The sequence below is a fragment of the Arabiibacter massiliensis genome (assembly GCF_902386925.1).
Lineage (GTDB): Bacteria > Actinomycetota > Coriobacteriia > Coriobacteriales > Eggerthellaceae > Arabiibacter > Arabiibacter massiliensis.
In genome coordinates this window covers 1,199,646-1,257,159 of record NZ_LR698996.1, presented here as the reverse complement: position 1 = coordinate 1,257,159, position 57,514 = coordinate 1,199,646, and the positions used below count along the sequence as shown (strand labels likewise).

Sequence of the window (57,514 nt, the reverse complement as noted above, 5' to 3'; positions counted from 1 at the left end):
TCGACACGATCATCAACCAAAAGGGCCAGGACATGATCTGCATCTACGTCGCCGTGGGCCAGAAGGCCTCTACGGTGGCGGGCCTGGTGGAGACGCTCGAGAAGCACGGCGCGATGGATTACACCATCATCGTGAACGCCTCGGCCTCCGATTCCGCGCCGCTGCAGTACATCGCCCCGATGGCGGGCGCCGCCATGGGCGAGTACTTCATCTACACCGGCGAGGACGGCCAGCCGGCCGGCCCCGAGAACCCGGGCCGCCACGTGCTGTGCATCTACGACGACCTGACCAAGCAGGCCGTGGCCTACCGCCAGATGTCGCTGACGCTGCGCCGCCCGCCGGGACGCGAGGCGTACCCGGGCGACATCTTCTACCTGCACTCCCGCCTGCTCGAGCGCGCGGTCAAGATGTCCGACGAGATGGGCGCGGGCTCGCTCACGGCTCTGCCGATGATCGAGACGCAGGCCGGCGACGTGTCCGCCTACATCCCCACCAACGTCATCTCCATCACCGACGGCCAGATCTACCTGCAGACCGACCTGTTCTTCCAGGGCCAGCGCCCCGCTGTGGACGTCGGCATCTCCGTGTCGCGCGTGGGCGGCTCCGCCCAGGTGAAGGCCATGAAGCAGGTTGCCGGCACGCTGCGCCTCGACTTGGCCGCCTACCGCGAGCTCAAGGCGTTCACGCAGTTCGGCAGCGACCTGGACAAGGCCACGCAGGACCAGCTGAACCGCGGCGCGCACATGACCGAGCTCTTGAAGCAGGGCCGCTACAACCCGATGCCCGTCATGGACCAGGCCGTTGCCATCTACGCCGGCAACAAGGGCTTCATCGACGACATCCCGGTTGCCGACGTGGTGCGCTTCCGCGGCGAGCTCTTGGAGAGCCTCCACGCTTCCAAGCCGGAGATCTTCGAGGCGCTCACGAAGGAGCGTAAGTTTACCGACGCCATCGAAACCGACCTCAACGCTGCGATCGAGGCTTTCAAGCTGCAGTTCGCTCCCTCGGCGTAAAGGCAGGTAGACTATGCCCAACCTTCACGACATAGAACGGCGTATCAGCTCCGTCTCATCGACGAAGCAGATCACGCGCACCATGCAGATGGTGGCGGCCGCGAAGGTCCGCCGCGCCAACGAGCGCGTGCAGGACTCCACGCCGTACTCCGAATCCATGGTCGAGATGTTGGCCAACGTTGCCAAGCGTGTAGGTGGCTCCGAGAACGCGCTTTTGCGCACGCACGACGAGGTCAGAAACGTGCTCGTGGTGGCCATCGTGTCGGACCGCGGTCTGGCCGGCGGCTTCAACAGCAACGTGCTGCGGCACGTCGATCACCTGATGAAGGAAAAGCAGGCTCAAGGCGCGACCGTGAGCATCGTCGCCTGCGGCAAGAAGGCCGTCGGCTACTACACCTACCGCAAGGTGGAGCCGGTGCTCAGGTTCGCCGACCTGTCTGCCGATCCCACGGTGGAGGAGGCCGCCTCGGTGGCCGCCTACGCCATCGACGGCTATGTGAACGGCGACATCGACGAGGTCATCGTCGTGTACAACCACGCGAAGAACGCTGCCGAGCAGCAGCTTCGCGAGGAGCTTGTGCTGCCGGTGGACACGTCGGCGCTCGAGGCCGGCAAGGCCTCCGAGGTCGCGCCCGACGAGCCGAAGCTCGAAAGCGATGTGATCTTCGAGCCGGACGCCGGTGCCGTTCTGGACCGCTTGCTGCCGGCTTACGTGCGCACGACGCTCTACCACGCGCTCATCGACTCGGCGGCTGCCGAGCAGGGCGCGCGTCGAAACGCCATGATGTCGGCGACGGACAACGCCACTGAAATGGTCGAAACGTTGACCAGACTGTATAACCGCGTACGCCAGGGTGCTATCACGACCGAGATTTCGGAAATCGTTGGTGGCGCGGCGGCTTTGGAGGAATAAATGGCTGAACACATGTTTACAAAGGAGGAGATCGAAGCCAGCAAAGGCGCTGCCGGACGCATCATGCGTATCGTCGGACCCGTTGTCGACGTCGAGTTCCCCCCCGATCAGCTGCCGGCGATCTACAACGCGCTGACAGTTGATGCGAAAACCGCCGCGGGCGATCTGCACCTCGTGCTCGAGGTGGAGACGCACCTGCCGGGCAACCTTGTGCGCTCGGTGTCCATGAGCTCGACCGACGGCCTCGTCCGCGGTCTCGAGGTCATCGACACGGGCCACCCGATCATGATGCCGGTGGGCCCGGAGACCCTGGGCCGCATCTGGAACGTCATCGGCGAGCCCGTCGACGAGAAGCCGATGCCGGAGGTGTCGGGCTACATGCCCATCCACCGTCCCGCCCCGGACTACGACGAGCTGTCCACCACCACCGAGATCTTCGAGACCGGCATCAAGGCCATCGACCTGATCGAGCCGTTCGTCAAGGGCGGCAAGACCGGACTCTTCGGCGGCGCCGGCGTGGGCAAGACCGTTATCATCCAGGAGCTCATCAACAACCTGGCCCAGGAGCACGGCGGCACGTCGGTGTTCACGGGCGTGGGCGAGCGTACCCGCGAGGGCACCGACCTGTACCTGGAGATGAGCGACTCGGGCGTCATCAACAAGACCTGCCTGGTGTACGGGCAGATGAACGAGCCCCCGGGAGCCCGTCTGCGCGTGGGCCTCGCGGGCCTCACCGAGGCGGAGTACTTCCGCGACCAGGGCCAGGACGTGCTTCTGTTCGTGGACAACATCTTCCGCTTCACGCAGGCCGGCTCCGAGGTGTCCGCGCTGCTGGGCCGCATGCCCTCCGCCGTGGGCTACCAGCCGACGCTGGCCACCGAGATGGGCGACTTGCAGGAGCGCATCACGTCGACGACCACCGGCTCCATCACGTCGGTGCAGGCCGTGTACGTGCCCGCCGACGACTTGACCGACCCCGCGCCGGCCACGACGTTCACGCACCTCGACGCCAAGACGGTTCTGTCGCGCTCCATCGCCGAGCTCGGCATCTACCCGGCCGTCGACCCGCTGGAGTCCACCTCCCGCGCGCTCGACCCGCAGATCGTCGGCGACGAGCACTACCGCGTGGCCACCGGCATCCAGGAGCTCCTGCAGAACTACAAGGACCTCCAGGACATCATCGCCATCCTCGGCATGGACGAGCTGTCCGAGGAGCAGAAGCAGGTCGTGAACCGTGCCCGCAAGGCGCAGCAGTTCTTCGGCCAGTGCTTCCATGTGGCCGAGCAGTTCACCGGCCTGCCGGGCAAGTACGTGAAGCTCGAGGACACCATCCGCTCGTTCGCCGCCATCCTGGACGGCGAGTGCGACGAGATCCCCGAGCAGTGCTTCCGCCTGAAGGGCTCCATCGAGGACGTCTATGCGGCGTACGAAGAGATGAAGAAGAAGGACGCGTAAATGGCTGGGTTCACGTGCGACATCGTGACGCCGGTGGCGAAACTGGTCTCCGAGGAGGCCACGCTCGTCGTCGTGCCCGGCGTCGAAGGCGAGATGGGCTTCCTGAAAGGCCACGCGCCGCTCGTATCGGTTCTGGCCGACGGGGAGGCGCGCATGACGGCCGCCGATGGCCAGGTCAAGCACTATGCCCTGCAGGGCGGCTACGTGGAGGTGGGGGATGACAAGGTCATCATCCTCGCCGACCGCGCGCTGCCCTCGGCCGAGATCGACGTCGCCCAGGTGCGCGAGCGCCTCTCCGCCATCGAGGCCGAGCTGTCCGAGCTGTCCGAGGACATAGTCCGCAAGACGACGCTCACGGCCGACAAGGCCTGGTGCGAAGTCCAGCTGAAGGTGGCGAAGGCCGCCTAGCGCGAACGCGCGGCACGCGGTGCCGCTTGGCAACGCAACGGCCCGCAAAGCCGCAAGAGCGTATGAGAGCCCCGACCGGGAACCCCCGGCCGGGGCTTTCCCCTTTGTCATCCTGAGCGAGCGAAGCGAGTCGAAGGATCCCCCGCAGCGCCAGCCGGCAACCCCGCTTTCTGCAAAGTCGTCGAGTTTTGCACCCTAGCGTCATCGAAAAGGCCTCAAAACTGCAATGTCCTTGAGTTATGCACCCTCCTGGAGGCCGGAATCAGAGTATGCGTTCAAGCCGACCTGCGGTTTACCCGCCCACTCTTGCCACGCACTCCCCCAAAGCGCGTTTTTCGGTCGCGCAAGGGTGCAGAACTCAAGGACATTGCACGAAAGCGCCGCTTTCGCCGACGCAGCCGGCTGCACCCTCAATGGGACTTTTTCCTCCCATACCTCCTGGTATCCTGTCATCAAAGGGCAAGAGGGCGAGAGGAAACCGCAACATGAAGGCACGCGAGGCGTTTCTGCAGGAGATCGAATCGGGTGATCCCGACATGTCGTTTCCAGCGTTCGATCGGCGCTTCGGGGGAGGGTTCTACGACTGCCTCTGGCACGCGGAGTGGGCCGAGGTGCGCGAGGCCATCGAGGCAGCGCGCCGCGACGGCTCGGGCGAGCGCTTTAAGTACGGCTATCCCGTCCTTGCCGAGCGCATGCGCGGCGATACCCTCGTGTCGTTCAACACCGTGTTCAAGACGCGCTTCGAAGAGGGCGACGCCATTCCCGAGGGTGCGGCCGTCGGCGACGTGAACCCGTATCTGCAAAGCCGTAAGAAGGCCTGGCTTGAAGGCGTGTCGTCGCTGCTCATCGAGCACTTCCGGCACCAGTACCACTGCCTGGCGAACTTCATGCCGATGCCGTGGGGGCTGAACCAGTGGCGCGGGTTCGCCTGCGACACGGCCACCGGCGTGGCGAATCCCGGCCTGTGCGACTTCTTCGACCTGTTCCTCGATCAGGTGCGGAAGCGGTACCTGGGCTCGGACGACCTGCATCCGCTGGCGCGCGAGGAGTTCGGCCGCTACCGCGCGTACTTCGACGGCTTCGGCGAGGGTGAGGCGGGCTGGGAGGCCTACACGCGCCGCAACTACCTAGATGGCAGCTTCGTGGATGCCGAGGGCCAGGTGAACTACCTGTTCGACCGGGGCTGCGGCGAAGAGCCTGCCACGGAAGCGCTGCTGGCGCACGCGAAGCCGCGCAGCGCGCAGCAGACGTTGGAACTCATCAACAGCGCCTTCGCCTGCTGGGAGCGCCGCGCCGACCGGCTGGCCCAGGTTGCGAGCCAGGACATGGAGCGGTGCGTGCGGGAGATGCCGGGCATCCGGGCCGACAGCCGTTTTCTCTGCGCGCTCGCTCAGGCGAACGGGGCGCAGGTGGCATGGAGCCTGATGAAAGAGGATCGAGGGATCTTCTGGAGGCTTGCGAAACACTACGAGCGGCTGGCCGGCAACGGCAGGGTCGTGCCGCTTGATGGCATCCGGACGCTGGATGGGATCGCGGCGCGTATCGAGGCCGCCTGGGCGGGCGAGCGCAGTTTCGCCGCCTTTTACGACGAGGGGGAGGGCGCTTCCGGCTCGGCGGGGATGGGCGGGCCTTCGCGCGGTGCGGCTTCCTCCGGGATGCGGCATGTCAGGATCATGGAGAACATGAACGTCATCCTGGAGTTCGACGTGGACGAGGAGCTGACCTGCGTGGAGAATATCGTGACCTACCCCATCAATTCTCTTACCAGAAGGCTTCTTCATGATGATCCTGACCCTGCGCGCGTGCTGGAGTTCCTTCGTGGTCGCGTCAATATGCGGAACCTGCACACGTTTCGGCCGGATATGACGTTTTGGAGGTCGATCGAACTTGCGCAGGGCAAGAGCCCTACGGATGCCATATCCGTGCTTCTGTGACCCCTCGGCAGCGGGTTCGAGCCCTGCTTGGATGATCGCGGTCAAACAAGGCGCTATACTGGGAAATGACGGCGACGATGCGTGAGGGAGGAGCGAGCGATGGACGCAGAGGAGAGCGGCTGCGAATTCTGCGGAAAGCGCAACGTCGGCTTGAAGAAGAGAGCGGAAGCGTATGAGGGCACCCTATTGGTAGTTTTGTATGGGAACACCCTTGATGCGGGCGCGTATCTTCCCGACGGCAAAGTCGTCGCGAACGCGCTGATGGACATCAACTACTGCCCCTGCTGCGGTCGCCGTTTGAGCACGCCTTCGTGATTCGATGCATGTCTGAGCGTCTGAGCGGAGCGGCGAAGCGGGTGCCCTTGTCATCCTGAGCGGAGCGGCGAAGCCGCGTAGTCGAAGGATCCCGCGCGGCGCCAGCCGGTAAGCGTATAAGACCAAGAAAGGGAGGTCCTGTGATAGAACTCATTCCATCGAAAGATATGCGAAAGCACCTTGATTCCGTCGGCCGCGAGTTCACCGATTTCGAGAAAGCCGAGCTGGCTTACAACAATTGCTTGCTGCCGACGGAGGAAAAGGAGCAGTTTCTCGTAGAGCTCAAGGCCACTACGGAAGACCAGGAGCTTGTCGAGCGCATCGACCGCTATTTCGAGTGCAAGCAGCAGGCTCTGCGCAGGTTCGAGGAACATGAAGGGTTCGCGTACGTCCTGCAAGGCGCTCGCTTTGAAAATCGTCTGATCGACGGTTTTTTCGAGACACGGGAAGCTGCGCAGGAGTTCGCCCGACGCGCTTGCGGAAACACGGGCTATGAAATAGCGAAAGCCTTCCTTGTTTCCGCGGGGGATGCCCGCGACATCGGCAGCGATGCTTTGAGCAGCGCGGTTGCAGCCCTCACCTATTCCCCTGATCACATCTTGCAATCATGGTGGAGCAACGAGTCGGACGAAGGCCTTCCGTCGGACGAGAGCGAGAAAGAGCAGCTCTTTTTCGACGACACCTATTTCGACATCCCCCATCCGTTCTTCCGAGGGGATGTGGTGAAGGTGCTGGGATGGGACGAGGTCGGTATCGTGCTCGACCCGAAGGATCAAGAGGAAAAAGACGCCCAAGTCCGGCGCGATTCCGAGCGAAAAGACGCGCTCGATTTCTACGATTGTGCCGTCACGGTTGAATTCCCTGATGAGGAGGGGAGTTTTCACCACGATCACATCAATCCCATCTATCTGGAATATGCAACGCTCAAGGCACGCTCGCCGGAGAAGATGCTTATAAAAGCTGCGCGGAACCTTTTGCTGGGCGAAGGCTCCCTTGAGCATTTCCAATTTGTGTGCAAAGCGTACGCACGTTTGAAGACCGTCGAAGCGGAAGCGGAGGCGGAAGCAGGCGAGGGCGCGGGCGAATCGTGTGAGGAGTAGGGTTGTTCATATACGCCATGAGCGATATACACGGGGAGCGGGAGGCGTTCGAGGACGCGCTTTCGGTGGTGGACTTCTCGGACGAGCGCACCTTGCTGGTGCTGTGCGGCGACTACCTCGACCGGTTCCACCTGCGTCCCGAATTCCTCACGTACATCCGGGAGTTCCAGGAACGCCATGAGGGCCAGGTGGTGGTGCTCATGGGGAACCACGAGGACGCGTACTTGGAGGAGCTGGGGCGGGCGTCGGATCCGCTGTTCTCGGACGCGAACGGGATAGTGGAGATGCGGACGTGGGCGCTCAGCCGGCCCTCGACGCGCCGACGCTGCGCTGGCTGCGTCAGCTTCCGCTGTATTATGAGACTGACGCGCAGATTTTTGTCCATGCGGGGATAGACGAGGAAGCCGGCGAGTATTGGAAGGTGGGCACCGAGGACCATTTCTTCCACAGCAAGTTCCCCTGCACGTTCGGGGCGTTCGAGAAGGACATCGTCGCAGGCCATGTGGGCACCTACCGGATGTGCGGCGAGAACCGCGTGTTCTGGGACGGGCAGTCGCACTTCTACCTGGACGGCACGACGGAGACCTCGCACATCGTGCCGGTGCTCAAGTACGACACGGAAACGGGCGTGTACACGAGCTTCGAGAAGGTGGACTTCGGCGGCGGCGTTATGCGGTGGTCGGAGTATGTGGTGAAGCCGGGCGACAGCGACGGGAGGGAGTCTGAATGACGAAGACGCTGGTGGTGGGGGATACCCACCTGAAGCAGAAGATCGTGCTGCCGCGCGTGGATGCGCTGGTGGAGCGGCACGGGGCGGGCCGCATCGTGCTTCTGGGCGATTACTGCGACGAATGGCACTCGACCGACGACCAGCTGATGGACGCGCTCTACTTCCTCGCCGACTGGGTGGACGAGACGCGGGCGTCGGGCGTGCAGGTGGACGTGCTGCTGGGCAACCACGACTACCAGTACCTCATGGGCCAGGAGGGCCCGGGCACGCATATGCGCATGGTGCGGGAGGTGCGCGAGCTGCTGGGAGACCTCGATCCCGCCATAGCCGCCGAGGTGGACGGTTTTTTGCTCACGCACGCGGGGGTCACCGATAGCTGGGCGGAGCGGTACCTGGACGAGCCCGGCTTCGCCATGACGGCGTGCGATCAGCTGAACGCGCTGTTCGAGGGCGGTGCGCAGGAAGACCGCGAGGCGCTGTTCACGTGCGGCGCGGGGCGCGGAGGCTGGGACGTGCCGGGGCCTTTGTGGGCCGACCTGAGCGAGCTTTCGGATGATCCGTGCGCGGGGTTCGACCAGATAGTGGGCCACACGCCGGTGAGCACCTGCGGCCTGGTGCCGATGCCGCCTGCGGATGCGCTCGGCGAGAGCCGCAAGCTGGCAGCCTGCGACACCTTCTCGCTCGCCAGCTCGCTCTGGCCCATCGGCGACGCGAGCATGCTCTTGGTGGAAGATGGCAGGTTGACGGTCGTCGGCGGCGAGGAGGGCCCCGCCCTCACGCCCTGGGGATACGCCGTCCTCGACTGGACCCGCTCGCTCTTTTAGGGTGCCTTTGTCATCCTGGGCGGAGCGCGCCAGCGTTTCCCCCTGTCATCCTGGGCGGAGCGCGCCAGCGCGGAGTCGAAGGATCCCGTGCGGCGCCAGCCGACAACGCCGCTTTCTGCAAAGTCGTCGAGTTTTGCACCCTAGCGTCATCGAAAAGGCCTCAAAACTGCAATGTCCTTGAGTTATGCACCCTCCTGGAGGCCGGAATCAGGGTATGCGTTCAAGCCGACCTGCGGTTTTACCCGCCTACTCTTGCCACGCCCTCCCTAAAAGCGCGTTTTTCCTTCGCGCAAGGGTGCAGAACTCAAGGACATTGCACGAAAGCGCCGCTTTCGCCCGACGCGGCCGCGCAGACGCGAACACGAGCGCGTGCTATCCTGATACGAGCGGCGACAGCGATGCGAGGAGGCGTGACGAGATGGCGGGCGATCGAACGCGGATGTGCGAAGAGGCCGGCGCGCGCATCGTCCTGGCGCATGCCGGGACGGGCAAATCGCACTGCGCGAAGGTGCAGCCGGAGCGGTTCGCCGACCTTCCCTGCATGCCCTACAAGTACCTCATGGAGGAGCTTCGCGAAGATGAGTCCGAGGCGTTGAAGGCCTCCTATCCCGTCGAGGCGATGAATCCGGAGTATCCGCGCAACTATCTTGCCGCCCTGCTCGACGCGCGCGAGAAGGGCGGGTGCGAGTACGTCTTCGCGCCGCCCGACTATCGTGTTGCTGCGTATCTCGAGGCCTGGGGCGTTCCCTACCTTCTCGCGTACCCCGAGCGCGAGCTCAAGGACGAGTACGAGCGGCGCTATATCGAGCGGGGAAACGGCGAGGAGTTCCTGCGCATCTTCATCGGCGGCTGGGATCGGTTCATGGACCTGATGGACGCCCTGAATCCTACCGAGCGCATCCGCCTTGGAAGCGGCCAGTACCTGCTGGATGTGCTGTGACCTGGAGGAAGCTGCGCCATCGAGCGGGCGCTTGGCCTCACGACAGCTGACGCATCGAGGGCTCACGCGCGCCGGGGCTGCGCGTTCTCGTGGAATTGGCGCTGGGCGGCGGTCTCGGGCGCGAAGTCGAACTCGAACAGCTCCTCAAGGGAGGTGCCCAGCACGTGCGCGATGCGCGCGGCCAGCTCGAGTGAGGGGTTGTACTTCGCGCTCTCCAGGCGCACGATGGTCTCGCGGCGGGCACCAACCCTCTGGGCCAGCTCGTCCTGCGTCATGTCGCGTGCTTGACGGAACACGCGCACGTTGCTTTTGAAGCCGGACACGTCAGGCCCCCTGCCGGTCGTAGCGGTAGGTGAGGAAGGCCCAGGCGTTCACCGTGAGCGCGTACCCGAACGCGATGATGAGCAGCTCGGCGCGGTAGAGCACGACGGGGTCGGAGAAGGCGAGCGAAACGGCCACGCTGGCTAGGAAGATGCCCATGATGCCCCACATGAACGTCTTGGAGGCGGCGCGCGTGCGGTCGGCGACGAGGCGCTCGTCGAATTGGGCGAACGGCGAGTCGACGGGGCCGAGCATCTTGTACCACCAGTAGTTCGAGAAGTTGGCGAAGAAGCCGAAGCTCAGAAGCGCCCATGGCTGGTCGGTGGTGAACCCGATCAATCCGAGGCATCCGATGAATCCGTACATCCACGAGAGCGAGTTCATCTTGAACATGATAGCCTCCTAGTGATCTATTTGTATCATGTGATAAATATATCACCCGCATGGAAGGTGTCAAGTGCATGGCTCGGGCTCTTGCGGGTGGAGAGATAATCGTGCTTATAATAAGTACGATTATCTCTCCGCGTAGCGTGCTGCGCGCGTTGCGCCTCTCTGTCGTGGACAAAATCGGCCTTCGGGACTGATTTTTCGTCCGGTGCTCTTGGCTCAGCTTCTTGCCACCTGGGGTTTCTCTGCGGTCAGGCGAGATCGGCGCGAAAAAATCAGTCCCGAAGGCCGATTTTGTCCATGATGCTGTGAGTCATCTATAAAAAGAACCCATGCTGTCCCGTTTGCGGGATAGGGTGACGGGGCGGCGCTGCTATCATGGTTGGAAACGACGCGACGGAAGGAGCGCGCATGGGATTGTCGAAATCGAAATATTGCCAGGGCGTGCAGTGCGCGAAGATGCTGTGGCTTCAGCGGCACAAGCCCGAGGAGGCCGACGACTCGTGCATGAACCAAGCCGTCCTGGACACGGGAAACCTTGTGGGCGACCTGGCCATGGGCTACTACGGCCCCTTCATCGAGGTGCCTTACGCCGACGACAAGCAGCTCATGCTCGACGAGACGCAGCGGCTCCTCGCGGCGGGGGAGCGCGTCATCGCCGAGGCGTCGTTCGCCTTCGAGGGCAACTTCTGCAGCGTGGACATCCTGCTGGCGGAGGACGACGGCGTGCGCATCGTGGAGGTGAAGAGCTCCACGCATTGCAAGCCCGTCTACCTGCACGACATGGCCTACCAGCGCTACGTGGTGTCTTCGTGCGGCCTGAACGTGAAGAGCGTGTCGCTCATGCACTTAGACAGAACCTACGTGCGCCACGGCGAGCTCGACCTGCATCGGCTGTTCGCGGTGGAGGACCATACCGACGAGGTCATAGCCATGCAGGAGGGCATTCCCGCCGCCATCGAGCGCCTGCGCACCGTCATGGAGCAGGACGAGGAGCCCGAGCTGGGCTTCGGCATGCAATGCGGCGATCCGTACCCGTGCGCGTTCAAGGCGTACTGCTGGCGCGAAGTGCCCAAGCCCAGCGTGTTCGACCTGTGGAACATGCGCAAATCGACGAAATTCGCGCTCTACGAGTCGGGTACGGTGACGCTTGCCGACGTGCTCGACGCGGGCGCGATCCTCACGCCTTTCCAGATGCGCCAGGCGATGGCCGAGGCGCTCGGCATCCCGCGCTTCTTCGACGCGGACGCCGTGGGCGTGTTCCTCGACACGCTGTCGTACCCTCTCTATCACCTGGACTTCGAAACGTACCAGCAGGCGGTGCCGCTGTGGGACGGCGTGTCGCCTTTCCAACAGATCCCCTTCCAGTGCTCGCTGCATATCGAGCGCGAGCCGGGCGAGCTGGAGCATCGCGAGTTCCTGGCGAAGGAGGGCGAGGACCCGCGCCGCGCCATCGCCGAGCGCCTGTGCGCCGACATCCCGGCCGACGCGTGCGTGCTCGCCTACAACCAGTCGTTCGAGAAGGGCCGTCTGCGCGAGCTGGCCGGACTCTTCCCCGACCTGGCCGACCATCTCTTGGCGATCTGCGGCAACGTCCGCGACCTCATGGAGCCCTTCGCCAAAGGCGCGTGCTACGACCGCGCGATGGGCGGCTCGTGCTCCATCAAGGCGGTGCTGCCCGCGCTTTGCCCCGACGACCCGGAGCTCGACTACCATGCGCTCGAGGGCGTCCGCAACGGCGGCGAGGCCATGCAGGCCTACGCGACGCTGCACGAGCGCAGCCCTGAGGAGATCGCCCAGGTGCGCGCCCAGCTTCTGGCGTACTGCCGCCTGGACACCCTCGCCATGGTGAAGGTGCTCGACGTCCTGCGCGAGGGATGCCGGGAGGACGTATTGGGTCGCCGCGGCTCTGGCGAAGCCTTCGCCGTATGCGCGGGCCCGGACGCGCATGCAGGATGGTAGAATAGGAGACACGGCGAAGGGAGGCCCCATGGCTATGGATTTGACGCGGCGGCAGGTTCTCAAGCTGGGCGGCATCGCGGCGCTCGGCTGCGCGCTCGGCGGATCGGCGACGCTTTCGGGCTGCGCGGCACCGGTGCCCGCCGGCACGGCCGTCTCTTCCGGCGAGCTGAGCTACGAGCTGGTACAGGAGGCCGCGCGCGTCCTCGACGGGGTGGTCATCCCCACGCCGCTCGTGCCCTCCACGGTGAAGACCGGCGTCTCCAACCTGTTCTTCAAGCTGGAGAACCTGCAGCGCACGAACTCGTTCAAGCTGCGGGGTTCCTACTTCAAGATCGGCAGCTTGGGCGACGAGGAGCGCTCGCGCGGCATCGCCACCTGCTCGGCCGGCAACCACGCGCAGGGCGTGGCCTACGCCGCGCGCGATCTCGGCATCCAGGCCACCATCTTCATCCCCTCGATCGCGCCCCAGGAGAAGGTCGACCGCACGCGCGCCTACGGCGTGGACGTGCGCGTCGTGGAGGGCATGTTCGAGGACGCGAAGGCTGCCGCCGAGGCGTTCGTGGAGGAGTCGGGCGCCGTCTACGTGCCTCCCTACGACGACTACGCCGTCATGGCCGGCCAGGGCACGATCGCCTGCGAGATCCTCGCCGAGCGCGACGACGTGGACGCCATCGTGGTGCCGGTGGGCGGCGGCGGGCTCATCTCGGGCATCGCCTGCGCGGCGAAGGCCGTCAAGCCCTCGATCAAGGTATACGGTGTGGAGTCGGAGGGCGCGCCCAGCATGCGCGCGTCGCTCGACGCGGGGGAGGCCGTGAGCGTCCAGACGAAGGAGTCGCTCGCCGACGGTATCGACGTGGCGCGCCCGGGCGACAAGACGTTCCCGGTGGTGCGGGAGCTCGTCGACGACGTGCTCGTGGTGAGCGAGGGTCAGATAGCCGATGCCGTGAGGGAGCTTGCGAGCCAGCAGAAGCTGGTCGCGGAGGGCGCCGGCGCCGTGAGCGTGGCCGCCGTCATGGCCGGGCTCGTGCCGGTCGGGGCCGACTCCAACGTCGTCTGCGTCGTCTCGGGCGGCAACATGGACGACCAGGTGCTCGCCGACCTCCTGGAAGGCTAGCGCCCGCTTCCGCGCAAAATCCATCGTTTGTTCGAACCTCTTCCGCAGGGATGCTGGTATCATGGCATCGACACAACCACGCGCATCCCCAACTGATTCGAGGCACAAGATATGGCATTCGTCCACCTGCACAACCACACCGAGTATTCCCTGCTCGACGGCCATACGCACATCTACGACATGGTGAAGCGCGCCGCCGACCTGGGCATGCCGGCCGTCGCCATCTCCGACCACGGCGTGATGTCGGGCGTGCCGCAGCTGTGCGAGATGTGCGACAAGGTGGAGGCCGAGACGGGCAAGCGCGTCAAGCCCATCTACGGCTGCGAGGTGTACTTCACCACCGATGAGGAACTGCGCAAGGACGTCAAGCCCAAGCTCTACCACCTGCTGCTGCTGGCCAAGACGAACGAGGGCTACCACAACCTGGTGAAGCTGGTCAGCGAGTCGCACGTAGACAACTTCTACTACAAGCCGCGCACCACCTTCAGCATGCTGCAGAAGTACGGCCACGGCATCATCGGCTCGTCGGCGTGCATCGCGGGCATCATCCCGAAGCTCCTCGACAACCGCCAGTTCGACGACGCCGTCGAGTGGGCCAAGCGCTTCGCCGGCTGCTTCGATCCGGGCGACTTCTACATCGAGCTGCAGAACCAGGGCATCCGCACCGACGCCGGCTTCACGCAGACCGAGCTCAACCGCATGCTCACCGACGTGGCCAAGGCCGCGGGCCTCAAGACCATCGCCACGAACGACTTCCACTACCTCACGCGCGAGGATGCGAAGGCCCAGGACTACATGCTGTGCATCGGCACGGGGTCGTTCGTGAACGACGAGAAGCGCATGCGCTTCGCCAACGACGAGTTCTACATGAAGTCCGAGGAGGAGATGCGCGAGGCCCTCAAGGACTTCCCCGAGGCCTGCGACACCACGGTGGAGGTGGCCGAGAAGGTGGACGTCGTGCTCGAGCGCGACTCGATCCTGCCGCGCTTCCCCTTGCCCGAAGGCGAGACTGAGGAGAGCTACTTCCGCCGCCGCGTGCAGGAGGGCCTGGTCAAGCACTACGGCGATCCGGTGCCCAAGGAGGCGCAGGAGCGCGCCGACTACGAGATGAGCGTCATCATCCAGCAGGGCTTCCCGGCGTACTTCCTCATCGTGCAGGAGTACATCGACTGGGCGCGCAGCCAGGGCATCGGCGTCGGACCCGGCCGCGGATCGGCCGCTGGCGCCATCGTGGCGTACGCCATGGACATCACGGCGCTCGATCCGCTCTCGAACGGCCTGCTGTTCGAGCGCTTCCTGTCGCCCGAGCGCGTGGAGATGCCCGATATCGACGTCGACTTCGAACAGGGACGCCGCGAAGAGGTGATCAACCACATCAAGGACGTGTACGGCGAGGACCACGTGTCCCAGGTCATCACGTTCGGCACCCTGCAGGCGAAGAACGCCGTGCGCGACGCCGCGCGCGTGTTGGAGCAGCCGTACAACACCGGCGACCGCATCTGCAAGATGATCGGCGACGAGCTGGGCATCACCATCGACAAGGCGCTCGAAGCCAACCCCGACCTCAAGAAGGCCTACGAGGCGGAGGAGGACGTGCACGCGGTCATCGACGCCGCGAAGTCCATCGAGGGCCACGTGCGTGGCGAGGGCGTGCACGCGTGCGCCACCATCATCTGCCGCGACCCCATGGCCGACCACGTGCCCATGAAGCGCGACACCAAGGGCGGCGGCATCATCACGCAGTACGACGGCCACTACACGCCTGAACTGGGCCTTTTGAAGATGGATTTCCTCGGCCTGCGCACGCTCGACGTGCTGTCCATCGCGTGCCGCAACATCGAGCAGCGCCTCGGCAAGAAGATCGTGCCCGAGGAGATCCCCATCGACGACGAGGGCGCCTTCAAGCTCATGCAGTCCGGCAACATGGACGGCCTGTTCCAGGTGGAGGGCGCGCTGTACGTGAGCCTGTTTGCGCGCCTGCCGCCCACGCGCTTCTCCGACATCGTCGCCTCCATCGCGCTCAACCGGCCGGGCCCGCTCGAGTCCGGCATGGTGGAGGACTACATCAAGGTGGCCAGCGGCCGGACCCAGATCCATTACTACGACGAGCGCCTCCGCCCCATCCTGGAGGAGACGTACGGCACCATGGTCTACCAAGAGCAGATCATGCAGATCTCCATGGCCATGAGCGGCTTCTCCGCCGGCAAGGCCGACAAGCTGCGCAAGGCCATGGGCAAGAAGAAGCTCGACGTCATGCGCGCGTTGCAGGAGGACTGGAACACCGGCGCGGTGGAGAACGGCTACTCGCTCGACATCGCCAAGCAGATCTGGGAAGACGCCGAGAAGTTCGCGAAGTACGCGTTCAACAAATCGCACTCCGCGGCCTACGCCATCCTGGTCATGCGCACGGCGTACCTCAAGGCGCACTACCCGAACGACTTCATGGCCGCCGTGCTGTCGTCCTACATGGGCAACACCGATCGCCTGATCCGCTACATCGCCAGCTGCAACCACAATGGCACGCCGGTGCTGCCGCCGGACATCAACTCCTCCAACGCGGAGTTCACGCCTACCGACGACGGCATCCGCTTCGGATTGGTGGGCGTGCGCGGCGTGGGCGCCAACGTGGCCGAGGCCATCATCGAGGAGCGCGAGGCCAACGGCCCCTACACGTCGCTGCACGACTTCGTGAACCGCCTGGACGCGAAGTGCTACAACCGCAAGACGCTCGAGGCCCTCATCAAGGGCGGGGCGTTCGACTCGACGGGCTACACGCGCAAGCAGCTCATGCACTTCGTGGACGAGACGCCGCTTCTGGAGAGCGCGTCGAAGCGCCAGAAGGACCGCGACCGGGGCCAGGTGAGCATGTTCGACCTGTTCGGCGACGATCCGGACTCCGGCTTCGAGGAGGCCGTGCCCGAGCCCGACGGCGTGGAGTGGCCCAAGCGCCAGCTTCTGTCCTACGAGAAGGAGATCATGAAGATCTACGTCTCGGACCACCCGCTGCGACCGTACGAAGGCGCCATCGCGCGCATGACGAAGTACCAGCTGGGCGACTTGGCCGAGTGCACGAAGGAGATAAAGTCGGCCACGTTCGTGGGCATGGTGTCGACGGTGGTGACCAAGCTCACGAAGCGCGGCACGAAGATGGCCACGTTCACGCTGGAGGATACGACCGGCCACGTCGAGTGCATCTGCTTCAAGTACGACGATAACGCCGAGGCCATCCAGGAGGACGCCATCGTCAAGGTCAAGGGCAAGTTCGAGCACAACGACCGCGGCAACCAGATCATGGCGTTCGAGGTGGAGGCCATCGAGCTCTCCGACGCGGACGCGCGCCCCTCGCGCCTCGAGCTGCGCGTGCCCATGGCCGACTTCGACCAGGCGAAATCGCTGAAGCTGAACCGCATCCTGAAGTCGTACCCGGGCCGCGACGGCGTGGTCCTGTTCGTCCAGCAAAGCGACGGCCACAAGTTCCGTGCCGAGCTGCCCGTGTCGGTGGATTCGGCCAGCTCCATCATGAAGTCCGAGCTGCAGCAGCTCTTCGGCGCGCAAGTGTGGAGGGCTTCGTAGGGACGCACGCCTTGGCGCCCAGTCGCTCGACCTGCTTGGGGCACGCGGTCGGCGCCCAGTCGCTCGGCAGTCCTGGCTCGCACGGAGGCCCCACTGGGGCCTCCGGCTCGTGCGGAACTCGCTTGGTGGGTGCCGACCGCGCGCCCTGTCCGGGCTGCAGTGCGACCTGCGCGCCCGAGCTTCGCGGGGGTTACTCCTCGATTCCGGCCAAACGGCGGCCGAGGAGGTAGCCGAAGGTGACGCAACGGCCCGTGCTTACGCCGGCGATGTGGTGCGGGTAGGAGTCGTAGAACATGGAGCCCGACACGTTGCCTGTGGCGTAGAGACCTCCGAGTGGGGCTCCCTCGCCATCGAGCACCTCGGACTTGTCGTTCGTCCGCAGGCCGGACACGGTGGTCAGAAGCGCACTCCCCTCATCGAACACGTAGTAGGGAGGGGTGTCGACGCGCACCATATTGTGGGGGTTCTTGTTGAAGTCCTCGTCCACGCCCTTGTCGCACATCTCGTTGTAGCGGTCGAGGGTCGCCTGGATAACCGCCTCCTCGCAGCCGATGGTCTTCGCCACCTCGGCCACGCTCGCACACTCGACCGAGTCGGCGATGAAGCCGTTCACCATGTCGTCGGGCGCGAAGGGCGCGTCTCCCATCATGCGCTGCGCCATGGGGCCTATGTTGGCGTCGCAGATGCACCAGTCATGCGCCTGATGCTGGTAGTTGATGGCGTTCGAGAGATAGTTGAGCGTGAGATCCTCGTTCACGAAGCGCACGCCGTCGTCGTTGACGCGCAGCACGCTGAGGACTGCGGCCGAGTATGCCCCTCCGCTGCGCGATCCCGACGAGTCGTTCATGACCACCTGGGGATACTCGTCTTGGGCGGCTCCAGCGGCGAGTCCCATGAGGTGGCCGTCGCCCGTGTTCGTGAACGAGGTGTTCAGGTAGGCGTACACCCGCAGGTCGCGCGGGCGGATGCGCTCGCTCATAAGCTCGGGGTTGTAGTCGTAGCTTCCCGTGGCTAAGAGCGTGCCTTTGGCGGCTTCAACTTTGATATACTCGCCGTCCTTCGTCTTTGCTATGGCGCCGACGATCCTTTCGCCGTCTTTGACCAGCTGAACCGCAGGGGTTTCGAAGCGCACGTCGGCACCGTTGTCCTGGCAGTATTGCAGCATCTGCTTGATGACCGAGTCGAATCCGGCTTCCCATTGCACCGTCGTCGCGCGCCAGTTCACGCCGTTGGCGATGCGGTCGGCTGCGGACGAGGGGCTCTGCCCGCCGCACGCGCCCTGGATGACTGTGTCTTCCAGCCAGTCGATGGCCTCGCCCGATCGGTCGATGTAGCGCTGCCATACCGTTCCGTCGCAACGATACTGCGCGGCTTCCATGGCCTCGTTGTACACATCGATCGGATCAGGGACCAGGCCTGCTTCCGTCAGCACCTTCCCTCCGATGGCGCCGATTTCCGACCCGTGGGCCGCATACGTGGTGCCCTTCTCGAGCAGGACGACGCTCAGCCCGTTCTGCAACGCGGAGGCGGTAGCGGACAATCCTCCGATGCCCGCGCCTATGACCAGAAGGTCGCACTGCAGCGTCTCCTTGACGGCATCGTCGCCGACGGGATCCGCCTCGAACGCGACGGTGCCGGGCTTGGGCTTGAGCACGTCTTCGAATTCCTCAGAGCAATACCACGTTCCCTGCTGAGCGTCCTTGATGTCGGTCGAGCTTTGGGCTTGCGCTTGGGATTGGCCTGCCCCTCCTGCTGTCGACGGGCTGCAACCGGCGATAGCCCCTGCCCCGAAGATAAGCGCGCTCGCCGCCGCTCCCTGCAAGAATGACCGGCGATTCATTGCGTTCCCCATGAAGTGTCCTTTCTCCTTGATGATTCTGGCGGCTGGTCCCCGCAAGGGCCGAGCCGATATTGCCACGATACGCAGGGCGGTGGAGTTGAGGTCGGAAGATCGTCTATGATTTTGTGAGTGCGGTGTCATACATTTTTTTATGAATCTCGACGGTGGCCGTGCGACATGCCCGGATCGGCTTGGCGTGCTTTACAATGGTCGGGGGAGGAGGTGCGGTTATGGGCAGAACGGTTAACGTGCATGAAAGCCAGACGGAGGAAGGGGGGTTCCTCGACGTCGCGGCGGGGCGCTTGCGCAAGCTGGCTTCGCAGGGGCTGCGGCCGGAGCGCTTGCTTGGCAACCTGTTTCTACGTGCGTGGAACTACCTGTTCTTTTGGACGGGGGTCTTCTTCCTTCTTTCGGGAGCGCAGGGGGATGCGTCTCCTGCCGGGGAAGTGTTTCTCGTGTCTGCGACCGTGTTCGTGGCGGTGTCTTTTCTTTGCGCGGCTCGGCAGGATCAGATGGAGGCGTTCGCAGGCCTGCATCCCCGTCTGTTCGCATGCGTCGCTGCCGCAGCTGTGGCGACGGGCTCGTTTTTCACCTTGTTCGCTTCTGCTGGCTCTTGGGCGGGTGCGATGTGCTTGGTGACCGCCGGCGCGTTGACGGGCGCAGGTACGGCGCTGCTCGACATCGGGTGGGGTTGGCCTTATGCGAGAACGGGGGCTGCATCGTCGTCTATCGAGGTGCCGCTCGCGTTTTTCGTCGCATCGCTTTTCATTCCTCTGTCAAGCATCGTGCCCGGGTGGATCTGCGTCGCCGTCGCCTTGCTGCTCCCCTTCGCCTCCGCGATTCTTCTTGCGCGCTGCCTCGTGGGGAGTGCTGAGGAAGAAGGCGATGGGCCCGTAAGCGCGGAAGCGGCCGGCGGCGTGTCGAAAAGCCGTCGACCCGTGCCGATGAGCCGCAGGCGCCTTCTGGTCAAGATATCCCTCGTGTCCTTCATCGTGGGGATTTGCAACACGCTCATGCCTGCTGTGTTCTCCATCAGCAACCAGAGTCCGACGTATTCATTCGTCATGCCCGCTGCCACAGCGTTCTCGCTCTTGCTGTTCCTCGGCATCCTCGCTTTCTCCAGGAGACTTGACTTCATATTCGCCTACAAACCCGTTCTGCTGTTCATGATCGTCGGGTACCTCCTGCTCATACCCCTGAAGGGCAGCCTTGCGCAGCTGTGCCTCATCACCGCGAGCTACACGTGCTTCAATGTGTTGAACTGGCTGCTCTTGGCTGACGTCTGTCGGCGGTTCGGCTTGCCCGTCGTCCTCTGCTTCGGTTTAGGTCGCGGCGCACTCGTCGGTGGGAGCATCGCGGGGACGCTGCTCGTTCCCGTCTTGAACATGGTTTTCGCGGATACGCTCGACGTGGCCGACGTAGGCGTCGTGTTCTGCGTGATCTGCATGCTCGTCAGCTATCTTTTCGTGCTTACCGAGAAGGATGTCGCGTTCCTCTCCGGATCGGCCTATTCTCTCCATGAGGGGCTGAGCATGGAGGAGAAGGCCCTTTTGATCCGGCGTCGGCAGATGATAGAGGCATGCGATCTCCTTGCTTCGCGCTACGATCTGGGCGAACGGGCGCGCGATGTGCTCGTATGCCTTGCGCAGGGCTATACCGTGAGCGAGATAGAGGAAGATCTTTTCATGGCGAAGGGCACGGTGAACACGCACATGCACCGTATCTATCAGAAGCTTGACGTGCACAAGCGCAAAGAGCTCATGAAACGCGTCGAGGAGTGCATCAGCGATCTTGACGACTTAGCGCGCACGAAGTTCGATGTGCGAATTTCCTAAGCACGTGGGTTTTAAACAGTTTGGCAAGCGGATTGCGGCTCAGTCTTGCGGACCGGGCCGCTTCGTTTATCATAACGGGCTATGAATACGCAAACCATCACCCCCACACCCGCGCGCGAGCGCGAAGCGACGGCCGCAAGCGCCGCCGAACGTCCCGTGCGCGACCACACCCTCGCGCTCACCGTGTCCTACAACGGCGCGCCCTTCGCCGGCTTCGCCCGCCAACCGGGGCAGCTCACCGTGCAGGGCGACCTCGAGGACGCCCTGCGCCTGCTGTTCAAGCGCGACATCGAGACGACGTGCGCCGGCCGCACCGACGCCGGCGTCCACGCGCTCGGCCAGGTGGTGAGCTTCGACGTGAACGACGTCGACCTCGGCGGGCGCTCGCTGCCCTCCCTGCGCCGCTCGCTCAACGCGCTCACGCACGACGCCATCAGCGTGCGCGAGGTGGAGCCGAAGAAGCTCGGCTTCTCGGCGCGCTTCGACGCCCAGGCGCGCGAGTACCACTACCACCTGTGCGTGGACTCCACGAGCCCCATCTTCATGAAGGACTTCTCGTGGTTCGTGCCCGGCGGGCTGGACATCTCGGCCATGGAGGCCGGCGCGAAGCACCTGCTCGGCGAGCACGACTTCAAGAGCTTCTGCATGGCGGCCTCGGCGGAGGGCAAGCCGACGCACCGCAACATACGCGAGATATCGTTCCATCCCGAAACGGTGATGGGCGAGAACATCATGGCCATCAAGGTGGTGGGCAATGCGTTCCTCCACTCGATGGTGCGCACCATCGTGGGCACGCTCGTGTGCGTGGGGCGCGGCCAGCGCGACGCCGACTGGGTGAAGCAGGTGCTCGAAGCGTGCGACCGCCGCGAGGCGGGGGAAAACGCCCCTGCTCAGGGGCTCGTGTTCTGGCGGGTCATCTACTGACGTGCTACAATGGGCCCCTTGAGGAGAAGGCGGCTTGAATGTTCGGTAAATCGACGGAGAAGCGCGTGCTGCGCGAGGCGGACAAGATCGTGTCCTTGAAAGAGGACATGGACGCGCTCTCGTGGGGCCGCGTGCTGGAAATAGGGAAATCGCTTGAGGACGCGGATGACGGCGGCCGCGCCGAGTACGCGCGCGAGCTCGTGACGATCGCGCAGTCCAATCTGTCGCTGTGCACGCGGCTCGGCATCGATCCCGCGCCTGCGTCGCCGCGCGTGATGGCGTCGGGTATCGAGGTGCTCGAAGGGGGCCTGGCCGACGCGGCGCTCGAGAAGGCGGCGGAGGCCGAGGAACCGGAGGAGCGAGTGATCGAGGTGCCGCACATCCCCGTGCCCGTGCGCGTGGCGGAGCCGAGCGAGACGGACTTCGAAGCTGCCGCCGTGCGCCACGAGCTTGAGCTGGTAGCCGAGAACGACCCCGACGAGGAAGACTTCGAAGAAGCCTCGAGAGCCGTGGAACCCGAACCCGAGCCCCCGGTTGTCATCCTGAGCGAGCAAAGCGAGTCGAAGGATCCCGTGCGGCGTCAGCCGGAACCCGAACCGGAACCCGAACCGGAACCCGAACCCGAACCTTCTCCTGAGCCCGCTCCTGCCCCTGAACCCGAGGTTGAACCGCAGCCCGCTCCCGCACCTGCCCCCGCGCCCCCGGCCAAGCGCCGGTTCGCGCGGTTCCGCCACCTCTACGAGAGCCGCGACGGCGGCTTATGCGTCTTCGAGGACGAGCACGGCCACCTGGTGGCCGTCGACGCCTCCAAGCTCGCCTGACCTTCGCTGCGCCGTCGATCTTCGCTCCGAAAACACGCCTCACGCGCTGAGGCATGTTTTCGGAGCGAAGATGCGTCCGTGCCGCCGCCGCGCGTTGCGCCGCCGGTTACTCCTTGCCGAAGCCTTTGATGTTGTTAAAGGCCTCGCCGAAGGCGCTCGGGGCGATGACCAGGCCGCCCTTGTCTTTCACGCTCTCGTAGATGAGGTTCATGGTGCGCAACTGCATGGCCTTGTCGTTCTCGTCGTAGACGGCCGCGGCGGCTACGAACATCTCGGAGATGTCCTGCTCGATCTCGGCTAGCAGCAGGCGCGCGTTGCGCTCGCGCTCGGCCTGGGCCTCCTTGGACATGGCGTCCTGCAGCTCCTTGGGGATGGCGATGTCGCGGATCTCCACCGACACCACGGTGATGCCCCAGGCGCGGGTCTTCTCGTCGAGGATCTCCTTGATCTCGTTGTCCAGCTGCTCGCGGCGCGTGGCCACCTCGGCCAGGTTGATGCGGCCGATCGCGTCGCGCAGCGCGGTCTGCGCCGCCCACCAGATGGCCGACGAGTAGTCCTCCACCTCGGTGCAGGCGTCCTCGGGGTTCCACACCATCCAGAACAGCACCGAGTCGATGTCGAGCGGCACGAGGTCGGCCGTGAGCGCCTCCTCCGCCGTGAAGGGCGTCGTGATGATGCGCTGATCGACGCGCGCGGCGGTATGCTCGACGATGGGGATCATGAAGTACACGCCCGGCCCCGCCACGCGGTTCAGCCTGCCGAGGCGCAGCACGACGGCGCGCTCCCACTGCGGGATGATGCGGATGCTGCACGTGAGCAGCAGTCCGAACAGCACGGCCGCGATGATGACGGGCACCGACACGACGCGCCAGAACGCCGCGAGCACCGCCCCCGCGCCCAGCAGGAACAGCGTGAGCGAGAACAGGTACACGCCGTTGCGCGACGTCTTCTTGCTCTTGGGCGCTCCGAACTGCATGGGCGAGTTCGGCGTCGCCTCGACGGCTGCTTGCTTGCGATTCTTGTTGCGCATGGCAGGTTCCTTCCCCTCGATCCCCTCAGCCTTCCGGCCCGTGCTCAGCGCCGCTTCGTCCCCTCGAGCTTCTCGATCTGCTCGTGCACGAGCTGGAGGATGTCCTCGGGCTCCATGCCCTTGCCGAGCGCGTTCTGGACGAAGTCGACCGCGAGGGCCTCCATCTCGCCGTCGTCGGCCGAGTAGTCGATGTCGCGGATGTCGGACACGAACGTGCCCTTGCCGCGCTTGGTGAAGATGAAGCCGTCGCGCTCGAGGTCCTGGTAGACTTTGAGAACGGTGTTGTAGTTCACGCCCAGCTGCACCGAGAGGTCGCGCACGGAGGGCAGCCGCTCGTCTTTGCGGTACTTGCCGGACGTGATCAGGTAGATGAGGCGTTTGCGGATCTGGATCCAAATGGGCACGCTGCCGCGCTCGTCCACGTGGAACGTGCCCAGCGCGTCGACCGCGCTCTCCTCTGTCGCGTATAAACTATCAGCCATGTCGTCGTACATGGTACCATGGCTCGAATCGATCGAGGGGTATGCCGCGCTCATCCCCAAAAAGTCACTCCGCCGAGGTCGATGGCGCTGTAGCGCACGGTGGCCAGCAGCAGCGCGTAACGAAGGCAGAGCCCTCCCGCCAGCGAGCACAGCGCGCCGGCCGCGTACGACGGCGAATCCGGATGGAGCAGATGGGCCGCCTCCGCCGCGAGCGGCGCCGCGAGGCCGACGCCCACCGCGCCCAGCCAGAAGAGCCCCGCCTGGTCGCCGAGCAGAAGCGCGTCGGTCGACGCGGAGGCGAGTCCCCCCTGGGCGACGGACGCCGCGACGAACGCCGTCAGCACCGCACACTCGAAGACGAGCAGGGCCACGTCGAGCTTCACGAGGGCGGGCACGCCGGCGGCGATCTCGTCCCGTTCCTGCAGCGCGAAGCCGAACAGCAGCACGATGGCCACGCCCGCCGAGAGCGACGACGCCACGAACAGCGCAGGCACCAGCGGCGAATGGAGGAAGGGGATGGTGGGAAACGTCGAGAGGTACAGCCCCGAGTACACGACGACGAAGCAGGCCGACAGCGTGGCGAGCACCTGCAGGACGGCCTCGGATGCGCGCGTGAAGGCGTTGTCCGCCAGATTGCCCGCGACCAGCGCGCCGATGGAGCATGCGCAGAACAGGCCCACGGACCACGAGCCCAAGGTGAGCAGGCTGGTGGAGGCGGTGGCGAACACCCGCAGTGCGCGCTCGGGCGAGCCGAGGTCCGCCAGCAGGAACACCGCTCCCAGGACCACCGCCACGGGCCCGAGGACGAGCCCTCCCTCGGCCAGCGGCTCGAGGCGCGCGAGCCATCCGTCGCTGCGGAAGCGGCAGGCGAGGTCGACCGCCGCGCCCACGAGGAAGGCCCCGCCGCCGGCGCCGGCCAAAAACAGGTACCAGACGATGAACGAGTTGACCACGGCCGCTCAGCCTCGCATCGCGATCAGGCGGCGTCTTCGGCCAGGGCGGCCCGCTCGGCGTCCAGGTACGATTCGGTGAGCTCCACGACGCCTCGGTAGAACGGCGTGCGCGCCCGTTTCCGCACGTCGTCGCAGAAGGCGGGCAGCCAGTTGGCCAGATGTCCGGCGAAGAAGCCGCGCTGCACCTCGCGGCAGCGGAGCGCCCCCTCGGCGTCGCCGGACGCGAGCGCGTCGAGCTCCTTGCGGCACATGCGCCCCATGAACTCCAGCTCGAAGGCGACGTGGTCCTCCGGCAGGCGGACGTCCGACGCCACGGCGAAGCCCTCGGCGCGGAACACGCGCCGCACGTCGTCGCGCGCCTCCTGCATGAGAAGGTGCAGCTCGCTCGTGTACACCGACTCATAGGGGGCCACGGGCGAGGCGCTCATCCCTAAGAAGATGCGCGCGTACTCGGCGGCCAGGTCCTTCCTGACCTCCTCGAGGTCGGCCTCGGCGAGCGAGGCCGCGAACGCGCCCATCTCGCCTTCGAGCGCGGGCGGCTCGTCGCGCAGGCGCTCGAGGAACTCCGCGTTCACTTCCTGCAGGTAGGCCATCGACAGGAACGCGCAGGCGAGCTCGCGCTCTTCCAGCAGCTCCCGCGCGGCGTCGGCGGCGCACGATGCGTTGCTCATGAAACGTCCTTCCCCTCGTCCAGCGCGGCAGGCGCCGGTTGATTCCTCCGGGCGACGTACACCGATGGCGCGGTGTCGCCCTCCATCCTCTGGCCGCCCTTCGCGGCGGCGAGCGCGGCCATATCCTCAAGCCTGCCGAAGCGCAGCGCCCTCGTGGGGCACGTGGCCACGCAGCGCGGCTCCTCGTCGGGCTTGCGTCCCAGGCCGAGGCACCCGTCGCACTTGTCCATGACCTTCTTGGCGCCGTAGCGCGGCACGTCGAACGGGCAGGCGAGCGCGCAGCTGCGGCACCCGATGCAGATGCCCTTGTCCACCACCACGAGCCCGTCCTCCTCGCGCTTGGTCACCGCCTGAACCGGGCACACCGCCGTGCAGGCGGGGTTCTCGCAATGCATGCACGAAAGCGAGGTGAACGTGCGCTCGACGTGGGGGAACGTTCCCGTGCACGACTCGTGCACGGTGCGGCGCATCCACGTGCCGGCGCGCATTCCGTGCCACTGCTGGCAGGCCACCTCGCAGGCGTAGCATTTCACGCAGCGCGTCGTGTCGACGAAGAAGCCGTACTGATGCGCGGCCATGTCCCCCTCCTTTCCCCTTCGCCTTGGAGCATAGCCGAGACGAGCGTCTTTGAAAAGGGCGGGGAGCCCGAACAGGCCGCTTCGGGCTCCCCGGCGTCCGCGCGTTTCCGCCTACGCCCTCGCGACGTACACCGAGGGCTTCGTCTCGCCTTCCAGCTGCGAGCCGCCCTTTGCCTTGGCGAGCTCGGCCATGTCGGCGAGCGTGCCGAAGTGAAGCGCCTTGGTGGGGCACGTGTTCACGCAGCGCGGCGCTTCGTCGGCCTCGCGCCCCAAGGTGAGGCACATATCGCACTTGTCCATCTTGAGGCCGCCGTCCTCCGCCTCGAGATACTGCGGCACGTCGAACGGGCAGGCCGCCGAGCACGTCTTGCATCCGATGCACTTCTCGCGGTCGACGATGACCGCGCCGTCCTCCTCGCGTTTGCCGATGGCGCCCTGCGGGCACTTCTCGACGCATGCGGGATTCTCGCAGTGCATGCAGGAAAGCGAGGTGAACGTGCGCGTGACGTTGGGGAACGTGCCCGCGCACTCCTCCTGCACCGTGCGGCGGTGCACCGTGTTCGCCTTGAGCTCGTGCCACTGCTGGCACGCCACCTCGCAGGCGTAGCATTTCACGCAGCGCGTCGAATCGACGAAGAATCCGTATTGCTCAGCCATCGTCTACCCCTCCCACTTGCTGATCTTGACAAGGGTCTGCTTCGCCATGGCGGAATGGAACGGATCGAAGTTCTTCATGGTCGCGTCGTAGAGGTTGTTCACTTCCGATCCGCCGTCGAAGCAGCCGTACCCGGGTTCATCGAGCTCCTGGCAGTCCTGCCACCAGCCGCGCTTGCCCATGATCACCTCGGGCGATATGCCCTCGAAGTACTCGGCCACCATCTTGATCCACCCGTGCGGTGACCCGATCTTCATCCAGTCGCCGTCTTCGATGCCGTACTTCTTGGCGGTGGCCGGGTTGATCTTCACCCACGGCTTGCGGTTGCGCTCGCGCAGATAGGGGACGTTGCCGAAGTAGCTGTGGACGCTCAACCGATGCGCATGCACGTCCGAGAAGATGAGCGGGTACTCCTTGGCGATCTCCGGCGTTTCCGCGATGCCCTCCGGGGGACCCTGATAAACGGGAAGGTAGCTCAGCTCGCCGTCGTCTCGGTTGTTCGGCTGGCCGCCGATGATCTCGTTGTAGCATTGCACTTTGCCGTTCGGAAGATCCTTGAAAAGCTCTTCGTAATTCTGGTACGGCGGCTCCGTGGGGACGGCACCGTCTTCTCGCTTGAAGAAGATGTACCCCTTTTCGCGCAGCTCTTCGAGGGTGATTCCCGTCGGTTCGAGTTGCTCGCGGAGCGCTTGGTCGAAATCGCCGTTCCAGAAGTCCTCGCCCCAACCCATCTTCACGGCGAGGTCGCAGTAGAAACGCCAATCGGAGCGGCTCTCGCCCAAGGGCTCGGCGATCTTCTGCTCGATGCCGATAAACGTGCCCTCGGGCATGTTGCGAGCGCCTATCTGACAGCTGTCTTCGAAGCGCGTGCATGCGGGCAGTACGTAATCGGCGAAATCGCATGAAGGGTTCCAGCACGTGTCCATCACGAAGAAGAAATCGAGCTTCTTCAAGGCCTCCGCGACCATCTTGGGCTGCCTGGTTTGCGACAGGGGATTGGTGCTGTGGGCGAAGATGCTTTTCAGCTCGTAAGGCTCGCCCGAGAGGAGGGCTTGCATCGCCCGGTTAAGGGCGGACGTCGGTTCTTTGAAGTTGCCCGCTTTCGACCATGTTTCAGGATTCTGATACCATCGAGGGAACTCGGGTGCTACTAGCTTCGAGCGGCTCGGAGCCCAGCCGTTAGCTGTGTCCTCCTCGTAAACAGGGAGCCTATCAGCAAGCGTGGGGATATTGAAAGAGCCGATAGGCACGATGGGTTTCGGCATCTGCATGCGACTGCCTCCGCCGCCCGGTACATCCAAATTCCCGGTGATCGCTTCGATCAGGTTGATGCATATGCATTGCCAGTTGCCATCGTTGGCTTCGTCGCCTCCGCTGTTGCCGTATTGGATGGCCATTGGCTTCATGGTTCCCATCATGCGCGCGACTCTCGTTATCTGCTCTTCCGAGATGCCGGTGATCGGCGCCGCCCATGAGGGAGGGAACTGCTTCACATGCTCGGCGAACATGTCGAATCCGTTGCACCAGTTTTCGCAGAACTCATGGTCATACAGATCTTCTTCGATGATGACGTTGAGGAAAGCGAGTGCAAGCGCAAGGTCGGTACCGGGGCGCACGGGAACCCACTCGGCCGCATGCGTTGCGAGCGGATCGAGCATGGGGCGAATGTCTATGAATTGAAGGCCCTTTTCCATCGCCTCGAATCGGACGACGGGCCGAGCGTCGTCCACATTGTTCATGGCGGAGTTCTCGCCGTTCACGCCCCAGCTAACTAAGAGCTTGGTCTTGTCGAGCTGTCCGGACATCGTTCCAGCTCCGAGTCCGACCGCGATATGCTGGCTCGAAACGATTTGAGTCACGCAGATCGCGCTATGCAAGTAATTGGGGCTTCCGTAAACATTGAGGAAACGACGTCCTAGCTGTTGAACGAACTTGCACGCCTGCGGCGAAAAGGCCGCGTACGATTCGGGGCCGTACTTCTCGCGGTTCTCGAGGAGCTTCGCGGCGATCCCCTCAAGCGCCTCGTCCCAGGTGCAACGCTCGAACTTTCCTTCGCCCTTCTCGCCGACGCGCTTCATCGGATATTCGAGGCGCGCGGGATTGTAGAGCGTCTGCATCGCGGAGTTGCCTTTGGCGCACAGCGTCTTGCAACCGTATCCCCAGTTGTTGCCGGCTTCCGGGTTGCCCTCAACGTGCACCCATTTGCCGTCTTTCAGATAGTTGTTCGTCGCGCAGAACGTCTTCGCGGGGCCGCACATATAGCACCAGGAATGTTTGACTTCGAGCGCGTCCAGGTCGATCGCCTCCACCTCCGGGATGGCGGGGGACGCCTCGGGGGTCGTCTCCTCCATCGGTTTGGGCGCGCAGCCGCTGAGCGCCGCCAGGGCTCCGAGCGCCGCAGCGCCTTCGAGGAACCTGCGCCTCGTCAGATCATGCCTCATCTCTCCTCCTTGTCCTCACCCTCCGTAAGACACGTGTGGATCGGGGGACGGCTCTGCGCCGCCTCCCAGGATTCGGCCGAATCTCTTGAGCTACATAGTAGCATAGTAGTCTATGACACACAAACACTTAAACTATTCTACTTTGAGGATGAAGAGAGATGCACCGTGCCGTCGAGACGGCCTTCAAGTCACAGTTTTGGCCGCTCTGAAGTGATTTCGATCGATCGAAGGGCTTTTCCGAAGGCATTGCGAAATATCAGAAAGCGTTCGCCCAGGTCGGAGATAGTAGGCAGCCTGGATCGATCCTACACGGGCTTCAGAGCGGCCAAAACTGTGACTTGAAGAGGCTAAAAACGCGAAGAGGCCTTTGCTGATAATGACGCCATACCCGTCCTGCATCATCCAGCGTCATCCGAGCCGAGATCCTGCGTGCGTCAAATCGACGGCTGTGCGAGCTGTTGCACAAGCCTAACTCATATGACGAGCCAACGCGCTTCTTGCGACCAGGCGAAACGCACGCATAAGAGCTCGAATCGCAAGTTAGATGCCTGAAACACCTCGCACAGCCGTCGATTTGCTGCAGATCGTCTCGTCACCGTGAAACTGCCCTTGACATGATACCTCTTGTCGTCCTGAGCGGAGCGCGCAGCGCGGGATCCTTCGACTCGCTTCGCTCGCTCAGGATGACAACCAGTGCTTTGTTTGCTCGGACAGCCTGCAGTCACGATTGTGCGGCGGGGGCGCTTTGCTCTTCTTGCGAGGCCTTCGCCTGCTTGCGTAGGCCCTTCGGCAGGGGGATGGCGGCGCCCAGGGCGGCGCAGGCGAACATGACGACGACGCCTTTCACGGGGAAGCAGAGGAACAGCAGCAGCACGGCCATGAGCGGCTGGCGCATGACGGCGCCCACGAGGGCGGCCGTGCAGGCACAGAGGCAGAACACCGGGTCGGCGCCGGTGAGCGCGGCCATGCCGTAGCCGATGGAGATGCCGGCGAAGATGACGGGGAAGAAATGCCCGCCGCGCCACCCGAAGCGGATGCACAGCGGCGTGACCAGCACCTTCGCAAACCCGGTGCCGATCAGCGCGAGCGCGCTCATGGCGGTCCACACCTCGTTCAGCTCCTCGGCCTGCGTCTCGCCGGCGAACATCGTGAACGGCAGCAGGATGCCGAAGGCCGCCAGCACGAGGCCGGCGATGAGCGCCTTCACGACGGGGCGGTCGCCCATCCTGTCCGCGAGCCGCTCGAACAGGCCGTCGAACACGCCGAAGAGCCACCCCGCCGCCGCCCCCGCCAGCGCAAGCGGCGCGAGCCAGATGAGCTCGGTCACACCCACGTGGATGTCGGTGTAGCGCGGCAGCGACATGCCGCCGCCGATGAGGGCCGAGAGCCCCAGGAACGCCCCGAGCGCGCCCGCGATGGCGCAGAAGTACACGACGATCTTCGAGTTCTTCGGCAGCGTGATGGTTTGGGCGTCCGTCTCGCGTCCGTTATCGTCCTTCCCGTCGCCGTAGAGCGGCGCGGCGAAGCCGAACAGGGGAGCGGTGAAGATAGCCGACAGCGCCGCCATGGTTCCCACCGACGTGAGCTGCTGGAAGTCCGCGCCGAAGCGCTTCATGCGGTCGCCCACCCATGTGCAGATGCCCGCGATGGCGCCGGTGAGCCCGGCCTCGGGCCCGATGGAGCCGCCGAAGAACAGCGGCAGCAGCGCGGCCATGCTCATGCGCCCGAGCTTGTCGTACTCGTAGCGCCCGTCGCGCTTCACCTTGCCCATGACCTCGTTCAAGTCCTCCGGATAGGGGCCGAACTTCTTGGCGAACAGCCCGATGACCAGGCCTCCCGTCAAACAGGCCAGAAGCGGGAAGAACATCCCGAAGTGCGATCCCAGCCGGTTCCAGACAAACGAGATGCCCAGGTTCATGGCGAACAGGAGCGCCCACACGAACGCGCCGGCCACCGCGCCGGTGACGACGACGGCCAAGACGAACAGCGTGCGGTTGGCGAGCTTCGTCGATTCCATGGACGCCTCCTCTAGCGCCCGCCGGCCAGGTCGCGCGCCGCGGGCAGCCCGTAGGCGCCCTCGGCCTGCTCGACCGCGCGCACGAGGGCGCCCTGCATGGCCTCGGTGGCCAGCACGGCCACGAGGTCGTAGTCGGCCTCCACCTCGCCCGAGGCGAACGTGAACACCGTGTCGCCGTCGTTGGAGGTGTGCACCGGTTTGATGGCGCGCGCGAACGCGTCGTGGACGACGGAGGACGCCTTCGTAGCCTGCGCTTTCGTGAGGCGCGCGTTCGTGAGCACGACGCCGATGGTGGTGTTGGCGCACGGCCCCGCCGCGCCCGCTGCCGCCTCGGCCGCGCCCGCGCCCGCCTGCGCCGCCGCGAGCGCCGCGAAGGCCGAGAGCGGGTCCATGACGCCCCCCTCGTCATCGCGGCAGCCGGCTATCCACGTCCCCTCCGCGTCGCGCACGCACCCGAGCGCGTTCACGGCCACGATGGCCACCGCCGCGAGCCCGCCCAGGCGCAGCCCGCACACGCCGAGCCCCGCCTTCATGGCGCGCTCGCCGCCCAGAAGCTTGCCGACCGTGGCCCCGCAGCCCGCGCCCACGTTGCCCTCGGCCACCGGCTCGCCCGCCTCCCGCGAGAACGCCGCGGCGCAGGCCTCGCGCCCCATGGCGGCGTCGGGGTGGGCCATCTCGCCTACGAGCAGGTCGAACAGGCAGGCGCCCACCACGATGGGCACGCGCGCGCCGCCCACGGGAAATCCGATGCCGCGCGCGGCGAGCTCGTCCATGACGCCGGTGGAGGCCGCCAGCCCGAAGGCGCTGCCGCCCGAGAGCACCACGGCATGCACGGCCTCTATCATGTTCTCGGGCTTGAGCAGGTCCGTCTCGCGCGTGGCAGGCCCGCCGCCCCGCACGGCCACGCCGCAGGCCGCTCCCTCGGGCGCGACGATGACGGTGCATCCCGTGCCCGCTTCGGCGTTGTGCGCGTGCCCGCAGCGGAAGGCGGGAAGGTCGGCGAGGGCGGCTGGCTGGAACATGGTTTCCTCCTTGAGCGGTTTTCGTGCGCACCATTGTACACCGGCTCGCCGCCCGGTCGCAGCCCTATCCTCCCATGCGGCGCTTTCTGCGAAAAGAGGGGTCGATGCTGCGCGTTTCCGGTTATAATGCTCCCTTTGGAAAGCATAGAACAGCAAGGGGTTCGAGAATGGCTTCAACGCATATGCCCGTCGTCCGCTCGAAGTGGTCGGGCAAATGGGCGTTCATCCTGGCTGCGGCGGCCTCCGCCGTGGGCCTGGGCAACATGTGGCGCTTCCCGTATCTGGCTGCGAAGTACGGCGGCGGCACGTTCCTGATCACCTACCTCGTGCTCGTCTTCACGTTCGGCGTGTCGCTTTTGCTGTTGGAGACGGCGCTCGGGCGCAAGACCGGCCAATCGGCCATCGGCGCGTTCAAGAGCTTCGGCAAGAAGTACGCCTTCATCGGCGTTCTGGCGTCGGCCGTGCCGTTCATCATCACGCCGTACTACTGCATCATCGGCGGCTGGGTGACGAAGTACGCGGCCTCCTACCTATTGAACGGCCCCGAGGCGCTCGCCGACGGAGGCGGTTTCTTCACAGGCTTCATCTCGAGCAACGTTGAGAGCTACGTGTGGATGATCCTGTTCATGGTGCTCGTATTCCTGGTGGTGTCGCTCGGCGTGAAGGGGGGCATCGAGAAGGCGAACCTCTTCATGATGCCGGCGCTCATCATCATGGCGGTGGGCATCGCGCTGTACACGCTCACCATGCCGGGCGCGCTGGAGGGGGCGCTTTACTACCTCGTGCCGGACTTCAGCAAGTTCTCGCCCGAACTGGTTATCGGGGCGCTCGGGCAGATGTTCTACAGCCTGTCGCTGGCCATGGGCATCATGATCACGTACGGCTCCTACCTGGACAAGAAGTCCAGCCTCACCTCGAGCGTCGCGCGTATCGGCGGCTTCGACATCGGCGTGTCGTTCCTCGCTGGCCTCATGATCGTGCCGGCCGCGTTCGTGGCCATGGGCTCGGGCGAGGCGGTGGCGGCCAACTCCGGTCCCTCCCTCATGTTCATCACGCTGCCGGGCGTGTTCGCCGACATGGGCGGCGCGGCCACCGTCGTGGGCTTCCTATTCTTCCTGCTCGTGCTGTTCGCGGCGCTGACGAGCGCCATCTCGCTCACCGAGACGTGCGTGTCCATCGTGCAGGACGGCATGGGCTGGCAGCGCCGCAAGGCGTTCATCGCGGTCATGCTCGTGGTGGCGGTCGCGGGGCTGTTCGTGAACGCGGGATACAACGGGCTGTCGTTCATCGAGCCGCTTGGGCCGGGGTCGAGTCTGCTCGATTTCTTCGACTTCCTGTCGAACTCGGTCATCATGCCCATCGTGGCGCTTCTGACCTGCGTGTTCGTCGGGTGGATCATCAAGCCCAAGGCCATCGTCGACGAGGTGCGCGCGTCAAGCCGCTTCAGGCTGGCGGGCGCGTGGACCGTCATGATCAAGTTCATCGCGCCGGTGCTCGTGGTGGTCATCCTGGTGGCGTTCGTCGCCCAGACGTTCGGGTTCATCAGCTTCTAGCGGGTCGCGCCCGCACGCGGGGAAACGGGGAATATCGGGCGCGGCGGCTTACAGGTCGCCGCGCCTTTGCTATCATGAGGGTCATACGTCCAAGCTCGCTTGAGAAGGAAGTTCCATGTCGCTTTCCATCGGTATCGTCGGCCTGCCGAACGTCGGCAAGTCCACGCTGTTCACGGCCCTCACCAACAAGGGCGGCCTCGCGGCCAACTACCCGTTCGCCACCATCGAGCCCAACGTGGGCATCGTGCCGGTGCCCGACGCGCGGTTGGACGCGCTCGCTGAGATCGACCATCCGGCGCGCATCGTGCCGGCCACGGTGGAGTTCGTGGACATCGCGGGCCTCGTGGCGGGCGCGAGCCAGGGCGAGGGCCTGGGCAACCAGTTTTTGGCGAACATCCGCGAGACGGACGCCATCTGCGAGGTCGTGCGCTTCTTCGGCGACCCGGACGTCGTGCACGTGGCCGGCAAGGTGGACCCGCTTTCCGATGTGGACACCATCAAGACCGAGCTCATCTTGGCCGACATGGCCACGCTCGAGAAGGCACTGCCGCGGCTCGAGAAGGAGGCCAAGCGCGACAAGGCCGGCGCCGCCAAGGTGGCCGCCGCGCAGAAGGTGTTCGCGGGCCTGAACGAGGGGCACCGCGCCCGCACGCTCGACCTCACCGACGACGAGCGCGCCGCGCTCTACGATTTGCACCTGCTCACGATGAAGCCGATGCTCTACATCGCCAACGTCGACGAGGACCAGCTGGACGCCGACCTGCCCGAGATCGACGGCTGCGCGCCCGTGCCCATCTCCGCGAAGGTGGAGGCCGACCTGGCCGAGCTCGACCCGGCCGAGGCGCGCGAGTACCTGGAGGCCATGGGCCTCGAGGAGAGCGGCCTGGCCCGCCTCGTGCGCGAGGCGTACAAGCTGCTGGGGCTGCAGAGCTACTTCACCAGCGGCGAGACCGAGACGCGCGCCTGGACCATCCCCATCGGCGCGAAGGCCCCGCAGGCCGCCGGCGTCATCCACACCGACTTCGAACGCGGCTTCATCAAGGCCGAGACGGCCGCCTTCGAGGACTACGTGGGCCTCGGCGGCGAGAAAGGCTGCCGCGACGCCGGCAAGCTCCGCCAAGAAGGCAAGGAGTACGTCGTGCAGGACGGCGACGTCATGCACTTCAAGTTCAACGTGTAGGAACTCCGTTGAATGTGGTAAGGTTTCTGATGAGTAAGCGCTGGAACGGTGAGTATTTCACCTACCTCCGGCGCTTTCTTTGTTTTCGGTCTTGGAGGGGGATTCGAATGAACGACTTCGTCCAGGCGTTGGTGAGCGACGGTAGGAGTCCGGAGCTGCCGGAGGAGCACGACTGGTTCGGGAGGCTCGTCGGCAGTTGGAGGCTCGACTACTTCGACCGCAACCTGGGCTCATCGGTCGAGGGGGAGTGGATCTTCGAACGGGTGCTCGAGGGCATGGGCATCCAGGACGTGATCATCCTGCCCGCTCGCGACGCGCGGACGGAGACGCCGCATCCCCTCACCGAGTACGGCACGTCCCTGCGCATCTTCAACTCGGACACGCGCGCATGGGACGTCGCCTACGGCTTTGCGGGGAAGATATTCCGGCTTGAGGCGCGCAAGGAGGGCGACATGGTCGTCCTCACGAATCTCGCCGACGAGCGGCATAAGTGGGTGTTCGTCTCCATCGAGGACGACCGCTTCCATTGGCAGAACGTCAACGTGCGCGACGACGGCACCTGGCACGTGAATGCCGACATCTACGCCGAGCGCGCGTAGCCCGAGGACGAGCTTTCGCACGCGAATCTGCTTCGGCGATACAAAACATGCCCTCGTGCGAACGCTTCGACGAGGATTCTTTCAGCGAGAGTTTCACGACCTGGGCAAACGCGGGCTCTCTTGTCCGTCGGGAAGCCGCGAGGTCTTCCAGGGGCCCGCTAGGTTTCGCACGAGGGCATGTTTTGTGCTCAGCGCCTTCGTTTTCGTGCACGCTGCCGCGTGTTCCTGTTGAAGCGAAGCCCCCGCGGATCGGGGCGGGGCCTTCGCGCGTCATGTCGCTTACAGGTGCATCAGCAGCCAGCTGATGAGGTCCTCCTCTACCTCGAACTTGAGGTCGTCGTAGTTGTGGATCTCGTGGCGGTAGCCGGGGTAGAGCTTCGTCGTGACCTCATGTCCCGTGTCGGCGAGCCAGTTCGCGCACGCATACACGCCCTCGCCGTAGTTGCCCACGGGGTCCTGGTCGCCGGCGATGCAGAGCACGGGCAGGTCGGCGGGTACCTTCTCGGCCCATTCGGGGCCCTCGATGACCAGCATCATGTCGATGAAGTCGCGCAGGCTCACGTTGTGCGTGGGGTGGGTGAACGCGTCGAAGGGGTCCTCCGCGTGGTCCTTCTGCACGTACGGGTCGTGGCAGATCCACTCGTTGCCCAGCGCGGCGCCCTCCTCGCAGCGGGCGAACATCCAGCCCATCAGCTCGCCCACGAAGGCCGGGTCGCTCTCGTGGCCCTTGCCGGCAGCGATGGCCTCGTCCAGCTTCGCGCGCACCTCGGCGGTGTTCTTGAAGATGCCGGTGGTGCCGCAGTACACGGCGCCGGTCAGCTCGTCGCCGTACTTCGCGCTGAAGTCGCGCGCGATCATCGAGCCCATCGAATGGCCGAACAGGAAGTAGGACAGGCCGGGGTACTTCTCGCACACAAGATCCTTGAACCGCTTCTCGTCCTCCATCATGGTATGCGGCCCCGCGTCGCCCCAGTCTCCCCAGGTGTCGTTCGCGATGGCCGTGGCGCCGTGGCCCACGTGGTCGTCGGCCGCCACGATGAAGCCGGCGTCCATGAGCGCCACGATCATATGGAAGTAGCGGCGGGAGTGCTCGCCGAAGCCGTGGATGAGCTGCACCACGCCCTCGGGCTCGCAGGCGGGGACGTAAATCCACCCCGTCACCTGGTCTCGGTCGTTCGACGACGGAAAGCGGATTTCGTGCAGCATGGCAGATCCCTTCTCTCGAAACGTGTCCGAGCCCGGCGCCAGCCCGGGCGGTCTGCGCCTATTATCGCACCTGCGAGGCCCTTCCGGCAGCGCGTTTTCCGCAGAGCGCATTGCGCGCAGCGGCGTTTTCGCGATAATGGGAGGCAGGAAGAGTCGAAGGGCGAAGGGGGACAAGGTGGACAAGATCGGAAGGCTCGGCTTCGGGTTCATGCGCTTGCCGGAGGTCGAGGCGGCGGATGGCTCCAAGGAGATCGACCTCGACCAGGTGAAAGAGATGGTCGACCTGTTCATGGACGCGGGCTTCACGTACTTCGACACGGCGCGCGGCTATCACGGGTGCCGCTCGGAGGCCGCGCTCAAGGCGGCGCTCGTCGACCGCTACCCGCGCGAGTCGTTTCAGATCGCCACGAAGCTGCCGGCGTGGATGGCGAAGGACGCCGACGAGGCGCGCGCCATGTTCGACACGTCGCTCGAGCAGACGGGCGCGGGCTACTTCGACTACTACCTGCTGCACAACCTGGGCGAGGACCTCACCGCGCCGTTCGAGGAGTACGGCCTGTGGGAGTTCGCGCTGCGCAAGAAGGAGGAGGGCCTCATCCGCAACTTCGGCTTCTCCATCCACGACAAGGCCGACGCGCTCGAGGAGGCGCTCGCGCGTCACCCCGAGGTCGACTTCGTGCAGCTGCAGATCAACTACGCCGACTGGGAGAGCGAGGTGGTCGAGTCGCGCAAGTGCTACGAGGTGGCGCGCGCTCACGGGCTGCCGGTGGTCATCATGGAGCCCATCAAGGGCGGCTCGCTGGTGAAGCTGCCCGACGAGGCCGCAGCCGTCCTGCGCGAGGCTGATCCGAGCCAGTCGCTGCCCTCGTGGGCGCTGCGGTTCGCCGCGTCGCTGCCGGGCGTGCTCACCGTGCTCTCGGGCATGTCGATGCCTGACCAGGTGCGCGAGAACGTGTCCATCATGGGCGAGGGCTTCGCGCCGCTGTCGGACGCCGAGCTGGACGCGCTCGCCCGCGTGCGCGCCATCCTCGACGGCATGCCTACGGTGCCGTGCACCGATTGCCGCTACTGCCTGAAGTCGTGTCCGCAGGGCGTGCGCATCCCCGCCGCGCTCGCGTCGCTCAACATCCTCGCGCTCTATCGCGACGAGCATCGCGCGCAGGAGAACTACGACTGGAACGCCGAGGACGGCCCCGCGTCGTCGTGCATCGCCTGCGGCGCCTGCGAGAACGTGTGCCCCCAGCACATCGAGATCGTGAAGGAGCTCGCGCGCGCCGCCGAGCTGTTCGAGTAGGGACGACGCGGGTTGTCATCCTGAGCGAGCGAAGCGTGTTCGTTGGATCCTGTGCGGTGCTAACAGGAAGCCTTCCAGCTGGCGCCGCCTGGGATCCTTCGACTCCGCGCTGCGCGCTCCGCTCAGGATGGCAAATGGAAGAGAGGGCTCGATGACGATAAAGACAGGTCCCGGCCAGGAGCTGGGGGCGGAGGGGCTCGCGGAGTTCTTCGCGCGCACGCCGCGGCTGGCGGTGGCGTTCTCGGGCGGGTGCGATTCGTCGTACCTGCTGGCGGCCGCCGTCGCGGCGGGCTGCGACGTGAAGGCGTATATGGTGGACACGGCGTTCCAGCCCGCCTTCGAGCTAGAGGACGCGCGGCGCGTCGTAGAGGCTTGCGGTGCCGAGTTCGAGGTGATCGAGGCCGACGTGCTGGCCGAGGCCGCCATCTGCGCGAATCCGGCCGAGCGCTGCTACCTCTGCAAGCGCTTCATCTTCGGAACCATCCTCGAGCGCATGGCGCGCGACGGCTACGACGTGCTGGCCGACGGCACGAACGCCTCGGACGACCCTGCGCGCCGCCCCGGCTTCCGCGCGCTCGCGGAGCTCGGCGTGGTGTCGCCCTTGCGCCGCGCCGGCATGACGAAGGACGAGGTGCGCGCCGCCTCCCGCGCGCTCGGCGCGCCGACGGCCGACAAGCCCAGCTTCTCCTGCCTGGCCACGAAGGTGCCCGAAGGCGAGCCCATCACCGAGGCGTCGCTCGATGAGGCCCGCCGTACCCGCGGGCTCTGACACGCCCGGCGGCAGGGCGGTCCTCGAGACCGAGCGTCTGCGGCTGCGCGAGTTGATATCCTATGCGTGCTCGATCAGATCCGCCGGTTCGCAGGCGAGCGCCTTGGCCAGCATCAGCACGTATTCGACCTGCGCCTTGTTGATGTCCTTCTGGCGCTGCTCGTATTGCTGGATGGTGCGCTTCGGCACGCCCGAAAGCTCTGCGAGCTCCTTCTGGCTCAGCCCCGCCTTTCGGCGCCGCATCTTGAGGTTGGTGTCCGGTTTGGCGGCGCGGCGCATCTCGTTCATCTTGTCGACGAACTGCCGGATGTCCATTTCGTGGTAGGGCGAGTACAGCGCCCTGATGTCGACGATCGGCACGTAGGCGACGATGTCTTCGAACGGAAGCGCCGTCTCCCATTGGTAATAGGCGAGCGCCCAGCCGGCCCAATACTCTGCGCTGCGCTCCATCGAATACGTCGGCTTGACGCGCTGCGCCCGCCCTTCCACCTGCTCAAGGACCTCGTAGGCGATCTCCACGCCCGATTTGCCGGCAAGGACGGAGAAATCGCCTTCTTCGAAGCGCTTGGCCATGTCGGACCGGATGAACAGGTCGAAAAACCGCGCGAGATCGTAGCCGAGGTCGTTCACGGCGAAGTCGAGCATCCTGGCCAGCGCGGCCCGCGCTTTCTCCAAGTAGAGTTTATCGTAAGCGCGGATCATCCGCTTTCATCTCCTCGTCGATGATCTGGGGAATGTAAAGATCGCCGCGCATCCGCCTGTTTCGCTCCACGTCGAAATACTCCCTGCGGGCGGCCTTGTCCCGCTGCTCCTTCCTCGCGAGCCATTCGCTCGTCCTTGCAACCTCAAAGCCGAGGAAGCGGATCCTTCTGAACGCCTCCTCGCTTTTCAGCACGAACTGCTGCCCGAGCTTTCCCAAACGCAGCGCATTCGCCAATTGCCTGAGCGAGATGGTGCCGTTGAGAAAATCCTGCGCGAACGAGAAGTAGCTGTCGTCGGCTCGATAGCCGACGATGATGTCGTGCGAGGCGTAATCGACGCTGAAGTTGGACAAGAGGTACTCCTTAGCCTCGAGCGCAAGCCCTGCCGGCATGTCGAACTCGCGATTCTCCAGCAGCACGGCGAGCCAATGGAGGATGCAAAGCGAATCGTCGTTCAGGTCGAGGATGGCAAGCCCGTCGCACTCGATCTCGTACTTGTTCGCATAGCCGTCCTTGTCGCGGCTGACGCCCCATTCCTTTGCCATCTCCAGGCTCTCGGTGCAGTAGAAGCCCAGGCCGTAGTCATTGTAGGCTTTTCCGTAACCGTAAAGCGGTTGCTCGATGATATTCGACGACCCGTGATAGATGCGTTTGAGCATGGTTTTCGAGGCCTCCTTTCTGTGACTACTATACTCCTTTGGGAGTATAGTAGTCAATCAGATTAACTTTGGTCGCTAGCGGTCACTTTGCCGTTCGTTGGCGGATTCTCTCGACGATGGGGTGCCTTGGTCGCCCGTTGACGACGAGGGCGGCGAGGGCGCAGAGGGCGAGCGCGCCGGCGGCTGCGGCGGCGGGGGCCGTGGGGTCGCCGGTGGGGGCGAGCGCTTTGCCGCCCGGCTCAGCCTCGGGTTGCGGCTGCGGCGCGGGATCCGGCCCGCTCTTCACCACAATGCGACCCGCGCCGTTCTCGTTCGCGTAGGCGGAATCCGCGGCCACGACGCCGCCCAGCTCGCCTTGCAGGTACGAGATGAGCGCCTCGTAGTCGAGCCCCTGCTCCGCCACCAGCACCTTCGCGTCCTTGAACATCGAGAGGCCGTCGCCGCCGTCGCGCAGCAGGTACGTGATGGACGCGACGCGGTAGGTGGCGTCCGGATCAAGCGGATGCCCGTTCGTCAGCACGTTCTGCACACGACGCGGCCCTTCGACGCCTGCGAAAGCGCCCTGCGCATCCAGCTTCACCGGCGAGGGGATATCGGTGCGCACCTCGAAGGAGAGGCCCGAGGTCTGCAGGAAGGAGCCGCTCGGCTCGGGCAGGTTGCGCACGCCCATCTCGAGCGCGTCGAGCACGGCCTGTCCGCTGGCCTCCACCATGCAGAGCGCGTTGGCGAACGGCAGCACCGCGATGGCATCGCCGTACGTGATGTCGCCGGGAGCCACGTCCGAGCGGATGCCCCCGCCGTTTATCAGCCCGATGTCGGCCCCGAGCGCCGCGCGGAAGGAGTCGGCCACGAGGTCGCCCAGGTTCGTCTCGCGCGTGCGCACGGCCCAGGTGAACCCGTCGTCTTCAAGGGCGCGCAGCCTCACCTCGCTGCGCGCCGCCACCACGTCGAGCGTTTTGGCCAGCTCGTCCTCGATGCCCTGGATGAAGGCGGCGGTGCCCGCGTCCTGCGCGGCCGGCGGCTTCACGAGCTCGGCCGTCACGGTGTCGGACACGGGATCGATCACGATCTTCCCGTAGGTTTGCAGCTGCGTGCCGGTCTGGGCGAGCATCACCTCCTCGCCGTTCGCGTTCGCAACGCGCTTTTCGTAGCGCTCGTGCGAATGGCCGTCGATGACGACGTCGATGCCGGAGGTGTTCGCGATCACCGCGCTCGCGCGCCACTGCGCCGCGACGCCCTTCTCGCCCAGGTGGGCGAGGGCCACCACGTAGTCGGCCCCGGCGGCGCGCGCGTCGTCCACGGTTTGCTGCACGCGGCCGTAGAGCGCGCGCCCCGTCTCGTCCTGGCAGAAGCCGTAGACCAAGTTGCCGTCCGCGTCCTTGAAGTGGGCGGGGTTGGAAGCCGTCAGAGTTTCGGGCGTGGTGATGCCCACGTAGGCCACCTTCGTGGGCCCGTAGGACTCCATCACGTAAGGGGCGAACTCGGTCGCGCCGGTCGCCAGGTTGTCGAAGTTGCACGACGTGTACGTCGCGTTCGCCTTGCCTGCGAGGAAGCGCAGCCGGTCCATGCCGTAGTCGAACTCGTGGTTGCCGGGCGCGGCCACGTCGTAGCCTACCTGGTTCATGATGTCCACTAGGTGCTCGCCTTTCGACAGCGTGCCGATGGGCTTGCCCTGCACGGCGTCGCCCGCGTCCACGAGCGCCACGTTGCCCGCGCCGAACGCAGCCTCGGCCTCCTTCTTGGCCGCGGCCACCCCGGCGTAGCCGATGCTCGTCGCCTCGCCGGTCTCCTTGTCGAAGGCCTCGTCCACGCCGCAGTGCACGTCGTTGGTGTGCAGGATGGCGAAGGGCTGCGGCGCCTGAACGGTGTAGGCCTTCAGCGTGGCGTTGTTGAACCAGAAGTTGTAGCTGTCGCCCTCGTCGCCCATGTCGTCGAGGGCGAGGTCGTACCAGGTGTCGATGCCGGTGGCTGCGTCGGCGTAATAGCTTTGGCCAGGTTCGCACGCTGTGTCTGCAAGTTCGTACGAGCCGTCGTCGCACTCGGCGGATATCTGGTACGCGCCATCCGCAAACCGAACGGTGGACACGATTGAGAACGTGTCGCCCGGCTCCACCTCGAACGCCGCATCGCCTAGCTCGAAGGTGCGATACCCCGCGTAGTCCAGGGTCTGGGATGTGCTCCACATGAGCTCGCCGCTGGCAGGGTCGAGCCTTCCCGTATTGGGGACGACGGACGAAGGGTTCTTGTACACGGCCACGTCGATGGTGCTGCCCGCCTCGTTCACGAGGGCGCCCACTGCGCTCACGCGCTCGTTGCCGCGCGCTTCGAACACGTTGGCGAACCGCATGGCCGTGTCGCTGTACCACCATCCGTCGCCCATGCCCGCGCCGTCGTACTGGTAGATGCCGTCGTAGGCGTGCTCGGCGCCGCCCGTCGCGTACGTCGCGTCCTCGGCCACGTAGGACGTGAGGTCGCACAGGGTGGTGTCGTAGTAGGACAGGTAGAAGCAGCCCCCGTCGCCCCAATCCTCGCCCCAGCTGTTCTTGACGATCCATGCGCCGTCGCCTGCAGGGGCGGAGAACACTGCCGGGAACTTCTCCTTCTCGAAGCCGTCGTCCCATCCGACGATGGTCACCTGGTGGTTCGACACCTGCGCGGCGGTTTGGTGCGGTCTGTACGGGTATGCGCAATAGTAGGCATTGTTCTCGTGGTTCCAGAAGAGGGATGACTCGTCGCCTTGGCTTAAGGAGAAGTACGCCGCGTCCACCGCGCCGTGCTCCATGATGGCGGTCTTGACGGCGTCGACGGCGGAGGCGTCGCGCGCGTGGTCGTAGCCTCCGGTCGCCTCGTTGTAGGTGAAGACGTTGACCTCGGGCAGGTAATAGACGTTTTGGGCCCGGATGTCCGAGCGCGTGCGCAGGCTGTCGTCCAGGCCGCCCATGCCCGCTTCGGCCTGATGAGGAGCGGCCGCCTCCTCGACGGCGCCGTACCCGCGCATGAGCGTGGCCGCGGCCTTGTCCCGCGTGCCGCCTTGCGCGTAGGCGTCCTTGCCGCTCTTGGTGACGAACGTGTCGCCGGCCGCCCACAGGCTCTCGCCGTCGCTGTCATCGGTGCCGTGGTAGGCGAACCAGGCCAGATGCCGCTCGGCGAGGTCGATGCCGCCTGTGGCTTTGCCCGTTTTGAGCAGGTTCGACTCAAGCGACGACAGCGTGCCGAACGCCCAGCAGTCGTTGTAGACCCCCTGGTTCTTCACGCCGGCGACGTCGCCCGTATCGCGCAGGTCGTACTTCTCCGGCGGCGCGGCGAACGTTGCGATGCCCGCGTTCGGGTTGTACGCCGCACCGTCGAACGGGACGAACGCGGGCCCCCGCTCGGTTTGCGCGACGGTGCCCGCGGGATGCTTCGCGGATGCCGCAGGTTCGGCGAGGGCGGTCGAGAGGGGCAGCGCAGCAGCGAGCGCGACGGCTATCGCGCTGGCGAGAAGCGTGAGGCGGCGGCGCGGGAAGTCGTTTCTCATGGATCGTCCTTCGCTCGATGATGGTGATAGTATAGCGCGCGATGGCGGATGCGGGCGTATACTGAGCGGAGCGAATCGGGCGAGAAAGGCGGTAGGAAGATGGCGTACGTGTTCACGCATGCGACGGTGCTCGACGGCACGGAGCAGATGGAGCCTCAGCCCAACATGACGGTGGTGGTGGACGACGATAGACGCATCGACCGCGTGGGGCCCGCTGCCACCACGGTGGGGCCGGCCGGCGCGCGCGAGATCGACCTCGCTGGCGCGTACCTCATGCCGGGGCTGGTGAACGCGCATGTGCACCTGTGCGGCTCGGGCAAGCCCATGAGCGCGGGCGGGGCGGGCGACCTCATCGACAAGGTCACCAGCAACCCGGTGGGAATGTGGGCGCTGCGGCGCATGATCCGCAGCCACGCGCAGGCCCAGCTGGCCAGCGGCGTGACCACCGTGCGCAGCGTGGGCGACCCCGGCTTCGCCGACGTGGACGTGCGCGATGCCATCAACGCCGGGAGGTTCCCCGGGCCGCGCCTGCTCACGTCGGGCACGGGCGTCACGGTGTCCGGTGGCCACGGCGCGGGGCTGTTCGCGCGCATCGCGAACACGCCCGAGGAGGCGCGCGAGATCGTGCGCACGTGCTTCGCGCGCAAATGCGACCTGATCAAGCTGTTCATCACGGGCGGTGTGTTCGACGCCGAGGTGCCGGGCGAGCCGGGCGTGCTGCGCATGTCGCCGGACATCGCGAGCGCCGCGGTAGACGAGGCGCATAAGCTGGGCCTCCCCACGGCCGCGCACATCGAGAGCGCCGAGGGCGTGCGCGTGGGCCTCGAGGCCGGCGTCGACACCATCGAGCACGGTGCGGAGCTCGACGACGGGCTGCTGGCGCTCTTCAAGAAGAACGGCGTCGGCTGCGCCTCGTCGCTCACCTGCACCGTCTCGCCTGCCCTGCCGTTCGTTGAGCTGCCGCCTGAGAAGACGAAGTCCACCGAGGTGCAGAAGGAGAACGGCCGCATCGTGTACGAGGGCATCGTGCGCGCCGCCCAGCAGGCGCTCGCGGCCGGCATCCCGGTGGGGCTCGGCACCGACTCGTCGTGCCCCTACATCACGCACTACGACATGTGGCGCGAGGTGGTGTACTTCGAGCGCTTCGTTGGTGCCTCCCGTCAGCAGGCCCTGCACACGGCCACGCTCGGCAACGCGCGCATCCTGGGGCTGGGGGAGGAGACGGGATCGGTCGAGGAGAGCAAGGCAGCCGACCTCATCGTGACCAGGGAGAACCCGCTGGAGAACCTGGAGGCCCTGCGCGATGTGACCCTGGTGATGGCGCGCGGCAAGCTCGACGAGCATCCCCGTGTGAAGCGCATCCCCGAGCTGGACGCCGAACTCGACGGCTTCCTGCCGCGCCCCGTGTCGTCCTGAGCGGGCGAACTCTCCTTTTTGTCTAAGCGTCTGAGCGAGCGAAGCGGTCCTTCCTCTTGTCATCCTGAGCGAGCGAAGCGGTCCTTCCTCTTGTCATCCTGAGCGAGCGAAGCGGTCCCCCCTCTTGTCATCCTGAGCGGAGGCCGCAGGCCGGAGTCGAAGGATCCCCTGCGGCGTTAGCCGGAAACCTCACAGCTGGCGCCGCAGGGAATCCTTCGACTCAGGCGGCTTCGCCGCCTTCGCTCAGACAACCGGGGCGCGCCGTCTTACTCGTGGCGGCTCATGAAGTCCTCGACGGCTTCCAGGCACTCGTCCTTGTGCGTGACGTTGGCGATGTGCGGCGCGCCCTGGATGAGCGTCCACTCGCAGCCGGGGATGAGGTCGACACCCTCCTTCACCACGAGCGGCGTTCCCTCGTCATCGGTGCCCGAAAGCGCCATGCATGGCACCTTGATGTTCTTCACGCCCTCGCGGATGTCCCAGTCCTTCATCTTGCCAGTGACCACGAACTCACTCGCGCCCTGCATGACCATATAGCATTCGCCCACGCCGGCGAACGTGTCGTTGATGTAGTCGGGGTAGTCCTTCTCGTACACGCCCACCACGTGGCGCTTGTAGTACTCGTCGTAGGCGGCCTTCGCCTCGGGCGTCTCGTAGTCGCCGGTGCGCTCGGCTTCGGCGATGGCCTTCTGCATATCCTCGGGCATGTACTTGATCAGGCGGTTCGCCTCGGAAAGCCACGTGGGGATGTACACGGGCGACGAGTTGATGGTAAACGAGTTCACGCCGGTGTCATCCTTCATCATGCAGAGCATCCCCAGCATCCCGCCCCACGAGTTGCCGAACAGGTGGATGTCGTCCAGGCCCAACGCCTCGCGCACCGTGTAGAACTCGTTCACCCACAGGTCGTAGGTGTAGAAGTCGTCCTCCTGGTGGGGGATCATCGACTTGCCGCAGCCTATCTGGTCGTAGAACACCACCTGGCGGCCGTAGCGGTCGGCCAGCTCGGCGTAGGGCAGGAGGTAGTTGTGGCAGTCGCCCGGGCCGCCGTGCAGCACGAGCAGCGTCTTCTTGCCCGGCGCGTTCTCGCCCACGATCTTGCAGTAGGTCTTGAATCCGAGGTAGTCCACGTACTCTTCGCGAATGTTGGCCATGGGGCCTCCTTCCGGTTCGGCGGTCGGCCGGCGCCGCCTCGCGCGACGCCCGGGCCTGTGCATCACTATACGGGGGAGGGTCGGTTTTCGCAACTCGATTCGCTTGACACTTGTCACGTGACGCATTACAATCATGCTATGATCAAGACGTTCTCACAGAGCAGCGCGGAAAGCCTTTTCTCGGACGGGGCGCACGGAGCCGCGTCCCGCAGCGTCGTGCGCGGGATGGACATGGTCGATGCGGCGATCTCGTTGGCGGACGTGCGCGGATCGTTCGGCGGCAGGATGCGCGCCGTGGACGAGCGGGAAGGCGGCCGGTGCGCCGTCGCGATGGAGGACGGGCAGCTCCTCCAGTTTCGATTCGAGGACGGGAACGCCTTCGACGTGGGGTTCATCGAATCGGAGCGGGAGCGCGAGAAGGGCCCGAGCCGGCAGCTGACCATCGTGGCGCGTCGGCCCACGCATCCCGGCGAGGTGCTGCGCGAGGAGCTCATGCCCGCTTATGGGCTCACAGTGGCGGGCCTCGCGAAGCGCCTCGGCGTGTCGCGCCAATCGGTGAACGAGCTCGTCCGCGAGCGCCGCGCGTTGAGCACCGACATGGCCCTGCGCCTCGCCCGCCTGTTCGGAACCTCGGCCGAATACTGGCTCGCCCTGCAGCGCGGCGTCGACCTCTGGGACACGCTTGAGCTGCGTCGCGAGGATCTGGACGCCATCGAGAGCGTGGCGGATGGGGGTTGCGACGACGAAGGAAGCGAGAAAGAGGGCTGCGGCCGATGAGGTGATCCCGCGTTCGGAGTTTGAACTCCCCTGAGGCCCGGATCGTGGAACCTGCGCTTCGCACTTGCCGGCTCTTCGCTTTGAACTGCCGTGATTTCCTCGGTAGTTGAGGCTTCGTCTACCCTTCCTCCGGAAAGAGTATTCGAATCAGGGGAGTTGTCGGAAGCGGGCGGCTCTGTTAAATTCAGGATTTCTGAATTTAACAGAGCCGCCCGATGGGATGTAGCGAAAAGCTATCTGCGCAGGACGTACAAGAACGATTTCGAGAAGCGCTTGGAAGAGGGCGGGCTGCTCTAGCCCTCCTCGGCCGTTCGAAGGGAGCATGGCAGGCATGGCGGACGACAGCGATCTCGCGCGGCGCGCGCTCAAGGAGCATTTCGGCTACGACGGGTTCCGGCCGGGGCAGGCGGGAGTGGTGGACGCCATCCTCGCCGGCCGCGACGCGCTCGCGGTCATGCCCACGGGCGCGGGCAAGTCGGTGTGCTACCAGGTGCCCGGCATCGTGATGGACGGGCTCGCGCTCGTGGTGAGCCCGCTCGTGTCGCTCATGGGCGACCAGGTGCGCGCGCTCCTCGACGCGGGCGTGCGCGGCGCCTACCTCAACTCCACGCTCACGCCCGGCCAGCAGGCCACGGTGCTGCGCCGCGCGCTTGCGGGCGCCTACCAGATCATGTACGTGGCGCCGGAGCGGCTGGCCGATCCGCGCTTCCTTGAGTTCGCCGCGCAGGCGGCCATCCCGCTCGTGGCCGTGGACGAGGCGCACTGCGTGTCCCAATGGGGGCAGGACTTCCGCCCGTCGTACCTGGCCATCGGCGACTTCATCGCGCAGCTGCCGCAGCGCCCTGTCGTGGCGGCGTTCACCGCCACGGCCACCGAGCGCGTGCGCCGCGACATTGTGCGGCTCTTGGATCTGCGCGATCCCTACGAGGTGGTCACGGGGTTCGACCGTCCGAACCTCTACTTCGGCGTGGAGCGCATGGAGCCGAAGAAGAAGCTCGCCTGGATCGGGAGCTACGCGCTAGCGCACCCGGGTGATTCGGGCATCGTGTACTGCTCCACCCGCAAGGACACCGACAAGGTGCATGCCGCGCTCGTCGCTGCCGGCGTGCGCGCGGCGCGCTACCATGCGGGCATGCCGGCGGCCGAGCGCACGGAGAGCCAGCGCGCGTTCATCGCCGACGACGCGCCGGTGATGGTGGCCACGAACGCGTTCGGCATGGGCATCGACAAGTCCAACGTGCGCTACGTCATCCATCACAACATGCCCGGCAGCATCGAGGCCTACTACCAGGAGGCGGGCCGCGCCGGGCGCGACGGCGAGCCGTCCACGTGCATGCTTCTGTGGAGCGACGGCGACGTGTCCACCTGCCGCTTCTTCATCGAGCAGGAGTCGGGCAACGAGGAGCTCACGCCCGAGGAGGCCGACGCCGTGCGCGCCTCGCGCCGCCGCCTGCTCGAGGCCATGACAGGCTATTGCCACACCACAGGCTGCCTGCGGCGCTACATCCTGAACTACTTCGGCGAGGACGAGGCGGACTCGGCGCTGCGCGCCTCCGCTCAGGATGGCAAGGGGTGCGCCAACTGCTCCAACTGCGAGGGCGCCTTCGACGCGGTGGACGTCACGGGCACGGCGCGCGCGGTCATGCGGTGCGTGAAGGAGCTGCGCGGGCGCTTCGGCAAGGGCGTCGTGGTGGACGTGCTGCGCGGGTCGAAGAGCGCGAAGGTGCTCGACCTGCATCTGGACGAGGCGGCCAGCTACGACACGGTGGACGCGTCGGCTGCGCAGGTCAAGGAGGTCATCGAGCTTCTGGCCGCCGGCGGCTACCTCGTCATCGCCGAGGGCGCGTACCCCACGGTGGGCCTCGGCCCGCGCGCCCGCGAGGCTGCGGCGGAGGGCTTCTCGCTCACCATGAAGAAGGTCGTGCGCAAGGCCGAGCGCGTGCGGAGCGCCGGGGGCGCGGGCCGCGTGTTCGGCGGCTCGGGCACGGCGGCCGCATCGGGCGAGGCCGACCCGGAGCTCTTCGAGCGTCTGCGCGCGCTGCGCAAGCGCCTGGCCGACGAGGCCGGCGTGCCTCCCTACATCGTGTTCTCGGATGCCACGCTGCGCGACATGTGCGTGCGGCGCCCCGCCACCGACGACGAGTTCCTCGAGGTCAGCGGCGTAGGCGCCACCAAGCTCGCCCGCTACGGCGAGGCCTTCCTCGAAGAGCTCGCCGCCTGGGAGCATGAGGGCGACGACGCCCGAAAGGAGGGCTAGAACTCCACGACGCGGGGCGCGCCCGAGTAGTCGCAGAACGCTGCCGAGACGTTCTCCAGGGCCACGGCCTCGCAGTTGCCGTCGTCGGGGTCGTACATGCTATGCAGCTCGGGGTAGTCGGCGAGCGCCGCCACACGCGCCTCGCGGCGGTCGTCGCGCACGGCATCGGCGGAAAGCCGCAGCCACGACATCCCGTCGGCGCTCGCAGCCGAGATGGCGATGCGCGGATGCGCCATCATCTCCTTGAACACCGCCTTCGAGTTGCCCGTCTGAATGATGAGCCGCCCGTCGAACTTCGCGACGGTGCCGAAGGGCCGCACCTGCGGGTCGCCGTTCGCGTCCACGGTGGCCAGGTAGTAGGTGGGGTTCTCCTTGAGGTAGGCCAGCACTTCGTCCATGGGTTCCATGCCTGCTCCTTTCGGTCGGGTGATCGTCCCGGCCCCGCGCGCGAGCGGGTCCCGTCGGGCTCCCGTCCAGTATACGCTCTTCGGCTCGGGCGTGCGCTCGGCCGCCGCTGCGTGCTAGACTCGCCTTGATGCTGGTTTGCTGTGATCGAAGCCCTATCATCAAGGATCGCACCGCAGGAAAGGGGAGCATATGAACGACGGACACGCGCGCCGCGGAGAACTGCCCAGGGACGAGGGAGCGCCCATCTCGCGGCGGCGCTTCGTGGAGCTGGCCGCCGCCGGAGCCGCTGCGGGAACGCTCGGCATGCTGGGGGGATGCGCCGTCCCGAACGCGGGAGCGGCAGGCGAGCCGGAAGGCTCCGAGCAGCCGCCCGCCGGCGAGGCCGCCGCGCCGCAGGCCGAGCAAGCCCCGCAGACGCCCGCCGCAGCCCAGCCGGCCGAGGGCGTGCGCTACGACGTGGTGGGCAGCCACCTGCACTACGTGGACTTCCTCCAGCAGACCGACGGCTACGAGGCGCTCACGCTGGCCATGGACGCCTGCGGGGTGTCGCAGGCCGTGATCTTCGGCATGGCCATGGCCAAGCAGTGGGACGAGGACGCCGACAAGGCGCCCAGCTACTATCTCAGCAACGACTCGCGCTGCTACTACTATTCCGGCACCGACTTCCTCACCATCGAGGACCTGCTGGCCCAGCCGCCCGAGGTGCGCGGGCGCTTCTTCCCGTTCATCTGCGGCATCAACCCCAACGACCGCTTCGCCGCCGACCACATACGCCAGCTGCTGCGCATCTACCCCGACACGTTCGCCGGCATCGGCGAGCTCATGAGCCGCCACGACGACCTCACGGCGCTCACGTACGGCGAGCCGCCGCACCTCGACCACCCGGCGTTCCTCGAGATCTTCGACCTGGGCGCCGAGCAGGGGCTTCCCGTGCTCGTGCACCACAACATCACGGCGGCCAGCACGCCGGAGGTGCTCTACCTCGACGAGCTGAAGGCCGCGCTCGCGCACAACCGCGACTGCAAGCTCATCTGGGCGCACATCGGCATCTCGCGGCGCGTGGAGGTGCCGCACCTGGCGTCCATCGCCGACGAGCTGCTGAGCCAGAACGAGAACCTGTGGATCGACATCTCGTGGATCGTGTACAACTACTACTTCCTCGAGGAGAACCCCGACGGCTTCAAGGACGGCGACACGATGGACGACTGGGCGGCGCTCATGGAGAAGTGGCCCGACCGCTTCATGGTGGGCACCGACAAGGTGGGCCACTGGGGAACCTATCCCGAAGAGGTGACGAAGTACTACGCGCTCCTGGACAAGCTCTCGCCCGAGACCGCGCAGAAGCTCTGCCACGACAACATCCTGGGGCTGGTCAAGCGCTACTGAGCGAACTGCGCCTTGATCAGCGGTTCCCTAGCGTCTGCGCCGGCTGCTCGTCCAAAAGGTCGAGCAGCTCCTGCTTGCTGTGGACGTCGAGCTTCGCGTAGATGTTCTTCACGTAGGTGCGCACCGTGTTCTCGGAGATGAACAGCTTCTCCCCGATGGCGGTCTTGCTGCGCCCCTGGGCCAGGTGGCTCACGACCTCGGCCTCGCGGTCGGTGAGGAGGTAGCGCGCCTGCAGAAGCCCGATGCGCTCGGCCAGGGAGTCGCGCGCCGGGCCCTCCTCCTCGGCTGCGGCGGCGGGCGCTGCGCCGGCCTCCACGGCGATCCGCTCGCGCCAGCGCGACGCGCCGCCCGCGGTGCGGAAGTCGGCGAACAGCGGCCTGGTCGAGGGCAGCGAGTCGCTCAGCAGAAGCGCCATGCTGGCCGCCACCAGAAGCACGATGCCCACGGTGACGAACACGGCCTCGGTGGTGTGCGGCTCGGCGATCCAGATGAGCGCGCGGCCCACCTCGCGGGGCAGGATGTGCGCGGCCCAGGTGACGCCCAGGATGATATAGGAAGGCACGCTGCTGTGGCGCGCCACGTCGTAGGCGCTGAACCAGAGGAGCCCCACGCTGAACGTGTTCGCCACGGCGATGAGCGTGGCACCCGCCGGCGTGAGCCCGGCGTCGAGCGTCGCCAGCACCAGCACGCCCGCCGCTATGAGCGTGACCGAGACGTTCCACAGCGTGGAGAACTTCACGGTGCGCCGCGCGACGAGCGCCCACCAAATCAGGCCGAAGGAGAGCGCCGCGGCGGCGAGCTGGTGGATCGCCTGGAAGGCGAGGGGCAGCTCGATGGACTGCCCGGACGGGAATCCGCGCGCGATGCCGAGCGCGAGGTTGAAAAGCGCGATGCCCGCGACGAGCCGCACGAACGTGGAGCGGGGCTCGCGGTCGTAGGCGCGCTCCTCCCCGGCTCCCTCCGGCCGCGCCCCGGCCAGCCGCTCGCGCTCGTCCACCAGGCGGTGCGCCCGCTGGCAGGCGATGAGCGAGAGTGCCGGCATGAGCATGGCCACGAGGTAGGTGAGGTAGGCGGGCGCGAGCCCCAGGAAGAAGCCCGCGACGGAGCTTGCCCCGAGCGAGAGGAACGCGTAGAGCAGCGCCTCCCCGGCGGCGAGGCGCACGTACAGGGTGATCCACATGCCGCCGCCCCATGCGATGCCGAACCCCGCGAGCAGGCACGCGGCCTCCACGAGGCCCGGCGCCGGCGCCTCGGCGTCGATGAGGAACAGCGCGCTCGCCAGCGTCATGGCCACGGTCGAGCCCCAGGCGAGCCTCCGCTGCGCCGCGGGCGAGAATCCGCGGCGCACGACGAGCGCGATGAGCACGGCTATCACGAGCACGCGGAACAGGTTGGTGGCGATGGTCACGACGCCCGAGTCGGTGGACGCGTAGCGGTCGTAGAGGTTGCACTGTATCCAGATGCGCACGGCCACCAGGCCGAGCATGTTCACGGAGAACAGGGGCAGGTACTCCGCCATGAAGCGTCCGAACCCCTTCGTCGCGGAATCTGCCGCAGCCGCCTTCTCCATCGAGCCTCTTCCTCCGTTTCGTCTGACGGGGAAAGCATACCATAGGAAGGCGCGCCGGGCATGCATCGCCCGGCGCGCGAGGAGGGAGGGGAGGCGTTCGAGCCGCTACGCCAGGCCGAGGAACCCGAGCGCGGTCTCGGCGGCGCGGTGGCCGAACACGTTGATGTCGCAGATGGCGTTGCCGCCCAGGCGGTTGCCGCCGTGGATGCCGCCCGTCACCTCGCCGGCCGCGAACAGGCCGGGGATGGGCTGGCCGGCCGCGTCGAGCACCTGCGCGTCCACGTCGATGCGCAGGCCGCCCATGGTGTGGTGGATGCCCGGCGCCACCTTGATGGCGTAGAAGGGCGCGTTCACGATGGGGTTGCGGCTCTTCCAGCGGCCGAACGGGTCGTCGGCGCCGCTCTCGATGGCGGAGTTGTAGGCGTCCATCGTGGCCGTGAAGTTGTCCGTGCTGGTGATCTCCAGCTGCGCGCCCAGGGCCTCGATCGTGTCGGCGCTGATGAGCAGGCCCTTCTTCTCGAACTTCTCCTTGATGGACTTGTTGTCGTCGTAGACGTGCTTGTCGAACACGGCGTAGGCCCACCCGCCCGGCTGCTCCCACTCGGCGGCCGATACCACGTCGCGGGTGAGCAGCTCGTCGGTGAAGCGGTTGCCCTCGGCGTTCACGAGCACCGCGCTGTCGCCGCGGATGCCCTCGCTGAGCAGGATGGACGTGCCCTGCTCGACGGTGGGGTGCACCTGGATCTGCTCGATGTCCACCGTGTCGGCGCCTACGGCCTGCCCGAGCAGGATGCCGTCGCCCTGCGCGCCGGGCTGGTTGGTGGTCACGGCCTCGCGCAGCTCGGGGCGGTACTGGGCCAGCATCTCGTGGTTCGCGCCGAAGCCGCCGGCGGCGATGACGATGGCGGGCGCGTGGTAGTCCACCAAGCGTCCGCTGCGGTCGTCGAGGGCCCGCACGCCGGCGATGGCCCCGTCGTCGCCGGCGAGGATCTCCTGCACGTCCATGTGGGTGACCGCGTCCACGCCGCGCTCGGCGCACTGGTCGCACATGTGCTTGACCAGGTACTTGCCCACCGCGCTGCCGTCCTCGGGGCGGTGGATGCGCGGCACCGACGCGCCGCCGGATGTGGAGATCTTCGTGAGGTGCATGCCGCGCTCGGCCAGGCGCTCGATGGCGGCGTTGGAGTTCTCGCACATGTAGCGGATGAGCTCCTTGTTGCCCAGCTCGTGGCCGCCCTTGTACGTGTCGGACGCGAACAGATCCACGCTGTCCTCGACGCCCTCCTCCTCTTGCAGCTTCGTGCAGCACGCGTTCATGCCGCCCTCGGCGAAGCAGGTGTTGCCGCCCGCCACGGCCATCTTCTCCAGGAGGATGACGCGCGCGCCGCCGTCGTGCGCGCTCATGGCTGCCGTCATGCCCGCGCCGCCCGCGCCGATGACGATGAGGTCGAAGGACCCTCCGTCCTGCGCCTCGCTCGCGTCGGCCTGCTTCGGCGCGCAGCCCGTGAGCCCCGCGAACGACAGCGCGGCGAGCGCTCCCGTGCCGAGCGCCCCTCGCATGAAGTCGCGGCGGTCGATGGCCTTGCCCGTGCGCATCCCGGCGTTGCGTCCTGCCTTGCCCATGATGGATCCCCTTTCGGTTCGGTTCGTTTCGTTTCGGGAGCCCTCCCTCGGCATCCCCGTCGATGCGGCCCACGATACGGCCGCCCGCTGTTTCGCGGAAGCGCAGTTTAGGGTGGGAAGGCCACCCGTTCCGGGGGATTTCTCGCCGGGTGGCCCGTTCATCAGGCATTTCGTGCACGGGCAACGGGCCGCGCGCCTCTGCCGGCCGGCGGCGGCCGTCGCGCGCGGCGGCTTTCGGGGCGCGGCTGACTCCACTTGCGGTTGAACCTCGCGCGAGCCTGCCGCCGGCCGCTGATGCTATACTCGGTTATTCGCGATGAAGCGCCCGGCGATGGCGCGCCGGCTGGCCGAGAGGAGCTGGGTGGAGACAGGCCGCACGACAACCCGAAAGCCGCTGGCGGTGCCGGTGGCCGCCACCTTGGCGCTTGCGGTGGTGGCCGCGCTTCTGTGCTGGGCCGTGTACGTCAGCACCGAGCGCAGCTTCTACGAGGCGACGGCCGCCCACACGCTCGACGCGGTGGAGATCATGCGCGATCTGGGCACGGAGTCGCTCGACACGCGCATCCGCGGGCTCAAGGCCGACGTGCGGGGCCATGCCGCCGAGCAGGGCGCCGCCCTGGCGCAGGCTGCCGACGACGCGGAGCTCGGCCGCGTGCTCTCGGCCATCCATCCTGCGGAAGCGGGGCTCGACTGCTGGTTCCTCGCCTCCGACGGCCGCCTCGTCGGCGCCGACGGAGAGGCCGCCTCCTGGGACGCCGTCATGCCGCCCGCCGATCCCCTTGAGGCGCTCTCGGCCGACGACGCGCTGCTGATGGGGCCGGCCTACAACGGCGAGCGCTCCTACATCATGGCGGTGGCGGCGCCCATCGTCGTGGACGGCCAGGCGGCGGGCGCGCTCGTCGAGCGCATCGACGGCTACCGCGTGAGCGACTGGATAGCCAACCTGCGCTTCAAGGCGGGCTACGGCTCGGCCTACCTCATCGACGGCACGGGCCGCAACATCGCGGCTTCCCGCGAGGAGAACTACGACTGGTTCGAGTCCGAGTACAACGCCACGGAGAACGCCGCCCGAACGGGCGATGCCCAGGACCAGGGCGTGGCCGCCCTCGAGCAGCTGCCGTTGCAGGGCGCGCGCGGCATGGGAAGCTACGAGTGGGAGGGCGGCACCAGCTACATGGCCTACGGCCCGCTCGAGGAAGCGGACTGGGCCCTGTTCGTGGGCTTCTACGGCAACGAGCTGGAGCGCTACGCCCGCGACGCGGCCTCGCAGAGCAACGGGCCGGCGCAGGCCTCCCTCGCGCTGTTGGTGGCGGTCCTCGGAGCCATCGCGCTGTTCTCGGTGCGCGGCCTGCGCCGCCAGCGCGCCGCCAATCGCGAGCTGGTGAGCCAGAAGGAGCAGATCGAGCGCCAGGCCCAGGACCTCCTCGTGAGCGAGGAGCGCTTCAAGGTGGCCATGGAGAAGACGGGCAACATCGTGGTGGACTTCGACGTGTCGAAGGGCGACGTGCTTTGCTTCACCACGCCCGAGGACGCGAAGCACTGCGATCCCACGCCCGAGGGGCTGCGGCGCTGCCTCGTGGGAAGCGGCGAGGTGGAGGACGAGTCGCTCCAGCTGTTCCTGGACGCGCTGGACGACGTGCTGCACGGCGCCCAGCGGGCCTCCTGCATGCTGGAGGTGCGCGGGACGGCGGGCGAGAAGCTGTGGTACCGCGCGTCGCTGTCCCCGGTGGCCGCGGGCGAGGGCGGCCCTTTGCGCGTGATCGGCGTGCTGGAGGATGTGACGAAGGAGCGCGAGGCCGAGTACGACGACCTCACCGGGCTGCTCGACCGCAAGGCGGCGTTCGAGACGGTGCAGGAGTGGCTGGACGCGGCCGGCGAATCGTCGCGCTGCGCGTTCGCCATGGTGGACGTGGACCGCTTCAAGGAGGTCAACGACACCTACGGCCACGCCGCCGGCGACGAGGCGCTGCGCTGGGTGGCCGACGTGCTGGGCGAGTGCTGCGGAGGGGAGGCCGTGGTGGCCCGCTACGGCGGGGACGAGTTCTGCCTGTTCTGCCGCGAGGCTCCTTCGCGCGAGCATATGTCCGCCGTGTTCGACGAGGTGAACCGCCGGCTGGGCGACGGGCGCGACCTGGGCCGGGGCAGGATGGCCCTCTCGTGCAGCTTCGGCGCGGTGGAGCATCGGGGCGCGGGCGCCGCCTTCGAGCAGCTGCAGGCCGAGGCCGACGAGGCGCTCTACCGCGCCAAGGCCGCCGGCCGGCGCACGCACGCGTTCTTCGACGAGGCCCCGAAGGACGGCGAGGCCGCCCGGTAGCGCCCGTGTGTTAAAAATCGCCGTCGCGCTCGCGCCTCCTGCCGCTCGGGCCGGAGGTTTGCTATCATGGTGGCCGTTATGTTTTCACCTGTCCCACCTTCGGCGCGCGCGAGGATCGCAGCGCCGACGCGTGAGAACGAGGGAAGGAAAGAGCAGGCCCTATGACCCAGCATCTCACCGAGCACGACGTCCGAGGCATCGCGGAGTACACGCGCATCGGCCTCATGGACGACGAGGTCGTCCGGATGGCCGCCGACCTCAACGCCATCATCGACAGCCTCGCGCCCATCACCGAGTACGACCTCGACGGCGTGGAGCCCACGTTCCACCCCATCGGCGGGCTTTCCAACGTCATGCGCGAGGACGCCGAGGAGCCCGGCTTCTCGCAGGACGCGGCGCTCGAGAACGCGCCGAGGCAGCAGGACGGGTGCTTCCTCATCCCGTCCATCTTGGGCGAAGGGGGCGATCGCTGATGGCCGCCGCATCCGAGCGCGCGTTCGGCGCGATGGGCGTGCGCGAGATACGCGCCGGCCTGGCCGCGCGCGAGTTCAGCGCCCGCGAGGTGGCCGAGTCGTCGCTTTCCCGCGTGCGCGCCCTCGATGGCGCGACGCACGCCTTCCTGGAGACCACCGAGCAGCTGGCGCTCGAGGCCGCCGCGCGCGTGGACGCGGCCGCGGCCGCCGGCACGCTGGACGCGATGGGGCCGCTCGCCGGCGTGCCCGTGGCGTTCAAGGACAACATGAACCTGGCGGGCACGCATACCACCTGCTCGTCGCGTATGCTCGCCAACTACGTGTCGCCCTTCACGGCCACGTGCGTCGCGCGCACGCTCGAGGCCGGCGGCATTCCGCTCGGCAAGCTCAACATGGACGA

The 57,514-nt window shown here is 66.2% G+C and carries 49 protein-coding genes (2 of these 49 only partly in view); 29 read left to right on the top strand and 20 right to left on the bottom strand.

Annotation, left to right across the window (positions count from 1 at the left end; all coding sequences use genetic code 11):
• The 11 genes from atpA to FX134_RS05450 form a co-directional block, all read left to right on the top strand.
• Positions 1-1,013 carry the 3' portion of a F0F1 ATP synthase subunit alpha gene (gene atpA / locus FX134_RS05500; RefSeq protein WP_172623398.1) on the top strand. Its footprint begins 559 nt before the window's first position, so only the last 1,013 of its 1,572 coding nucleotides appear in the window; the start codon falls outside the window, past its left edge; its stop codon occupies positions 1,011-1,013.
• A gap of 13 nt (positions 1,014-1,026) precedes the next feature.
• Positions 1,027-1,926 (top strand): ATP synthase F1 subunit gamma, encoded by a 900-nt coding sequence (atpG, locus tag FX134_RS05495; protein WP_087881537.1) that lies wholly within the window; start codon positions 1,027-1,029, stop codon positions 1,924-1,926.
• Entirely contained in the window at positions 1,927-3,381 is a 1,455-nt protein-coding gene (gene atpD, locus FX134_RS05490; protein ID WP_087881536.1) for a F0F1 ATP synthase subunit beta, read from the top strand.
• Complete coding sequence (gene atpC, locus FX134_RS05485) at positions 3,382-3,789, top strand: ATP synthase F1 subunit epsilon (RefSeq protein WP_080798776.1); 408 nt, start codon at positions 3,382-3,384, stop codon at positions 3,787-3,789.
• A 485-nt stretch (positions 3,790-4,274) separates the two neighbouring features.
• Positions 4,275-5,723, top strand: a complete 1,449-nt coding sequence (locus FX134_RS05480) for a hypothetical protein (protein ID WP_080798772.1) — start codon at positions 4,275-4,277, stop codon at positions 5,721-5,723.
• Positions 5,724-5,822: 99 nt separating this feature from the next.
• On the top strand, positions 5,823-6,038 hold the full coding sequence (locus tag FX134_RS05475; RefSeq protein WP_080798769.1) for a hypothetical protein: 216 nt from the start codon (positions 5,823-5,825) through the stop codon (positions 6,036-6,038).
• Positions 6,039-6,178: 140 nt separating this feature from the next.
• Positions 6,179-7,138 (top strand): hypothetical protein, encoded by a 960-nt coding sequence (locus FX134_RS05470; protein ID WP_080798767.1) that lies wholly within the window; start codon positions 6,179-6,181, stop codon positions 7,136-7,138.
• Positions 7,139-7,155: 17 nt separating this feature from the next.
• Positions 7,156-7,533, top strand: coding sequence for a metallophosphoesterase (locus FX134_RS05465; protein WP_143412142.1), 378 nt, complete (start codon positions 7,156-7,158; stop codon positions 7,531-7,533).
• Positions 7,431-7,868, top strand: a complete 438-nt coding sequence (locus tag FX134_RS05460; RefSeq protein WP_172623397.1) for a hypothetical protein — start codon at positions 7,431-7,433, stop codon at positions 7,866-7,868. Before FX134_RS05465 ends, FX134_RS05460 begins: the two co-directional genes overlap by 103 nt.
• Positions 7,865-8,692 carry a metallophosphoesterase gene (locus tag FX134_RS05455; RefSeq protein ID WP_080798758.1) on the top strand — a complete coding sequence of 276 codons (828 nt, stop codon included), beginning with the start codon at positions 7,865-7,867 and terminating at the stop codon, positions 8,690-8,692. The genes FX134_RS05460 and FX134_RS05455 overlap by 4 nt, the downstream gene beginning before the upstream one ends.
• A 418-nt stretch (positions 8,693-9,110) precedes the next feature.
• On the top strand, positions 9,111-9,632 hold the full coding sequence (locus tag FX134_RS05450; protein WP_080798755.1) for a hypothetical protein: 522 nt from the start codon (positions 9,111-9,113) through the stop codon (positions 9,630-9,632).
• Positions 9,633-9,694: 62 nt separating this feature from the next.
• Here FX134_RS05450 and FX134_RS05445 read toward each other — a convergent pair whose 3' ends face one another.
• Both FX134_RS05445 and FX134_RS05440 read right to left on the bottom strand, forming a co-directional pair.
• Entirely contained in the window at positions 9,695-9,955 is a 261-nt protein-coding gene (locus FX134_RS05445; protein WP_080798751.1) for a helix-turn-helix transcriptional regulator, read from the bottom strand.
• A gap of 1 nt (position 9,956) precedes the next feature.
• Positions 9,957-10,346, bottom strand: coding sequence for a DUF3796 domain-containing protein (locus FX134_RS05440; RefSeq protein WP_080798748.1), 390 nt, complete (start codon positions 10,344-10,346; stop codon positions 9,957-9,959).
• A gap of 405 nt (positions 10,347-10,751) precedes the next feature.
• On the opposite strand from FX134_RS05440, the gene FX134_RS05435 reads away from it, so the two are divergent.
• From FX134_RS05435 to dnaE, 3 genes are all read left to right on the top strand, one after another.
• Positions 10,752-12,302 carry a DUF2779 domain-containing protein gene (locus FX134_RS05435; RefSeq protein WP_080798745.1) on the top strand — a complete coding sequence of 517 codons (1,551 nt, stop codon included), beginning with the start codon at positions 10,752-10,754 and terminating at the stop codon, positions 12,300-12,302.
• 28 nt (positions 12,303-12,330) lie between these two features.
• Positions 12,331-13,416, top strand: a complete 1,086-nt coding sequence (locus FX134_RS05430; RefSeq protein ID WP_172623396.1) for a threonine ammonia-lyase — start codon at positions 12,331-12,333, stop codon at positions 13,414-13,416.
• A gap of 111 nt (positions 13,417-13,527) precedes the next feature.
• Entirely contained in the window at positions 13,528-16,989 is a 3,462-nt protein-coding gene (gene dnaE / locus FX134_RS05425) for a DNA polymerase III subunit alpha (RefSeq protein ID WP_080798741.1), read from the top strand.
• A gap of 190 nt (positions 16,990-17,179) precedes the next feature.
• On the opposite strand, the gene FX134_RS05415 is transcribed toward dnaE, so the two are convergent.
• The gene (locus tag FX134_RS05415; RefSeq protein WP_172623395.1) at positions 17,180-18,643 is read right to left on the bottom strand and encodes an FAD-dependent oxidoreductase; all 1,464 of its coding nucleotides are present in this window, start codon (positions 18,641-18,643) and stop codon (positions 17,180-17,182) included.
• 416 nt (positions 18,644-19,059) lie between these two features.
• On the opposite strand from FX134_RS05415, the gene FX134_RS05410 reads away from it, so the two are divergent.
• The 3 genes from FX134_RS05410 to FX134_RS05400 all read left to right on the top strand — a co-directional run bounded on the left by FX134_RS05410 (position 19,060) and on the right by FX134_RS05400 (position 22,409).
• A complete protein-coding gene (locus FX134_RS05410; RefSeq protein WP_172623394.1) occupies positions 19,060-20,664 on the top strand; it encodes a helix-turn-helix transcriptional regulator in 1,605 nt (534 codons plus the stop codon).
• An 81-nt stretch (positions 20,665-20,745) separates the two neighbouring features.
• Positions 20,746-21,588 (top strand): tRNA pseudouridine(38-40) synthase TruA, encoded by an 843-nt coding sequence (truA, locus tag FX134_RS05405; protein WP_080798727.1) that lies wholly within the window; start codon positions 20,746-20,748, stop codon positions 21,586-21,588.
• Positions 21,589-21,626: 38 nt separating this feature from the next.
• Positions 21,627-22,409, top strand: coding sequence for a hypothetical protein (locus FX134_RS05400; protein ID WP_080798725.1), 783 nt, complete (start codon positions 21,627-21,629; stop codon positions 22,407-22,409).
• Positions 22,410-22,515: 106 nt separating this feature from the next.
• Here the strand turns inward: FX134_RS05400 and FX134_RS05395 are convergent, their stop codons facing one another.
• The 9 genes from FX134_RS05395 to FX134_RS05355 form a co-directional block, all read right to left on the bottom strand.
• Positions 22,516-23,439 (bottom strand): slipin family protein, encoded by a 924-nt coding sequence (locus tag FX134_RS05395; RefSeq protein ID WP_080798722.1) that lies wholly within the window; start codon positions 23,437-23,439, stop codon positions 22,516-22,518.
• A 44-nt stretch (positions 23,440-23,483) separates the two neighbouring features.
• A complete protein-coding gene (locus tag FX134_RS05390; RefSeq protein WP_232050848.1) occupies positions 23,484-23,933 on the bottom strand; it encodes a GntR family transcriptional regulator in 450 nt (149 codons plus the stop codon).
• Between the two features lie 38 nt (positions 23,934-23,971).
• Positions 23,972-24,874: an NrfD/PsrC family molybdoenzyme membrane anchor subunit gene (gene nrfD, locus FX134_RS05385; protein WP_080798720.1), complete on the bottom strand. Its 903-nt coding sequence runs from the start codon at positions 24,872-24,874 to the stop codon at positions 23,972-23,974.
• A 23-nt stretch (positions 24,875-24,897) separates the two neighbouring features.
• On the bottom strand, positions 24,898-25,545 hold the full coding sequence (locus FX134_RS05380; protein ID WP_080798717.1) for a TorD/DmsD family molecular chaperone: 648 nt from the start codon (positions 25,543-25,545) through the stop codon (positions 24,898-24,900).
• Complete coding sequence (locus FX134_RS05375; protein ID WP_080798714.1) at positions 25,542-26,123, bottom strand: 4Fe-4S dicluster domain-containing protein; 582 nt, start codon at positions 26,121-26,123, stop codon at positions 25,542-25,544. The genes FX134_RS05380 and FX134_RS05375 overlap by 4 nt, the downstream gene beginning before the upstream one ends.
• 111 nt (positions 26,124-26,234) lie before the next feature.
• Positions 26,235-26,780, bottom strand: coding sequence for a 4Fe-4S dicluster domain-containing protein (locus tag FX134_RS05370; protein WP_080798708.1), 546 nt, complete (start codon positions 26,778-26,780; stop codon positions 26,235-26,237).
• A 3-nt stretch (positions 26,781-26,783) separates the two neighbouring features.
• Positions 26,784-29,219 carry a molybdopterin-containing oxidoreductase family protein gene (locus tag FX134_RS05365; RefSeq protein ID WP_080798705.1) on the bottom strand — a complete coding sequence of 812 codons (2,436 nt, stop codon included), beginning with the start codon at positions 29,217-29,219 and terminating at the stop codon, positions 26,784-26,786.
• Positions 29,220-29,940: 721 nt separating this feature from the next.
• Positions 29,941-31,236, bottom strand: a complete 1,296-nt coding sequence (locus tag FX134_RS05360) for a chloride channel protein (RefSeq protein ID WP_080798702.1) — start codon at positions 31,234-31,236, stop codon at positions 29,941-29,943.
• A gap of 11 nt (positions 31,237-31,247) precedes the next feature.
• Positions 31,248-32,258, bottom strand: a complete 1,011-nt coding sequence (locus FX134_RS05355; RefSeq protein WP_080798699.1) for a P1 family peptidase — start codon at positions 32,256-32,258, stop codon at positions 31,248-31,250.
• A gap of 167 nt (positions 32,259-32,425) precedes the next feature.
• On the opposite strand from FX134_RS05355, the gene FX134_RS05350 reads away from it, so the two are divergent.
• The 3 genes from FX134_RS05350 (at position 32,426) to FX134_RS05340 (ending at position 35,590) form a co-directional block, all read left to right on the top strand.
• On the top strand, positions 32,426-33,811 hold the full coding sequence (locus FX134_RS05350; protein ID WP_080798695.1) for a sodium-dependent transporter: 1,386 nt from the start codon (positions 32,426-32,428) through the stop codon (positions 33,809-33,811).
• A 115-nt stretch (positions 33,812-33,926) separates the two neighbouring features.
• Positions 33,927-34,991, top strand: coding sequence for a redox-regulated ATPase YchF (gene ychF, locus FX134_RS05345; protein ID WP_080798692.1), 1,065 nt, complete (start codon positions 33,927-33,929; stop codon positions 34,989-34,991).
• Positions 34,992-35,098: 107 nt separating this feature from the next.
• Positions 35,099-35,590 (top strand): hypothetical protein, encoded by a 492-nt coding sequence (locus FX134_RS05340; RefSeq protein ID WP_080798687.1) that lies wholly within the window; start codon positions 35,099-35,101, stop codon positions 35,588-35,590.
• 279 nt (positions 35,591-35,869) lie between these two features.
• Here FX134_RS05340 and FX134_RS05335 read toward each other — a convergent pair whose 3' ends face one another.
• Complete coding sequence (locus tag FX134_RS05335; protein WP_080798684.1) at positions 35,870-36,796, bottom strand: alpha/beta fold hydrolase; 927 nt, start codon at positions 36,794-36,796, stop codon at positions 35,870-35,872.
• 175 nt (positions 36,797-36,971) lie between these two features.
• On the opposite strand from FX134_RS05335, the gene FX134_RS05330 reads away from it, so the two are divergent.
• Positions 36,972-38,090 carry an aldo/keto reductase gene (locus FX134_RS05330; RefSeq protein WP_080798680.1) on the top strand — a complete coding sequence of 373 codons (1,119 nt, stop codon included), beginning with the start codon at positions 36,972-36,974 and terminating at the stop codon, positions 38,088-38,090.
• A gap of 151 nt (positions 38,091-38,241) precedes the next feature.
• A complete protein-coding gene (locus tag FX134_RS05325; RefSeq protein WP_080798676.1) occupies positions 38,242-38,859 on the top strand; it encodes a 7-cyano-7-deazaguanine synthase in 618 nt (205 codons plus the stop codon).
• 60 nt (positions 38,860-38,919) lie between these two features.
• On the opposite strand, the gene FX134_RS05320 is transcribed toward FX134_RS05325, so the two are convergent.
• The 3 genes from FX134_RS05320 to FX134_RS05310 all read right to left on the bottom strand — a co-directional run bounded on the left by FX134_RS05320 (position 38,920) and on the right by FX134_RS05310 (position 43,736).
• Entirely contained in the window at positions 38,920-39,561 is a 642-nt protein-coding gene (locus tag FX134_RS05320) for a helix-turn-helix domain-containing protein (protein WP_080798672.1), read from the bottom strand.
• A complete protein-coding gene (locus tag FX134_RS05315) occupies positions 39,542-40,219 on the bottom strand; it encodes a DUF3990 domain-containing protein (protein WP_080798669.1) in 678 nt (225 codons plus the stop codon). Before FX134_RS05315 ends, FX134_RS05320 begins: the two co-directional genes overlap by 20 nt.
• A gap of 82 nt (positions 40,220-40,301) precedes the next feature.
• Entirely contained in the window at positions 40,302-43,736 is a 3,435-nt protein-coding gene (locus FX134_RS05310) for a 5'-nucleotidase C-terminal domain-containing protein (protein WP_172623393.1), read from the bottom strand.
• 99 nt (positions 43,737-43,835) lie between these two features.
• Between FX134_RS05310 and FX134_RS05305 the strand changes: the two genes are divergently transcribed.
• Complete coding sequence (locus FX134_RS05305; protein ID WP_087881535.1) at positions 43,836-45,152, top strand: amidohydrolase family protein; 1,317 nt, start codon at positions 43,836-43,838, stop codon at positions 45,150-45,152.
• 266 nt (positions 45,153-45,418) lie between these two features.
• Here the strand turns inward: FX134_RS05305 and FX134_RS05300 are convergent, their stop codons facing one another.
• A complete protein-coding gene (locus FX134_RS05300) occupies positions 45,419-46,306 on the bottom strand; it encodes a proline iminopeptidase-family hydrolase (protein ID WP_080798660.1) in 888 nt (295 codons plus the stop codon).
• A 231-nt stretch (positions 46,307-46,537) separates the two neighbouring features.
• On the opposite strand from FX134_RS05300, the gene FX134_RS05295 reads away from it, so the two are divergent.
• A complete protein-coding gene (locus FX134_RS05295) occupies positions 46,538-47,083 on the top strand; it encodes a HigA family addiction module antitoxin (RefSeq protein ID WP_232050847.1) in 546 nt (181 codons plus the stop codon).
• Between the two features lie 331 nt (positions 47,084-47,414).
• Positions 47,415-49,340, top strand: coding sequence for a DNA helicase RecQ (recQ, locus tag FX134_RS05290; RefSeq protein ID WP_080803797.1), 1,926 nt, complete (start codon positions 47,415-47,417; stop codon positions 49,338-49,340).
• On the opposite strand, the gene FX134_RS05285 is transcribed toward recQ, so the two are convergent.
• Complete coding sequence (locus FX134_RS05285) at positions 49,337-49,747, bottom strand: pyridoxamine 5'-phosphate oxidase family protein (protein WP_197735968.1); 411 nt, start codon at positions 49,745-49,747, stop codon at positions 49,337-49,339. The two genes, recQ and FX134_RS05285, sit on opposite strands and share 4 nt — an antisense overlap.
• A gap of 190 nt (positions 49,748-49,937) precedes the next feature.
• Between FX134_RS05285 and FX134_RS05280 the strand changes: the two genes are divergently transcribed.
• Entirely contained in the window at positions 49,938-51,134 is a 1,197-nt protein-coding gene (locus tag FX134_RS05280; RefSeq protein ID WP_080798657.1) for an amidohydrolase family protein, read from the top strand.
• Positions 51,135-51,150: 16 nt separating this feature from the next.
• Here FX134_RS05280 and FX134_RS14995 read toward each other — a convergent pair whose 3' ends face one another.
• Together FX134_RS14995 and FX134_RS05270 are read right to left on the bottom strand one after the other, a co-directional pair.
• Positions 51,151-52,704, bottom strand: coding sequence for a helix-turn-helix transcriptional regulator (locus tag FX134_RS14995; protein WP_143412139.1), 1,554 nt, complete (start codon positions 52,702-52,704; stop codon positions 51,151-51,153).
• Positions 52,705-52,809: 105 nt separating this feature from the next.
• Entirely contained in the window at positions 52,810-54,327 is a 1,518-nt protein-coding gene (locus FX134_RS05270; protein WP_232050846.1) for a flavocytochrome c, read from the bottom strand.
• Positions 54,328-54,658: 331 nt separating this feature from the next.
• Here FX134_RS05270 and FX134_RS05265 point away from each other — a divergent pair, with 331 nt between their 5' ends.
• The 3 genes from FX134_RS05265 to gatA form a co-directional block, all read left to right on the top strand.
• On the top strand, positions 54,659-56,641 hold the full coding sequence (locus FX134_RS05265; RefSeq protein WP_143412138.1) for a sensor domain-containing diguanylate cyclase: 1,983 nt from the start codon (positions 54,659-54,661) through the stop codon (positions 56,639-56,641).
• A 161-nt stretch (positions 56,642-56,802) separates the two neighbouring features.
• Positions 56,803-57,114, top strand: coding sequence for an Asp-tRNA(Asn)/Glu-tRNA(Gln) amidotransferase subunit GatC (gatC, locus tag FX134_RS05260; RefSeq protein WP_080798649.1), 312 nt, complete (start codon positions 56,803-56,805; stop codon positions 57,112-57,114).
• Positions 57,114-57,514: the 5' portion of an Asp-tRNA(Asn)/Glu-tRNA(Gln) amidotransferase subunit GatA gene (gatA, locus tag FX134_RS05255; RefSeq protein WP_080798646.1), read on the top strand. 1,291 nt of this gene lie beyond the right edge of the window; the window shows 401 of its 1,692 coding nt (coding positions 1-401); its start codon is at positions 57,114-57,116; its stop codon lies beyond the right edge, outside the window. Before gatC ends, gatA begins: the two co-directional genes overlap by 1 nt.

Coding starts and splice junctions, on each gene's coding strand:
- FX134_RS05360 (WP_080798702.1), bottom strand. CDS start 31,236: ATGGAATCGACGAAGCTCGCCAACCGCACGCTGTTCGTCTTGGCCGTC.
- FX134_RS05305 (WP_087881535.1), top strand. CDS start 43,836: ATGGCGTACGTGTTCACGCATGCGACGGTGCTCGACGGCACGGAGCAG.
- atpG (WP_087881537.1), top strand. CDS start 1,027: ATGCCCAACCTTCACGACATAGAACGGCGTATCAGCTCCGTCTCATCG.
- FX134_RS05375 (WP_080798714.1), bottom strand. CDS start 26,123: ATGGCCGCGCATCAGTACGGCTTCTTCGTCGACACGACGCGCTGCGTG.
- FX134_RS05265 (WP_143412138.1), top strand. CDS start 54,659: ATGGCGCGCCGGCTGGCCGAGAGGAGCTGGGTGGAGACAGGCCGCACG.
- FX134_RS05315 (WP_080798669.1), bottom strand. CDS start 40,219: ATGCTCAAACGCATCTATCACGGGTCGTCGAATATCATCGAGCAACCG.
- FX134_RS05300 (WP_080798660.1), bottom strand. CDS start 46,306: ATGGCCAACATTCGCGAAGAGTACGTGGACTACCTCGGATTCAAGACC.
- FX134_RS05295 (WP_232050847.1), top strand. CDS start 46,538: ATGGTCGATGCGGCGATCTCGTTGGCGGACGTGCGCGGATCGTTCGGC.
- FX134_RS05430 (WP_172623396.1), top strand. CDS start 12,331: ATGGCTATGGATTTGACGCGGCGGCAGGTTCTCAAGCTGGGCGGCATC.
- FX134_RS05380 (WP_080798717.1), bottom strand. CDS start 25,545: ATGAGCAACGCATCGTGCGCCGCCGACGCCGCGCGGGAGCTGCTGGAA.
- FX134_RS05450 (WP_080798755.1), top strand. CDS start 9,111: ATGGCGGGCGATCGAACGCGGATGTGCGAAGAGGCCGGCGCGCGCATC.
- recQ (WP_080803797.1), top strand. CDS start 47,415: ATGGCGGACGACAGCGATCTCGCGCGGCGCGCGCTCAAGGAGCATTTC.
- FX134_RS05475 (WP_080798769.1), top strand. CDS start 5,823: ATGGACGCAGAGGAGAGCGGCTGCGAATTCTGCGGAAAGCGCAACGTC.
- FX134_RS05480 (WP_080798772.1), top strand. CDS start 4,275: ATGAAGGCACGCGAGGCGTTTCTGCAGGAGATCGAATCGGGTGATCCC.
- FX134_RS05310 (WP_172623393.1), bottom strand. CDS start 43,736: ATGAGAAACGACTTCCCGCGCCGCCGCCTCACGCTTCTCGCCAGCGCG.
- FX134_RS05335 (WP_080798684.1), bottom strand. CDS start 36,796: ATGCTGCACGAAATCCGCTTTCCGTCGTCGAACGACCGAGACCAGGTG.
- FX134_RS14995 (WP_143412139.1), bottom strand. CDS start 52,704: ATGGAGAAGGCGGCTGCGGCAGATTCCGCGACGAAGGGGTTCGGACGC.
- FX134_RS05395 (WP_080798722.1), bottom strand. CDS start 23,439: ATGCGCAACAAGAATCGCAAGCAAGCAGCCGTCGAGGCGACGCCGAAC.
- FX134_RS05350 (WP_080798695.1), top strand. CDS start 32,426: ATGGCTTCAACGCATATGCCCGTCGTCCGCTCGAAGTGGTCGGGCAAA.
- truA (WP_080798727.1), top strand. CDS start 20,746: ATGAATACGCAAACCATCACCCCCACACCCGCGCGCGAGCGCGAAGCG.
- atpD (WP_087881536.1), top strand. CDS start 1,927: ATGGCTGAACACATGTTTACAAAGGAGGAGATCGAAGCCAGCAAAGGC.
- FX134_RS05285 (WP_197735968.1), bottom strand. CDS start 49,747: ATGGAACCCATGGACGAAGTGCTGGCCTACCTCAAGGAGAACCCCACC.
- FX134_RS05325 (WP_080798676.1), top strand. CDS start 38,242: ATGACGATAAAGACAGGTCCCGGCCAGGAGCTGGGGGCGGAGGGGCTC.
- dnaE (WP_080798741.1), top strand. CDS start 13,528: ATGGCATTCGTCCACCTGCACAACCACACCGAGTATTCCCTGCTCGAC.
- FX134_RS05280 (WP_080798657.1), top strand. CDS start 49,938: ATGAACGACGGACACGCGCGCCGCGGAGAACTGCCCAGGGACGAGGGA.
- FX134_RS05455 (WP_080798758.1), top strand. CDS start 7,865: ATGACGAAGACGCTGGTGGTGGGGGATACCCACCTGAAGCAGAAGATC.
- FX134_RS05410 (WP_172623394.1), top strand. CDS start 19,060: ATGGGCAGAACGGTTAACGTGCATGAAAGCCAGACGGAGGAAGGGGGG.
- FX134_RS05320 (WP_080798672.1), bottom strand. CDS start 39,561: ATGATCCGCGCTTACGATAAACTCTACTTGGAGAAAGCGCGGGCCGCG.
- FX134_RS05435 (WP_080798745.1), top strand. CDS start 10,752: ATGGGATTGTCGAAATCGAAATATTGCCAGGGCGTGCAGTGCGCGAAG.
- FX134_RS05365 (WP_080798705.1), bottom strand. CDS start 29,219: ATGAGGCATGATCTGACGAGGCGCAGGTTCCTCGAAGGCGCTGCGGCG.
- FX134_RS05465 (WP_143412142.1), top strand. CDS start 7,156: ATGAGCGATATACACGGGGAGCGGGAGGCGTTCGAGGACGCGCTTTCG.
- gatC (WP_080798649.1), top strand. CDS start 56,803: ATGACCCAGCATCTCACCGAGCACGACGTCCGAGGCATCGCGGAGTAC.
- FX134_RS05400 (WP_080798725.1), top strand. CDS start 21,627: ATGTTCGGTAAATCGACGGAGAAGCGCGTGCTGCGCGAGGCGGACAAG.
- FX134_RS05440 (WP_080798748.1), bottom strand. CDS start 10,346: ATGTTCAAGATGAACTCGCTCTCGTGGATGTACGGATTCATCGGATGC.
- FX134_RS05340 (WP_080798687.1), top strand. CDS start 35,099: ATGAACGACTTCGTCCAGGCGTTGGTGAGCGACGGTAGGAGTCCGGAG.
- FX134_RS05390 (WP_232050848.1), bottom strand. CDS start 23,933: ATGTACGACGACATGGCTGATAGTTTATACGCGACAGAGGAGAGCGCG.
- ychF (WP_080798692.1), top strand. CDS start 33,927: ATGTCGCTTTCCATCGGTATCGTCGGCCTGCCGAACGTCGGCAAGTCC.
- FX134_RS05370 (WP_080798708.1), bottom strand. CDS start 26,780: ATGGCTGAGCAATACGGATTCTTCGTCGATTCGACGCGCTGCGTGAAA.
- FX134_RS05355 (WP_080798699.1), bottom strand. CDS start 32,258: ATGTTCCAGCCAGCCGCCCTCGCCGACCTTCCCGCCTTCCGCTGCGGG.
- atpC (WP_080798776.1), top strand. CDS start 3,382: ATGGCTGGGTTCACGTGCGACATCGTGACGCCGGTGGCGAAACTGGTC.
- FX134_RS05270 (WP_232050846.1), bottom strand. CDS start 54,327: ATGGGCAAGGCAGGACGCAACGCCGGGATGCGCACGGGCAAGGCCATC.